Source organism: Bradyrhizobium sp. AUGA SZCCT0160 (assembly GCF_018130105.1).
In the GTDB taxonomy this organism is placed as follows: Bacteria; Pseudomonadota; Alphaproteobacteria; order Rhizobiales; family Xanthobacteraceae; genus Bradyrhizobium.
Genome location: NZ_JAFCMD010000036.1, coordinates 1 through 53,455 on the forward strand (window position 1 = coordinate 1; position 53,455 = coordinate 53,455).

45 protein-coding genes and 1 tRNA gene are annotated in these 53,455 nt (G+C 59.4%); 22 read left to right on the top strand and 24 right to left on the bottom strand.

All coding sequences use genetic code 11. The features are described from left to right. Positions 1–626: 626 nt before the first annotated feature. Positions 627–2,234 (bottom strand): GMC family oxidoreductase N-terminal domain-containing protein, encoded by a 1,608-nt coding sequence (locus tag JQ558_RS34855; RefSeq protein ID WP_212296530.1) that lies wholly within the window; start codon positions 2,232–2,234, stop codon positions 627–629. Positions 2,235–2,536: 302 nt separating this feature from the next. Between JQ558_RS34855 and JQ558_RS34860 the strand changes: the two genes are divergently transcribed. After that, positions 2,537–2,613 (top strand) — tRNA-Met (locus JQ558_RS34860). 365 nt (positions 2,614–2,978) lie between these two features. Further along, a complete protein-coding gene (locus JQ558_RS34865) occupies positions 2,979–3,254 on the top strand; it encodes a hypothetical protein (RefSeq protein ID WP_212213752.1) in 276 nt (91 codons plus the stop codon). 148 nt (positions 3,255–3,402) lie between these two features. On the opposite strand, the gene JQ558_RS34870 is transcribed toward JQ558_RS34865, so the two are convergent. Further along, positions 3,403–3,570 carry a hypothetical protein gene (locus JQ558_RS34870; RefSeq protein WP_212296531.1) on the bottom strand — a complete coding sequence of 56 codons (168 nt, stop codon included), beginning with the start codon at positions 3,568–3,570 and terminating at the stop codon, positions 3,403–3,405. A 492-nt stretch (positions 3,571–4,062) separates the two neighbouring features. Here JQ558_RS34870 and JQ558_RS34875 point away from each other — a divergent pair, with 492 nt between their 5' ends. Continuing rightward, positions 4,063–4,434, top strand: a complete 372-nt coding sequence (locus JQ558_RS34875; RefSeq protein ID WP_212296532.1) for an H-NS family nucleoid-associated regulatory protein — start codon at positions 4,063–4,065, stop codon at positions 4,432–4,434. 183 nt (positions 4,435–4,617) lie between these two features. Here the strand turns inward: JQ558_RS34875 and JQ558_RS34880 are convergent, their stop codons facing one another. Next, positions 4,618–4,770 (bottom strand): hypothetical protein, encoded by a 153-nt coding sequence (locus JQ558_RS34880; protein ID WP_212296533.1) that lies wholly within the window; start codon positions 4,768–4,770, stop codon positions 4,618–4,620. A gap of 287 nt (positions 4,771–5,057) precedes the next feature. On the opposite strand from JQ558_RS34880, the gene JQ558_RS34885 reads away from it, so the two are divergent. After that, a complete protein-coding gene (locus JQ558_RS34885) occupies positions 5,058–5,213 on the top strand; it encodes a hypothetical protein (RefSeq protein ID WP_192738240.1) in 156 nt (51 codons plus the stop codon). 214 nt (positions 5,214–5,427) lie between these two features. Here the strand turns inward: JQ558_RS34885 and JQ558_RS38025 are convergent, their stop codons facing one another. Further along, positions 5,428–5,553: a hypothetical protein gene (locus JQ558_RS38025; RefSeq protein ID WP_283814206.1), complete on the bottom strand. Its 126-nt coding sequence runs from the start codon at positions 5,551–5,553 to the stop codon at positions 5,428–5,430. A 230-nt stretch (positions 5,554–5,783) separates the two neighbouring features. Between JQ558_RS38025 and JQ558_RS34890 the strand changes: the two genes are divergently transcribed. After that, on the top strand, positions 5,784–6,191 hold the full coding sequence (locus tag JQ558_RS34890) for a hypothetical protein (protein WP_212213774.1): 408 nt from the start codon (positions 5,784–5,786) through the stop codon (positions 6,189–6,191). 740 nt (positions 6,192–6,931) lie between these two features. On the opposite strand, the gene JQ558_RS34895 is transcribed toward JQ558_RS34890, so the two are convergent. From JQ558_RS34895 to JQ558_RS34905, 3 genes are all read right to left on the bottom strand, one after another. After that, a complete protein-coding gene (locus JQ558_RS34895; RefSeq protein WP_212296534.1) occupies positions 6,932–7,672 on the bottom strand; it encodes a metallophosphoesterase family protein in 741 nt (246 codons plus the stop codon). A gap of 243 nt (positions 7,673–7,915) precedes the next feature. Further along, on the bottom strand, positions 7,916–8,206 hold the full coding sequence (locus JQ558_RS34900) for a hypothetical protein (protein WP_212296535.1): 291 nt from the start codon (positions 8,204–8,206) through the stop codon (positions 7,916–7,918). A 180-nt stretch (positions 8,207–8,386) separates the two neighbouring features. Continuing rightward, complete coding sequence (locus tag JQ558_RS34905; RefSeq protein ID WP_212296556.1) at positions 8,387–8,659, bottom strand: hypothetical protein; 273 nt, start codon at positions 8,657–8,659, stop codon at positions 8,387–8,389. Between JQ558_RS34905 and JQ558_RS34910 the strand changes: the two genes are divergently transcribed. From JQ558_RS34910 to JQ558_RS34925, 4 genes are all read left to right on the top strand, one after another. After that, complete coding sequence (locus JQ558_RS34910; RefSeq protein ID WP_212213738.1) at positions 8,588–9,907, top strand: UDP-glucose/GDP-mannose dehydrogenase family protein; 1,320 nt, start codon at positions 8,588–8,590, stop codon at positions 9,905–9,907. The genes JQ558_RS34905 and JQ558_RS34910 overlap by 72 nt on opposite strands. A gap of 202 nt (positions 9,908–10,109) precedes the next feature. Then, a complete protein-coding gene (gene galE / locus JQ558_RS34915; protein ID WP_212213771.1) occupies positions 10,110–11,123 on the top strand; it encodes a UDP-glucose 4-epimerase GalE in 1,014 nt (337 codons plus the stop codon). A 374-nt stretch (positions 11,124–11,497) separates the two neighbouring features. After that, complete coding sequence (locus tag JQ558_RS34920) at positions 11,498–12,931, top strand: undecaprenyl-phosphate glucose phosphotransferase (RefSeq protein ID WP_212213735.1); 1,434 nt, start codon at positions 11,498–11,500, stop codon at positions 12,929–12,931. A 190-nt stretch (positions 12,932–13,121) separates the two neighbouring features. Continuing rightward, positions 13,122–13,391 (top strand): hypothetical protein, encoded by a 270-nt coding sequence (locus JQ558_RS34925; RefSeq protein WP_212213732.1) that lies wholly within the window; start codon positions 13,122–13,124, stop codon positions 13,389–13,391. Between the two features lie 14 nt (positions 13,392–13,405). Here the strand turns inward: JQ558_RS34925 and JQ558_RS34930 are convergent, their stop codons facing one another. The 6 genes from JQ558_RS34930 to JQ558_RS34955 form a co-directional block, all read right to left on the bottom strand. Continuing rightward, positions 13,406–14,146: a hypothetical protein gene (locus JQ558_RS34930; protein ID WP_249119131.1), complete on the bottom strand. Its 741-nt coding sequence runs from the start codon at positions 14,144–14,146 to the stop codon at positions 13,406–13,408. 46 nt (positions 14,147–14,192) lie between these two features. Then, positions 14,193–16,445: a polysaccharide biosynthesis tyrosine autokinase gene (locus tag JQ558_RS34935; RefSeq protein WP_212296536.1), complete on the bottom strand. Its 2,253-nt coding sequence runs from the start codon at positions 16,443–16,445 to the stop codon at positions 14,193–14,195. Between the two features lie 8 nt (positions 16,446–16,453). Then, positions 16,454–17,029 carry a hypothetical protein gene (locus tag JQ558_RS34940; protein WP_212213716.1) on the bottom strand — a complete coding sequence of 192 codons (576 nt, stop codon included), beginning with the start codon at positions 17,027–17,029 and terminating at the stop codon, positions 16,454–16,456. Positions 17,030–17,438: 409 nt separating this feature from the next. Continuing rightward, positions 17,439–18,086, bottom strand: a complete 648-nt coding sequence (locus JQ558_RS34945) for a transglutaminase-like cysteine peptidase (RefSeq protein WP_212213701.1) — start codon at positions 18,084–18,086, stop codon at positions 17,439–17,441. 173 nt (positions 18,087–18,259) lie between these two features. Further along, positions 18,260–18,865 carry a hypothetical protein gene (locus JQ558_RS34950; RefSeq protein ID WP_249142775.1) on the bottom strand — a complete coding sequence of 202 codons (606 nt, stop codon included), beginning with the start codon at positions 18,863–18,865 and terminating at the stop codon, positions 18,260–18,262. Between the two features lie 71 nt (positions 18,866–18,936). Beyond that, positions 18,937–20,202, bottom strand: a complete 1,266-nt coding sequence (locus tag JQ558_RS34955; protein WP_249142771.1) for an O-antigen ligase — start codon at positions 20,200–20,202, stop codon at positions 18,937–18,939. A 555-nt stretch (positions 20,203–20,757) separates the two neighbouring features. Between JQ558_RS34955 and JQ558_RS34960 the strand changes: the two genes are divergently transcribed. From JQ558_RS34960 to JQ558_RS34990, 7 genes are all read left to right on the top strand, one after another. Next, positions 20,758–21,948, top strand: coding sequence for an acyltransferase (locus JQ558_RS34960; protein ID WP_212296538.1), 1,191 nt, complete (start codon positions 20,758–20,760; stop codon positions 21,946–21,948). After that, positions 21,945–23,300 carry a hypothetical protein gene (locus tag JQ558_RS34965; protein WP_212296539.1) on the top strand — a complete coding sequence of 452 codons (1,356 nt, stop codon included), beginning with the start codon at positions 21,945–21,947 and terminating at the stop codon, positions 23,298–23,300. Before JQ558_RS34960 ends, JQ558_RS34965 begins: the two co-directional genes overlap by 4 nt. A 10-nt stretch (positions 23,301–23,310) precedes the next feature. After that, the gene (locus JQ558_RS34970; RefSeq protein ID WP_409410620.1) at positions 23,311–24,453 is read left to right on the top strand and encodes an acyltransferase family protein; all 1,143 of its coding nucleotides are present in this window, start codon (positions 23,311–23,313) and stop codon (positions 24,451–24,453) included. Then, positions 24,450–25,490 carry an acyltransferase gene (locus JQ558_RS34975; protein ID WP_212296541.1) on the top strand — a complete coding sequence of 347 codons (1,041 nt, stop codon included), beginning with the start codon at positions 24,450–24,452 and terminating at the stop codon, positions 25,488–25,490. Before JQ558_RS34970 ends, JQ558_RS34975 begins: the two co-directional genes overlap by 4 nt. A gap of 121 nt (positions 25,491–25,611) precedes the next feature. Further along, positions 25,612–27,066 (top strand): lipopolysaccharide biosynthesis protein, encoded by a 1,455-nt coding sequence (locus JQ558_RS34980; RefSeq protein WP_212296542.1) that lies wholly within the window; start codon positions 25,612–25,614, stop codon positions 27,064–27,066. A 12-nt stretch (positions 27,067–27,078) separates the two neighbouring features. Beyond that, entirely contained in the window at positions 27,079–27,648 is a 570-nt protein-coding gene (locus JQ558_RS34985; protein ID WP_249128193.1) for a serine O-acetyltransferase, read from the top strand. Positions 27,649–27,785: 137 nt separating this feature from the next. Further along, entirely contained in the window at positions 27,786–28,520 is a 735-nt protein-coding gene (locus JQ558_RS34990; RefSeq protein WP_212296543.1) for a methyltransferase domain-containing protein, read from the top strand. Between the two features lie 172 nt (positions 28,521–28,692). Here JQ558_RS34990 and JQ558_RS34995 read toward each other — a convergent pair whose 3' ends face one another. Then, the gene (locus JQ558_RS34995) at positions 28,693–33,060 is read right to left on the bottom strand and encodes an RHS repeat protein (protein ID WP_212296544.1); all 4,368 of its coding nucleotides are present in this window, start codon (positions 33,058–33,060) and stop codon (positions 28,693–28,695) included. A gap of 630 nt (positions 33,061–33,690) precedes the next feature. Between JQ558_RS34995 and JQ558_RS35000 the strand changes: the two genes are divergently transcribed. Both JQ558_RS35000 and JQ558_RS35005 read left to right on the top strand, forming a co-directional pair. Beyond that, positions 33,691–34,821: a glycosyl hydrolase 53 family protein gene (locus JQ558_RS35000; protein WP_212296545.1), complete on the top strand. Its 1,131-nt coding sequence runs from the start codon at positions 33,691–33,693 to the stop codon at positions 34,819–34,821. 233 nt (positions 34,822–35,054) lie between these two features. Further along, complete coding sequence (locus tag JQ558_RS35005; protein ID WP_212274569.1) at positions 35,055–36,299, top strand: glycosyltransferase family 4 protein; 1,245 nt, start codon at positions 35,055–35,057, stop codon at positions 36,297–36,299. 4 nt (positions 36,300–36,303) lie between these two features. Here the strand turns inward: JQ558_RS35005 and JQ558_RS35010 are convergent, their stop codons facing one another. The 7 genes from JQ558_RS35010 to JQ558_RS35040 all read right to left on the bottom strand — a co-directional run bounded on the left by JQ558_RS35010 (position 36,304) and on the right by JQ558_RS35040 (position 45,501). Beyond that, the gene (locus tag JQ558_RS35010) at positions 36,304–37,572 is read right to left on the bottom strand and encodes a hypothetical protein (RefSeq protein WP_312015065.1); all 1,269 of its coding nucleotides are present in this window, start codon (positions 37,570–37,572) and stop codon (positions 36,304–36,306) included. A 223-nt stretch (positions 37,573–37,795) separates the two neighbouring features. Beyond that, positions 37,796–38,953: a glycosyltransferase family 4 protein gene (locus JQ558_RS35015; RefSeq protein WP_312015066.1), complete on the bottom strand. Its 1,158-nt coding sequence runs from the start codon at positions 38,951–38,953 to the stop codon at positions 37,796–37,798. 110 nt (positions 38,954–39,063) lie between these two features. After that, positions 39,064–40,218, bottom strand: coding sequence for a glycosyltransferase family 4 protein (locus tag JQ558_RS35020; protein ID WP_249128189.1), 1,155 nt, complete (start codon positions 40,216–40,218; stop codon positions 39,064–39,066). Between the two features lie 317 nt (positions 40,219–40,535). Beyond that, complete coding sequence (locus JQ558_RS35025) at positions 40,536–41,735, bottom strand: glycosyltransferase family 4 protein (protein WP_212296548.1); 1,200 nt, start codon at positions 41,733–41,735, stop codon at positions 40,536–40,538. A 74-nt stretch (positions 41,736–41,809) separates the two neighbouring features. After that, positions 41,810–42,997, bottom strand: coding sequence for a glycosyltransferase family 4 protein (locus JQ558_RS35030; RefSeq protein WP_212296549.1), 1,188 nt, complete (start codon positions 42,995–42,997; stop codon positions 41,810–41,812). Positions 42,998–43,459: 462 nt separating this feature from the next. After that, positions 43,460–44,650 (bottom strand): polysaccharide biosynthesis/export family protein, encoded by a 1,191-nt coding sequence (locus JQ558_RS35035; protein ID WP_249142773.1) that lies wholly within the window; start codon positions 44,648–44,650, stop codon positions 43,460–43,462. Positions 44,651–45,222: 572 nt separating this feature from the next. Continuing rightward, positions 45,223–45,501 carry a hypothetical protein gene (locus JQ558_RS35040; RefSeq protein WP_212213661.1) on the bottom strand — a complete coding sequence of 93 codons (279 nt, stop codon included), beginning with the start codon at positions 45,499–45,501 and terminating at the stop codon, positions 45,223–45,225. Positions 45,502–45,735: 234 nt separating this feature from the next. Here JQ558_RS35040 and JQ558_RS35045 point away from each other — a divergent pair, with 234 nt between their 5' ends. Continuing rightward, the gene (locus tag JQ558_RS35045; RefSeq protein ID WP_212296557.1) at positions 45,736–45,912 is read left to right on the top strand and encodes a hypothetical protein; all 177 of its coding nucleotides are present in this window, start codon (positions 45,736–45,738) and stop codon (positions 45,910–45,912) included. A gap of 126 nt (positions 45,913–46,038) precedes the next feature. Here the strand turns inward: JQ558_RS35045 and JQ558_RS35050 are convergent, their stop codons facing one another. From JQ558_RS35050 to JQ558_RS35060, 3 genes are all read right to left on the bottom strand, one after another. Further along, the gene (locus tag JQ558_RS35050) at positions 46,039–47,187 is read right to left on the bottom strand and encodes a glycosyltransferase family 4 protein (RefSeq protein ID WP_212296551.1); all 1,149 of its coding nucleotides are present in this window, start codon (positions 47,185–47,187) and stop codon (positions 46,039–46,041) included. 144 nt (positions 47,188–47,331) lie between these two features. After that, a complete protein-coding gene (locus JQ558_RS35055; RefSeq protein WP_212296552.1) occupies positions 47,332–48,420 on the bottom strand; it encodes a glycosyltransferase family 1 protein in 1,089 nt (362 codons plus the stop codon). A gap of 168 nt (positions 48,421–48,588) precedes the next feature. After that, positions 48,589–48,954 carry a hypothetical protein gene (locus JQ558_RS35060; RefSeq protein WP_212296558.1) on the bottom strand — a complete coding sequence of 122 codons (366 nt, stop codon included), beginning with the start codon at positions 48,952–48,954 and terminating at the stop codon, positions 48,589–48,591. Here JQ558_RS35060 and JQ558_RS35065 point away from each other — a divergent pair. From JQ558_RS35065 to JQ558_RS35075, 3 genes are all read left to right on the top strand, one after another. Continuing rightward, complete coding sequence (locus JQ558_RS35065) at positions 48,926–50,569, top strand: type I secretion system permease/ATPase (RefSeq protein ID WP_249142774.1); 1,644 nt, start codon at positions 48,926–48,928, stop codon at positions 50,567–50,569. The two genes, JQ558_RS35060 and JQ558_RS35065, sit on opposite strands and share 29 nt — an antisense overlap. An 11-nt stretch (positions 50,570–50,580) precedes the next feature. Further along, on the top strand, positions 50,581–51,948 hold the full coding sequence (locus JQ558_RS35070; RefSeq protein ID WP_212213652.1) for an HlyD family type I secretion periplasmic adaptor subunit: 1,368 nt from the start codon (positions 50,581–50,583) through the stop codon (positions 51,946–51,948). A gap of 107 nt (positions 51,949–52,055) precedes the next feature. Further along, complete coding sequence (locus tag JQ558_RS35075) at positions 52,056–53,081, top strand: NAD-dependent epimerase (protein ID WP_409410621.1); 1,026 nt, start codon at positions 52,056–52,058, stop codon at positions 53,079–53,081. Positions 53,082–53,455: the final 374 nt, after the last annotated feature.

Consider the following 53,455-nt stretch of genomic DNA (forward strand, 5'->3'; position numbering starts at 1 on the left):
CCATCCCGTCCTACTCAGAAGGGCGTCGGCCGTCGTCACGGACGTTGGGCGGGTTGCGGTGGACGCTGGTTTACGCTGAGACGACGGCGTGGATAAGCGTACGGCAAAACCGTGTGGTCCTGGCGCCCGTTGCAGGCGTCAAGTTGCCGGAGAAGCGTGAGCTGAACCGGCAGCGACGGAGTCAACCAAGAACTCGTCTCCGGGGAGATCACGGCATAAGCCGTAAAGCCATTGCGCAGGGAAGGCCGGGTGTTCTCCGCTGCCCTGTATGCTCGTGTGCATTTTGTTTTGTGCAAACCGCACACGGGACCGCGGGTGCAGCGCGCACCCGGTCTTCCCTGCGCCCTCTGTTTGAAGAGGGCGGGAAGTTTCCAGCAAAGCTCGGGCGCCATGCGTCGCGAGATCGCGAAGCTGCGTTTGGGATAAGGTGCAACAACAAACACCGCCGTCGTCCCGGGCTTGACCCGGGACCCATACTCCGCGGCCTATCGGTGAAAACGCTGGCGTTAGAGACCTTCTACAACAATGAGCATCACGCGGTATGGGTCCCCCGATGCGCAATTGCGCATCTGAGCTCAAGGCCGGGACCACGAATGGTGGTGGCTGCCCGCGGATGACGACGTGGATCACCCCGCCCGCATCTCCGCCTTGATCATATCGGCCGCCTTCTCGCCGATCATGATCGTCGGCGCATTGGTGTTGCCGCCGATCAGGGTCGGCATCACGGAGGCGTCGACGATGCGCAGGCCTTCCATGCCGTACACTTTCAGCCTGGGATCGACCACCGCCATCGGGTCGCCAACGCCCATCCTGGCGGTGCCGACCGGGTGGTAGACGGTGTCGACACGCTCGCGCAGCAGCTTGCGGATGTCGTCGTCGGTGCGCACGCCCGCGGTGAACATGTCCTGTTTCTGCAGCGCGCGCAGCGCCGGGGTGTCCAGCAACCGTTTTGCGATTTTGTAGCCGCCGACCATGGTTTCGAGATCGTCGGGGTGGCCGAGGAAATTCGGATCGATCAACGGCGGCGCAAAAGGATCGGCGCTGGCGAGCGCGACTTGGCCGCGGCTCTTCGGCCGCAGTTGGCAGACGTGGAGGGAGAAGCCCGTGCCCTTGTGCCGTTTGCGGCCGTGATCGTCGGTCAGCGCCATGCCGAAATGCAATTGCACATCGGGCACCTCGAGGTCGGGCCGGGTTTTCAGGAAGCCGCCGCATTCGGCGAAATTCGAGGTCATCGGCCCGCGGCGCTCGCGCCGGTACTGGCGGATACCGCGCAGCAACCGTGGCAGTGCCTTGAGCGAGAGGCCGTTAAAATTAGGATTGTCGGACAGGTAGCCGAACACGAAGTCAGGATGGTCCTGCAGGTTCTGTCCGACGCCGGGCAAATGATGCACGCTTGCGATGCCGTGCTTGCCAAGATCAGCGCTGTCGCCGACGCCGGACAGCATCAGCAGTTGCGGGGTCTGAAACGCGCCGGAGGCGACGATCACCTCGCGCCGGGCGCGGAGCTGCTTCAATTCCTTGCCCTGGCGGTATTCGACGGCGACCGCGCGCTTGCCCTCGAACAGGATGCGCGTGGCTTGCGCGGTGGTCTCGACGCGCAGGTTGGCGCGGCTATTCATATGCGGATGGATATAGGCGCGCGCCGCGCTCCAGCGTTCGCCGTTCTTCTGTGTGACCTGGTAGATGCCGAGGCCTTCATGCTCCTCGGCGTTGAAATCCTCGCGGATCCGGAATTGGCCTTCCTGCGCCGCCTGCAGGAAGATCTGCTGCACCGGATTCTCGGTGCGCAGTTTGTTGACCGCGAGCGGGCCGTCCTTGCCGTGATACTCGCCGTCGAAATCGGCGTTGTTTTCCGCACGCTTGAAATAGGGCAGCACGTCGGAGAACGACCAGCCGGCATTGCCGAGCGAGGCCCATTGGTCGTAGTCGCTGCGGTGGCCGCGGATATAGACCATGGCGTTGATCGCGGACGAGCCGCCGAGCCCCTTGCCGCGCGGCTGATAGCCGATGCGGCCGTTGAGGCCGGCCTGCGGCACGGTGTTGAAGGCCCAATTGTTGATGTTGCCGGTCACCATCAGCGCCAGCGCGAACGGCGTGGTGACCACCCAATTGTCGTTCTTGCCTCCGGCATCCAGCAGCGCCACCGACGTCTGCGGGTCCTCCGAAAGCCGTCCCGCCACCGTGCAGCCGCCGGAGCCGCCGCCCACCACCACGAAGTCGAAGGTATCCGTCACGCGCCGCCCCCAATAATGAAGTTTTTGTGGACTTTTGTTGCGCCAAAGTTCCGCTTTTGCGCCTTTAATGGCAAGGGCGGCTTCCCGAGGCCGTTTCGTGCCGTTTTTGGCGTCACAAAAACCTCAAAAACCGCACCATGGCCCTTTCCAAAGCAGGCTTGCGTTGATACATACCCCTCGCACCCAGGGGCATTGCCCGGGTTGCCTTCTCAGGAAGCCTCTGGCCGGGATCGATCGACGCCCAAAAGCGTTGGCCGCGTTCGCTTCGGGTTCGGTTTTTGGGAAGGCGCGCAACGGTTTAACGCGGGGTGGAGCAGCCCGGTAGCTCGTCAGGCTCATAACCTGAAGGTCATAGGTTCAAATCCTATCCCCGCAACCAAGATCGCCCTTCCAGGTCATCGACCTGGAAGGGTTTTTCTTTGGGGCACCGATCCCGGCCATCAGGCCATTCCCGTGCGGGCGAATCGCGCGGCGTCAAATCGGTGGCAGCGATACGCAGGCGATTCGCGGAATCGTCTCAAGGCGCTCCTGCTGCGCTACCGCAGCGTGCAAACTCTCAACCAGCGACTGATTTGCGCAAGCCAATCTCCGTAGGCCTCATGCTTGACAGTCCGTCCAACTCGATCGCCCATGAGTGAAGCAATGCGCTGCCTAAATCTTCCGATGACAGACGACTCTTTCACCACGAAACCTGTGCACGAACAGGTTAGCATCACGCGGGGCCGCTTGGTGGGAGTGGTGCGCATGAGTAATGAACGAATCTTTCCAAGACGATATCAAGCCGGTGCCTCTCAACCCTGTACCCTCATCGGACTGACGGTAGAGGAGACGAGTGAGTTCGAACGGCTGGATCAGCTTTCGCTTGATAACCCCTCAGGCGATGGCGCGTGGAGCTTTGATGACGAACCAACAACGCCCGAAGAGAAGCGCTGGCTGGAGCTTTATCGCAAGCACGAAACCGGCTGGAATGCGTGGCTCGCAGCGGAAGGTCAGTCGAAAGCCACAGTTCCTCCTCGCTGATTGCATGGGTCAAATGCGCTGTCGTCAGATCCGGCACACTCCATCACATGCATTTTATTTTCTGTGAGCCGGAACCGCATGCCTGTCTCTTTCTTGTCGTATCTATGCGCAATACAGCCCGCCTAACAAAGTGGAATAGCAGATGAGTTCACCAATGCGATGTGATGACGAACAGGATTTTTCCGTCGGTGAACACCTTGGACGTGAAATTCAGCTGCAGGATTCCTCCCTCCGCAATATCTACGAGACGCGTCTGCAACTCGCCCAGCAGCTCGAGGAGAATCTGGCCTTGCGCCGGGCGATATCGCTTCGACAACGGCAAGCGCTCGCGCCTCCGGAGCCCGGCAGGCTCCGCGCAAACGGGCGAATGCGTTAGGGCATCGTTTCGATCGTCGCTGTCGCTTGAAAAGTCGGGGGGCGCGTTTCCGCACCCGGTTGCGAGGTGCATGCCGACAGGTCCGGTCACATGGACGCCAAACCCTGTAGCGCTTCTTGGCGCATATCGGTCGCGCACGCCTAGATGCTGGTCCCGGGCCACTGGTATTCAAAAGGCCCCGATCGGGATGATGTCGAGCCGGATTCCGATTTGCCCCGGCTTCAGCTAGTCCAGGGGTTGTGGCATTAAAAATAAGCAACCAGAGGATGTTGTAGCGGGCAAATTTATCCTCCAAATTGCCTCCTGCGCAAAACTTTTTTGGTGCGACCCCGTTTTTCCCATAATCAAATGTGGTAATTTTGCGGAGTATTGAATGGGAATACACCTGAGCGAACAAATAAGTCGCCAGAAAAAATATTGCAGGGAGAAGAAATGAAGCTTCGCAAATTCAATCTCTCGTCATTTTCCATGGATGAGTTGTGGGCGCTCCATGAGCAGGTCGGCAATATCCTGGCCGAAAAAATAACGAGTGAAAAACGTGAGCTGGAGCAACGCCTTGCGAAGCTCAACAGCGGCATGATGGCGAAAATCAAACGGCCGGATCGGCAAGTTGCGGAACGGCGAGCCGTTCGCCGAAAATATCCTCCAGTGCTTCCCAAATTCCAGAATCCATCAGATCCGTCCGAAACGTGGGCCGGCCGAGGCAAGCAGCCGCGCTGGATGGTCTTGCAGCTCAAGGCCGGCAAGAAGATGAATGATTTTCTGATTGATCGCGTCAAGCGCAAGCGCGCGAGCACCCGGTAGACCGCAGAAGTTCGGGCCCAACGCACGTTCGCAGCCGCGGACGTCATTCAGCGCGCCGCAAATCGACCGGCCCATACGCTGCGCCTGCCGCGCAGGGGTAACTGCGTCGAGCGCGCAGCGAGTGGGCGCGAAACGAGCCGGCTGAACGCTGGAAATCATCTTCCCGCCTCGCCGGTCGACGGCCTAGCCGGCCAGTGCCACCTCGGCCAGTTCGAGCCATTCGGTTGCCATCTCGCGCAGCATCCGGCGCGATTGTTCATCGGTCGTCGTGGTGGCCAGCTGCAGGCAGTGATTGGCAAAATCCACATATCTGTCGCTCAGGGACGCCTGCTGCATGATCGATCCGCGAATATCAGGAAGTTTTGTCCGTCGAGGAGAAGGCTAACGGACGAAGATGCCAACTCGCGAGAGTCATCTTGCTCCCGACATTTAAATAGATATTACTCCGATCAAATTTTAAAATTCAACTGCCCAAATCACATTTGGATTGGGAATCAGATTTTTATTTGATCGCCGAGCCGATCGACATTTACTGAACACAGTGCGCCACTAGAGGGTGTGCCACGAGCTGTTCAAGTTCAGCACCTCATTCTCAATTCTCCAAACAAAAAGAGCGCGCCAAAATGCTGCAGCGGCCGGAAAGAATCCCGTTTGTTGTCAGGGCCAAAGAGAAGTTTTTCACGGGAGGATTCCTTGGGCTGATACTGCTGGTGATGGCGGTGTGGATGTACTTTCTGGGCTCCATCTTTTTGAACCTGGTGACCTGGCTTCTTTCCTGACCGACAGGCAGGATGCAGGGTCCGGTGGATTCGGATTCGGTCGAATCGCTTTCCATGGGCGCCACGCGCGCGAGCGGCAGGCATGTCAAATATCAACCATCAAAGTATCGGTGCCGCAAGACGGGCTGCGCGGGCGATCGGAGTTATGGGAGCGTGAATGGCGGACATTTTCCTGGCTAAGCTGTGGGACGGTGCGGTCGCGTCCTTTGTTCGCTCAGACGGTGAGCTCTTGATCGTCCGCGTCGAAGGCCATGAACGAAAAATTTCGCGCGAGGTATGGCGAAAGCTCCCCGAGCAGCAGGATCGCGTCCATCAGCGCGAGCACGGGCATCGACGGCATGGACCGGCAGATCCTGGCTTGCGCAGATCCGAGCAATGATCGAGGGGTGCCTTGAGCGGCATCGATGCTTGCCGCGATCGTGCGAGCCGGAACCCCAGATCAACGACATTTGAAGGGAAGACGCCTGATGCCCACAGAGCTGTCTCCGAAATTAAATCATTGTTAACCAGGTTCGAGTGACCTGGGGCATTATGCTGCCGTGGCGGCGCCAACGGGACGGGCATTAAATGATGTTTCAGCTGCTCTCGCGGACTCGCGCGCAAAGGCATGCAGGCGATCGATCGGGCGACCAGGCTTTCAGGGTTCGGTCGGCCGGACGTGATCTCGACACCGACCGGTTACGGGTGAGCTCCATTCTGGGCGCGTTGGATACGTCCATTCGCGAGGCGGAGCAGGAGCAATCGGGGCTAAGCCGGCGCGTCGAGGACGTCCTGGCCCGTGCTGCGGTGACATTCGGAAATGGCACCGACGAATACCTTGAGCGCGACGCACTCGACAGCCACCACCAGACCTTGTTCGGCAACGAGATCTCCAACGGACAGCGCCGGCTTCAGGAACTTGCGACAACGATAGCCCATTTCAAGTTCTTGAAGGCTGCGTTGCTTAGCCGGTTTCCGGACTTCAAGTCCCCCACGTAAGCGGGGCGCGGGCCGCTGCGCCGTTTCGGGGATCGCCTGCTGCCTGGATCAGTATCAGTCTCTGCCCCAAGGCCACCGGCTCTGATTCGAGGCTGTACGCCTTGCCAAGCGCCATTGATCGCGCGGATCGGCGGCAAGGAACCTTGCGCCGGGCTCGTTCTGGAGCGGCCTTCAGGCAAGGCGCCGCCTGCAATCCCGGGCGCCGCCTGCAATCCAGGGCGCCGCCTGCAATCCAAGGCGTTTACAGGAACGCGAAGGTCTGACGCGCCTCGATGACAGCACAAATGATCATGCCCCAAAGGGCGAAATTGATCTCGATCCCAACTCGCATAGGACATCCTCCCGTTTTTTTTGCCGCCCGATAGCCGTGGCTTCGCGCGTGATTATTTTAATCGTAGTTGAAGTACGGTCAGCTTCCCAGCCTGAGTTCTGGGCAATCCGCAGTTTCCTGACAGGGGCCGCCGCCTCGGACGGCATGGAGCCGGCGCCAACACCAGCCCATCTCCTTAGGCGCCGTGCGAACGTCGCTCGCGTTTCGGTGGCCGGCAAAGGTCAGCGACGTGGCGCGCCGGAAAATTTACACGAAATCATGGAACCCGGCGGCCTCCGGAAACCTCGCTTATGCCGATTTTAACAAGGGAAGGCGGGGGCAGCTCTCAGGTGCCCGGCCGAGGAGAGCGAAGGAAAGCAGGACAAGGGCGCGCGCGAAGCACTTCCTCGCACGCCCCGCAGTGCAATGCTCAGACGGCCAGCAGGCTGGAACCCTGAATCGAGAGCAGGGTCAAATTGCCGGTCGCGTAGGCGCCCGTATCTATGTTGGCGCGGTTTGCCAAAATCTCTGCACTGCGAACCGGCGTATGACCATGAACAATATATTTGCTGAACCGCTTCTTATGCTGCAGAAAATCCTCTCGGATCCAAAGCAGGTCTTCCTCCCGCTGCTCAGCCAGCCGGATGCCCGGCCGAACACCTGCATGAACAAAAAAGAAATCGCCGCAAGAGAAGTTCAGGCGCAAGCGCCCCAGAAAGTCGCGATGGCGCGCCGGCATGACCTCGGCTAGCTCTCTCATCAATGCATGCTGCTCATCGCCGTCTGGATTTACCGACGGCGAGAGTCCGTAGGACATCAATGTTTCCAGTCCGCCGACCTGAAACCAATTCCCCATGCGGCCGGGATCGCGAAAGACGTCGTCAAGAAAGGCTTCGTGATTGCCCTTCAGGAAGACCGCGTTTCCGCGATGCGAACGTTCAATCAGTAGGTCGAGCGTTGAGCGCGAATCCGGACCGCGGTCGATGTAATCGCCCATGAAGACTTCTATCGCGTGACGTGGCCTGCTGTGTGCAACGTCGGCGTCGATGACCCGGAGCATTTGTTCAAGTAGATGTGCGCAGCCGTGAATGTCGCTGATGGCGTATATGCGAACCCCGTCCGGCAACCTTGGCTTCGCCAACGGCTTCGCATGGCGCAGTGCTGACAACATCGGGATAATATACTCTCAAAGGCGTTCCGGGCCCGAGGCCACGCGAATCCTCACCTTGGCATTAATCGCCTGGGATGAATATATACGATCCTGGCGCCGTCTTGGCAGGACGCCGTACGGGTTATTGTCAGGGTGTTCGACGCAAGCCGCCCAACGTCGTAGCCTGACGGCGACGCTCCGGATCAGGTCGTAGTCCGGCAGACGCGCGTTGTGTGGTGGATTGCAATCGGCCCCTAGTGAGGATCAGGACTTCCGGACAACAACAACCCCGGCGGCGGCATGGGGCACGGTCCGGTTGGCACGGGGAGCCATTACGAAGGACCTCAGCAGCGCTGTGCATGCGTATCCAACCTGCAGAAGCGCTGCGAAAATCACTATCGCTGAAATTGCCTGGAGCAGGGTCTGGCCGTGGGTCATCGAAATCGCCGCTAGTGAAATTGACCCAACGAAAAGAATGGGCACCAGAACCAGAAACCGGAATCGAATTCCAAGCACCAATCCAATCAACGCACTGCAAATGGCCAGCGTGGTCACACCACCTACTCCATACAAACTACAGTGTTTTCTAACGTCGGCCTCCCTAAAATTGGCTTAATTTAGCCATTGAAATTGCTTGAAATTCTGATCCCAAGCCGGTTGCCAGGGGTGCGCGCCGACGGGCCACTCAGCGCAGTAAATTTTCTGGATCGGGTTGAACCGATCAACGTTGCGCATTTAATTTCCAGCGTCGCTTCCTTCGAGACCGTTTGTTTCGTGTGAGTGTTGCGTTTGCAGGACAATCCCGGATTTTGCGCCCACCGCCAGGAAATCGGGCAGACTCCTCAAATCGAAGGGGCAGGTTTGACCCGCTTCCATGGTTAATTTAAAGCCTTCGCTGTCGGGAATTAAATACCGGAAAAAGAAAGTGCTCAGCTCATGCGCGTTGTTGTTGTGGGAACGGGATACGTTGGATTGGTTTCGGGTGCCTGTTTCGCCGACTTTGGACACCACGTCACCTGCGTGGACAAGGACGAGGCCAAGATCGCATCGCTACAGCGCGGCGAAATTCCGATATTCGAGCCCGACCTTGACCGCGTTGTCCAAACCAATGCGCGCGAAGGCCGGCTCGTCTTCACGACCGACCTTGCGGGACCGGTAGGCGAAGCCGACGTTGTCTTTATCGCGGTCGGAACGCCGTCGCGGCGCGGCGATGGTCATGCGGATCTCAGCTATGTTTATGCGGCGTCGCGTGAAATTGCGAAATCCGTCCGGGGCTTTACCGTCATCGTCACGAAATCGACCGTCCCGGTGGGCACAGGCGACGAGGTCGAGCGAATCATCGAGCAGGTGAATCCGGCGGCCGATGTCGCCGTCGCATCGAACCCGGAGTTTCTGCGCGAAGGCGCGGCCGTGCGTGACTTCAAGCATCCGGACCGCATCGTCGTGGGCACCGAAAATCCACGCGCGCGCAAGGTGATCGGCGAGATCTACCGGCCGCTTTATTTGAACCAGGCGCCGATCATGTACACCGGGCGCCGTACCGCCGAGCTCATCAAGTATGCGGCCAATGCATTTCTGGCTACCAAGATCACCTTCATCAACGAAATCGCCGATCTCGCGGAAAAGGTCGGCGCGGACGTTCAGGAGATTGCCCGCGGCATAGGTTTGGACAATCGCATCGGATCGAAATTCCTTCATGCCGGTCCTGGTTACGGTGGCTCGTGTTTTCCCAAGGACACCCGTGCGCTGATCAAGACTGCGCAGGACTACGACGTTCCGCTAAGGATTCTGGAAGCGGTGAATTCGGTCAACGACACCCGCAAACGCGCCATGGCGCGCAAGGTGGCCGCGCCGTTCGGCGGCAACCTTCGCGGAAAAACAGTTGCTGTCCTCGGCTTGACCTTCAAGCCCAATACCGACGACATGAGAGAGGCCCCCTCGATCCCGCTGATTACGGCGCTCCGCGACTTGGGCGCGACGGTTCGGGCGTTTGATCCGGTCGGCATGGAACAGGCCCGATTGGAGATGCCTGACATCGAGTATCACGAGAATGCCTACAGCTGCGCCGAGGGTGCCGACGCATTGGTCATCGTGACCGAGTGGGAGCAATTTCGAGCCCTCGATCTCGATCGGCTAAAGCAGGAGATGGCGGCTCCGGTCGTGATCGATCTGCGAAACGTATACAATCCGGACGATCTGACCGGCAGGGGATTCCTGTACCAGAGCGTCGGGCGCCAAACGAAAGCCGCGGGCTAGAGCCTTTTCCGTTCCGATAGAATCGGAACGGGGCTCTATTTGTTGTTTTGACGCGTTTTCTTCACGCGAACCGGAATCCGCCCCACGGATCAAGTCCGAGGGCATCCTTCGCGGGAAAACGCTCTGCATGAACGCGATGCCAACGTCAGCCTGAAGCCAACTACCGCGTCTGAATCCAGGTACTGCTCTCGTGGAGAAACCAGTGTCCCAACGCCCTGCCATTCTTGTGACCGGAGGAGCCGGTTATATCGGCGCGCACTGCTGCAAGGCTTTGTCTGAGGCCGGCTACGTCCCTGTATGCTTCGATAACCTGTCGACCGGTCACCGCAGCTTCGTGAAGTGGGGTCCTTTTGTCGAGGGCGACGTCAGTGACACGCCGCGAGTAGCCGAAGCGATAGCGTCCCACGACGTCGTCGCCGTGATGCATTTTGCTGCATTCAGCCAGGTGGGTGAATCCGTCACCGCGCCCCAGAAATACTATCTGAACAATGTATGCGGGACATTGTCGCTGTTGAAAGCGATGCTCGAGCAGAAATGCCGCCGCCTGGTTTTTTCGAGTACCGGAGCCGTCTACGGCAATGCGGGTCGCGATCCGATCAGTGAGGGCGCCGCCGGCGTTGCCGTGAACCCTTACGGCGTCTCGAAATGGATGATCGAGCAGATCCTGGCGGACTATCGCGCCGCCTATGGCATGAATTCGTTTTGTCTGCGCTATTTCAACGCCTGTGGCGCGGAAGTGTCGGGATCAATCGGCGAACTTCGCGATCCGGAAACCCATCTCATTCCCCGCGCGATGATGACCCTGCAAGGTCATGTCAGCGACTTCGCGATTTTCGGGGATGATTATGAGACCCCGGATGGTACGGCGATACGCGACTACATTCACGTGGTGGATCTGGCTGCAGCGCATGTTCGTGCCCTCGATGCCCTGCTGAACGGCTCTCCGGGCGGTCGCTACAATCTCGGTACGGGTTCTGGATTCTCGGTGCGCCAGGTGCTGGCGGCCATCGAGCGCGAAACAGGCCTTAACCTTCCACTGGTGACAAAGCCGCGTCGGCCCGGTGATCCGCCCATTCTGGTCGCCGATCCGTCGGCAGCTCGCGCCGATCTCGATTTTCGTCCCGCTTGCTCGGATCTGGCAACGGTTGTGAGGTCCTCGTGGGCGTGGCATCAATTGGCCCATCCCCGCATTGATGCCGAAACGCGATCTCGATAAGCGCACGAAGGGCGTGCTGCGCCGGCGCCACATAATTATCAGGATTATGACGCGACACCGGAATTATGACGCGGTGGGAAAAAATTGCCCTGTTTTTGACGGTCCGTTGCGCATGTGGCGCGCATATTGAATATTTAAATAGCACGGACTGATCATTTAATTGCCGCATTGACGCAATGCAAAAATACATTTGATTTTTTGGGTGCGGTGCCACACTCTCGCTTCGATTGGTTAGCACTCTCTCAAGGCGTTGTCGGAAATCTCTCCACGAGATTTAATCGGCATCGCTCGTTGCCTCCGGTTATTTAAATCAGAACATTCGGTGGTTGCAGCGATTTCGACGGTTGCAGTGATGGAAGTGACGAGGGCCTGAGATGTCTGCAACAACATATGGTTCCGAAGACGTCTCTGCGACGATCGCGAGCCGTGGCGCATCCCTGCAGCGCCCCTTCCAGGTTTTTCTCATCAGTGGCGATTTTCTGCTGATCCTGGTGAGCTATCTGGTGGCGGGTGTCGTCTATCGCCAGTTCATGGGGACGCCGGCCGATCAGGAAGTTCCGATTGGCGCGGGTCTGATCGTCAGTGTTGCGTTCGTCGCCATCGCTTTTTTCCAGCGCGTCTACGACAGCCATCGTCTGTTCAACGGAATGTGGCAGGCGCGCAAGGTTGTATTCGTCTGGATGATGTCGCTGGCGATTCTGGCTCTCATCGCCTTTCTTCTGAAATCGACGACGAGCCTTTCGCGCGGTACGACCATCGTGTTCGCAATTACCGGGCTTGTCAGCCTGGGTGCGCACCGGGCGGCCTGGCGCATTGGCCTGGCGTCTTCGCTTGCAAAGGGTCACTTGATTGACCGCAGGGTCGTGCTGCTCAGCCTGAAACCGCTCGATTTTACTTCGAACCGCTTCAAGGACTTGCGCAAGAACGGCTTCGACGTCGTGCGTCATTTCGTGTTGAACGCGACGCAGGATGACGTGGCCCTCGATGCCGAAATTTTGAACATCATTCGGCAGTCGCGCGCGACGAATGCCGAGGAGTTTCTTCTGGCAATCGACTGGAACGAACTGCCGATGCTTCAGAAGCTGAGTCAGCGACTGCGCCAGGTTCCGCAGCCGATTCGGCTGTTGCCTGATTTCCCGATCGCAGATCTGGTTTCGCGGCCGTTCATGCCCGTCAGCGGAACGATGGCGATCGAAATTCAGCGGCCGCCGCTCTCGATATTCGAACGGGCGCAGAAGCGGTGTCTGGACATCGGGCTCGCATCGATTGCCCTTTTAATGTTGGCGCCACTGTTGATCATCTCAGCGGTTTTGATCAAACTCGATTCAGAGGGCAGCATCATCTTCCGGCAGTCCCGTCGCGGCTTCAACGGAAAGCCTTTCGAGATCTGGAAATTTCGCAGCATGAGCGTTGCGGAGAACGGCCACACCGTTACCCAGGCGACCAAGCAGGACAGGCGGGTGACCCGGGTTGGCCGCTTCCTCCGAAAAACCAGCATCGATGAATTGCCGCAGCTCTGGAACGTGCTGCGCGGGGAAATGTCGCTGGTCGGTCCGCGACCGCATGCGCTGGCCCATGACAATTATTACGACCAGGTGATCAGCAACTATGTGTATCGCCATCATATGAAGCCAGGCTTGACGGGCTGGGCGCAGGTCAACGGCTTCCGCGGCGAAACGCCGACCATCGACCTGATGGAAAAGCGCGTCGAGTATGACGTCTGGTACGTCAGCAACTGGAGCATTTGGCTGGATATGCGGATCATCATCCGGACCGCGATGGTCATGATGTATCAGGATGCCTATTGAGCCGCGACGGGGGGCGTCCCGCGCTCGGCTGATCCCGGGACTTTGCCTTTCGGGGCTCCTGGTCTAAGATTTTCCGATGCTGTTAGCATCATGCAGGGTCCTGATTGCGGCACTCGTCCTTGGCGGCGTTTTTCCGCCTGATGTCATGGCGCAGGCCGGGCCGGAGTCGGAACAGCCCAGCGAGCCCAGAATGTCTCGCGAGCAGTGGCTTGCCGATATTGAGGCCGCCCGCCAGCGCATTGAAGAAAGAAGGCGTGAAGGGCGGAGTTTTGCCCAGCCCACGCCATCCGATGTGGACGTCGCCCGCGAAGCATTCCAAAGAATTCTGGAGGATGACAGTTTGCGCGCCGGCGACATCGTCGCCACGAGCCGCGGCCTGCTGATGTTCAAGGGCCAGTCGTCCAATGAGCGAAGCCTGAACGATTTCGCACCGCTGGCATGGGGTGCCGCAAAGCCGTAGCCCGCAACGTCGTTTCACGGTCGCCGTGCATCGGTGGCTGGCGCGGGACCCGCTGGATAGCAACGGTGGCGGATCTGCAATCCGCTCTCGGACACGAAATGAAGAAATACCAGCCGCTCGGTTTCCGCAGCGGCACAGGTTCGGTCGAGCAGTTTCGTTTGGGCACTGGCGGTTGCCCCTTGATAGAGTATGGCTGCGCTTGGATATAGCCGGGCTTGAAAAATGTCCTCGAAATCCTGTGCGACCGCGTCCTGCAGGGCGGGTGGCAGGGCGTTGAAGCTCCGCAGCGCCAATGGGGCGCGAATGAGCTGGAGCCAGGCCTCGTGGGGCGCCTGGCGATAGGACTGGTTGAGAAGCGCCACCGCGCGCGGCCCGAAACCCTCCTGGCGGATGCTGGACCAGTACATCCCTAGCCAGCCAAGCGATTCGGTGGGGGCGCATGCAATCAGCGCCTTGCTCTGGGAGTTGACGCCGGCGGTGTCGGTGTCGGCCTGTTGCGGATTGGCGCTACGCACCGTTTCATCGGCTAGTCCGATCTGCAGGAGCAGCAACTCGCGCAGCGTCTTCGAATTGCATTGCCGCTCGGCGGCCGGGAGGTTCGCGGCAATCATTCCCCGCAGGAGGGCGGGGTCGTACTTCTCGCCGCGTGCGAGGCGGCTGGCAACGAGCGGAACCGCGGGATCGCCAATGTCGGAAATTACCCGCGCCGCCCAAACCAGTGCGCCGGCGGCGAGAATGATATTGGCGCCCAGCATGAGCCGGCGGTGGAGGCGGCAGGATGGCCGAGCCGGCAGTGCCGCCTCAGGCGCCTTCGACATAGTAGCTATTGTAGTGGGAGCCCTTATAGGCCTCGATACGCTTGAGCATCTTGGGGTTTGCCCGGTTTAGAACCGCCCCGAGAAGCTTCTTCTGGATGGCCTCCGAGCTGGCCAGCGATTCCTGCAACGCACTGCGCGTCGTCCGGCCCCACTCGATGACATAGACCATCGCATCAAGGAGGTGGCTGATCGCCTTTGCGTCGGTCACAGGCATCACCGGCGCGAGATCGATGATGATGTAGTCGTAATTGTTGCGCACCGTCGCCAGCATATCCGTCATCGCCTTGGAGGCCATCACGTCAGCCGAATTGACCATGCGCGCGACGACGAAGGACGGAAGGAAATCCAATCCGGTTTCCTTGCTGCGCTTGATGTGCTGACCCAGCGACTGGGGATCTCTCAGCGCTTCCAGCAAGCCGGTCTTGGCGTTCGGTGCCAGTTCGCGCGTCAGCGAGCGGGTGTGCAGGTCGCCATCGATCAGCAGGGTACGGTGACCGGTCAAGGCGATCAGGTGGCCAAAATTGGCGGCAACCGTGGTCTTTCCCTCCTTCGGCAACGAAGAGACGATGCCGATCACGCGGACGTCGCGGGTCAACCGGGCGACGTCGATGGAAACCTTGATGTTCCGCAAGGTTTCGGCGTAGCGCGAAAACGGGTGGTCAACGACATAATGGGAGAGGGAATCGTCCTTGCCCTTCGCTGCAGAACTATCGACCGGCAGCAGCAGGCGCGCCTTTTTCCCAACCGGCTTCTGCGGACGTAAATCGGGGAGCACGCCGAGGCATTTCACGCCGAGCTCGTCCTCGACCTCGCTGGGAGACCGCAGAACGTCACTCATCAGTTCTTTCGAGAAGGCCGCGCCGAATCCGAAGCAGAGCCCGCCGACCAGGCCGCCGACCAGCGCCAGCAGGGTTTTGGGCGAGCTCTTCTTGTCGGGCTTGACCGCCGTGCCGATGATGCGCGCTTCGCTGATCGGGAAACTCTGGTTTTGCGTCGCGTGTTGAAGCTTCTCGAGGAAGTTGTTGTACAGGTTGCGATAGGTATCGGCGGCACTTTCGAGATCACGCAGCCTTACCTGCGCCTGACCGGTGTTGCCGGCCTGGGCGACCAGACCTTTCATGTTTTCTTCAAGTGAGGCTTCGCGGCTCTTGGCGATGGCGTAATCGCTTCGGTAGGCGTCGGCGATACGGCGGACCTCGTCGGCGATCGCCTTGCGCAGCTCTTCCATGCGGTTGTTGAGATTGATCGACGCCTGATGGGTCTTGCCGTAGCGCGCCGACCAATCGGCATACTGGCCCGCCAGATCGAGATATTGGGCGCGAAGTCTGGTGATGACCGAATTGTTGAGCGCGTCGGTGACGGTCGGCTGAGCCAGATCCTTGTCCGAAATCGCCTCGATCCGGTCGAGACGAGCCTTGGCTTCGGCCGTGGCGGCGCGGGCCTGAATGAGCTGGGTATTGACGTCCGACAGCTGCTGCTCGGTCATCAAGCCGCGGCTGGTGCCCACGATGTTGTTTTCTGTCTTGAAGGTCTGGACGGCGCGGTCGCTCGCGGTCGCCTGTTCGCGCAGTTCGGCGCTGCGCTGTTGCAGCCACTCGCCGGCCCGCTTGGTCGACTGGTATTTCGCCTCGAGCGCGCCAACGATGTAGGCGTCGGCGATCGCATTTGCGATTCGCGCGGCCTTGTCCGCATTCTTGGAACGGTAGTTGAGGGACAGAACATAGGTCGTGAGCACGCGTTCGACCTTGAGATTCTTTTGCACCGCCTCGACGGCTGCGCGCTCGATCCGCTCCTTGGAGGGCGGCCCGTCAGACCCGAACAGGGAAAGCGTCTTGCCGATAATGATCGCCACTATTCCGGGATCGGATCCGTTGAATTCGGGGTCCTCCGTCAATCGCAGGCGTCGAACGATCGACTGGATCAGGTCCTCCGAGCCGATGATCTCGACCTGGCTGTCGACAAATCCGGTGTCGATCAGGTTGCTGTTGATAGCGGTATCCTTGTCGAGCACCTGGGTCTGGCGCGTATCCATCAGGATACGGGCATTCGCCGTATACATCGGCGTCGACACCAGCAGATAGATGACGACAAGCGCCAACGTACCGGCGACAACCGAGGCGATGAGCGGCCATTGCCGGCGCACGATATCGACGGCACGCTCGACGCTCAGCGTCGTGCTGCCAATCTCGATGCCGTACTTCTTGAGCGCCTGGAACTGGTCTCTGGGTTGATACATCTGCAAGCTCAATTGTAGCGGGATTGGCTGAGCGGGACCGGTATCTTGGCAAACGGATCTGATATCTCGGTGTTCCATTCACCTGTCAGCAGACCGGAACCAGTATTGCCTGGCTTCGCAGCCTCAGTCGGTGCCGCCGCGCCCGACTGTTCGGACTCGGCCGAGTAGCCGATCAAGACCGCGCGGTCTCCTAGTTTGCGAACGAAATCATTGATCTTCCGAGACGCTTCAGGCTTGGTCGTGAGACAGCGTGACTCCGCTCTGTAAAGACCTGAGCCGATTGCCACGCGATCCTTGTCCGATGATTGGTTCACCAGCTTTTCCACGGCAGGCAGCAGTGACGGATCGGTGATCAGGTATCCGCTGAGGCGTCCCGCCAGTTTTTCCTTGTCGTTACGCAACTGTTGCAACAGCGTTCCGGGCGAGGCGCTGAACGCCTGCAGGGCCAGCGGGGGGACGCGCTCAGCCAGCGCGACGCATTGCGCATGGCATGGTGCCGCGATCACCAGGAGCAGCGCTATGCCTGCCAGCTGCCTAAACCCAGCCACAAGAGTCTGTCGTCGAATCAAGGACATACCGTTCATTCGTGTACCGCTGACTGATGGGGAAATACGGTTTAATCGCCGGTTCAGGCGTTTAATCACATGCAGGCATTTAATCACCTGTTCAAGGCAATGATGGCAAAGAACTGTGTCATCTTTTTGTGCAGTGCAAAAGAGTAATCCCCATGACTTTGGGGAACTAGCAAATTCCGGACCAGTGAAATGCGCCGTCCGTCCAGCGACCCACGGCGGCCCTCATCCAAAGCGGGCCTTGGCGGCCGCCGATGCCTGAGGGTGGCAATATTTTTGAGCTATTAATAAGAATATAATCAATAAAGCGTGCGTCTCACCCGACGGTGAAACGAACTGCAACCCGCCTGTGGCTTGGAGCCATCGATGGCGGGTGCAGGCTCACGGGAGGGCAACCATGCCGTGAGTTATCAATAAATATTCACTGAAGCTGCGGCCTGACAGATGCAAGCCGGTTCGCCTGGAGGCGCTGGCCGTGGCTGCCGACGGCAACCCAAAACCGCGGATTGGCGCTCGACTGCATCGAAATCCACGTATAGCCCATGGCATTCCAGGGACGGACGTCGCGCGACAGGTTGTCGAGAACAACGTCGCCGTCGGGAAGCCGCGCGACCAGTACAAGATGCCCCTGACCGCCACTGGTCATGACGACCGCAAGGCGCAGGGCGCTCTGCGGCCAACCCATCGCAATCAATTGATGCCGTTTGGTGACGGCGTAGTCATTGCAGTCGCCGGCGGCCGGCGAGATCGTCCAGCGCGCGGCTATCGGATCCGTGGACTTGCGCAGCGGCGAGATCGCATCGTTAACCGAGGTGTTGACGTCGCGCAGGATTTCCATCGCGCGGTCGGCGGCCGGCAACGCCTGCACGCCGGCTTCCGCATCGCATTCAGCGCGGTAGTTCATGCAGAACTTCACGAACTGGAGCGGCGCGAGCGTGTTGTCGAATTCCTCGATGAAGGCCGTCCGGTTGGTCCGCGACACGTCGGTCGAGGCGTCGGTTTCGGCCCTCGCGGCACCACCGGCAAATGCGATTGCGATCGCCAGCATCGGTGCAAATAGCAGTTTCATGTCGTCCCCCGTCATTCTTTTTCTTGACGCAGGTACGGTGTCTCACGGAGTTGTTGGGTTTAGGTTCCGCCGATAGTTAAAATTGAATCCAACCGCAGATGACGTTATCTGCCTGATCGATATTGGTTAATTCGCGATCAATCCAGGCGTTCCACCAGGGCGTTCCACGGGGCTCAATTGGTCGGACTGACCGGCGTCAGGACGGACGGCGTTCCGGCCGCGGCTGTCGTGAAAAGCGTCGTTGTACTGGTGCTCGCGCCAGCGCCGCCGCCGAAAGTCGTGCTGCTGTTGCTCGAAACGGCGCCTGGCGACGGCGTCGATGTGGTGCCCTGTCCACCGCCGGCGGTGGTGTCGCCGTTCGGATCTGCTCCGGTGATCGCCTCGGTCGGAATATCCCCCGTGATGCTCACGAAGGCTTGAATCAGCGGTGGATTCTCAGCTTTCAGGACCACTTCCTGGATTTGCTGGGCAAAGGCCGGTTGCGTCAGCACGCACACGGCGGCGGCGGTGCCGAGACCGGCGCCGATCGCACGGCTCTGATCGGCGGAGCTGGCCTTGGAAAGCGATGCGATGCCTTCAAGCGTCTCGGGCCGGGTCATCAGCATGTCGCGGATTTGCGACGCGAGGCCGCCCTGACCGTCCTTGAACTGGCCCAGGAGCGCTTCAGGGTTCTCCAGAAAGGACGTCGCGCGCTCTGCCGACACCAGCGAGGAGTTCGGGACGCATCCGCCGCTGGCCGGTGCCGCGGCAACCGGGGCCGATCCGCCGGCCACGAGCATCACGAGACAAAAACCCACCAAACGCATTGTCATTGCCCAATCGCAATTAAAAACAGCCGATTTAAATTAAATCATAATTCACTCGCCACAGCTCCGCCACCGTTTTTTCGCAATGATGACGGCAGGCACTGCGCCAGCGCGGCCCCGGTGATCGCGGCGAAGAAAACGCCGTAACCGGCTATCTGCAGCGAAAAATCGATGCTGCTGTGAAGCAGCCCCAGCACGGCGACGCTGGCTCCGATGACGGGGATGTAGCGATCGCGCCGCCGCAGCAAGCTGCCCCGGAACAATTGGTAAACGTACCAAAGCACGGTCGCCACGATCGGGATGGTCACCGGCAAGCCAATTTCGACCGCGAGTTGCAGCGGCGTGCTGTGGGCGCGATCCCAAATCCCGAGGCTGCCCAATTCGGCGGGCCGGTAGGCGGCAAAAGCCGCCTCGAAATTGCCCAATCCGACGCCGAACAGCGGATGGTCGCTGACGATTGCGATCGCGGCGCGGTAGGCCGCCAGCCGCTGATCGTCGATCAGGCCATAGGTGAGAATCCGCCCTGCCACCGCGCCGCCGATCAGCTGAAGAACCAGGACGGCAACGACTGCGGCTCCCGCCAGCAGCGCCCATCTTCGAAAAGTACCGAGCTCAAGCGGCCACAGATAAAGCGTGCCGGCCAGCAGAAACGCGCAGATCGACAGCAACAGCCCTGCGCGCGATCCCGTCATCGCCGTCGCCAGCGTGCAGACGGTAAATCCGACAGCGAGAGCCGCTGGTGTGGCGAGATAGTGCCCGAGCAACGCGAGCGGCCGATCTGACGGCGGGGCAGCGCGCCGGTCTCCGCGATGTAGCGAACGCAACAGGGGCGCCAGGAAGAGCAAGGCGCAGCTGCCCCAGAATGTCGCGGCGGTGTTGCGATTGACGAACGTGCCGGTGGCGAAGCCGAGATAGGCCTCCTTTCGCCTGAATAACAACGTATTCGGGTCGGCAAGCTGCGCCAGGATGCCGTAACACGCGTAGAGAAAACCAGCCCACGCCAATATCCGGAGAAGCCGTTGAGCCGCGGGCGCATCGGCTGCAAGAAGAAAGGCACGCACGAACGCAAGCGACGCGAGCAGCGGGGAGCCGAATGCGAGCCACGGACCGACCGCGGTCATCGAAATGCGAGCAGGGACATCGGCGCCGAGGAGATCGAGCGGAAGCTTCCAGACGGGATTCGTCCGTCCCACCAGCGGACCCGGCCATGTTTGCAGCGTGACGATGGCGCCGATCAGCACCATCGTCATGAACAGCGGCAGCAACAGGCGAAAATCCGCGCGGCCGATGGCTTGCAGATCCGCCGTCAACAGACTGAGCGCGAGCAGGACGATCCAGATCCAGATCCAGACGAAATCCGCCGATCCAAGCGGAAATGGCGCCAGGACGAAAACAGCTATCGCGACAAGATTGGACGCACCGCCCAGAATTTTCCTGATTGATCCCTTATGCGACGGCAGGTGCCAAACCCCATTCCTGAACTGACTGGAACTTGGGCGCGGTAAACGGCGGCGGCCTACCGGGTTGGTCCCAGGTTCCCGAATTTATCGATCTGCCTTCCAAAGAGCCAGCGATGCAAGGCTTCACGACGGTCTAAATAGCGCTGCCTTCGCGGCGGCATCTATGCCGACACAGGCCGATTGAAAATGCGGTGCTTTTTGGGGCGTATTTATTTTGGGTCGGTCACGCGAGACGATTAAACGGGCAGGACGATTAAAAATGCGGCCGCTTTCTGGCGAGAGTATTTATTTGCGGATCAGCCATGCGGCGCCGGGTTTTCTTTGCCGGTTTTTAATGTTCGGGTTGAACGGAAAACGGAAGACAGGCACTATGCTGCATCGCAACAATTCGGACATAATTCGATCGTGACGGGCCATCGCTCCAAAGAACACTATGTCCCGCTCGACAGCGTTCGCGGCATCGCCGCGCTTTCCGTCGTAGTCCATCATTTTGTTATTTCTCAACCGCTTGCCGCAATCCTGCCGAACAGGGCCTGGATCGACTTTGCGTTTTTCCATAACGCCTGGCTGTTCGTTGATCTGTTCTTTGTTCTGAGCGGCATCGTGATTTCGATGAGTTACGTGCAAGGCGGCTTCGGTACATTCGAGTTTCGCGAGTACATCGTGCGCCGGCTCGCCCGCATCTATCCGCTCCACATCGTCACGTTGCTCGCATTCCTGTCGTTTCGAATGATGAAGCTCGGCCTTGTGGGCACCGGTCTGATTCATTTCGCGCCGCCCGAGATGGCGGTCAACAACGGCTATTCGTTCTTCCTGAATGTGCTCCTGCTGCACGCGATCGGATTCGTTGATTATTTGAGCTGGAACGGGCCTAGCTGGAGCATCAGTGCCGAGTTCTATACCTATCTCGTGTTCGGCGGCGTCGTGGTCCTGGCGCAAAAATTCCGGGACGTTCGCATTATCTATGTGTTGTCGCTGTTTCTGTCGGTGGCCAGCTGGGCCTTCATCCTGCTGGTTCTTCGACAATATGCCTTGGACTTTCACACCTATGGCATCGCGCGCTGCATACTGAGTTTCTTCCTCGGGGTGCTGACGCTCAGAGCGGTGGCGTCGGTGCCTTCCGCCGTGCGCCCGGCCGTGCAGTCGGTGTGGCAGATCGGGGCCGCGATCGCGGCCATCGCCATTGTCTGCGTGGTCGGAATGCAGCCGATGCTGAGCTTTCTCGCGCCGGTCATATTCGCCGTCCTGCTCGGGTCGCTGATGGCGTTCCCCGGACGCAGGCTGCCGAGCCTGCTGTCGGTCAAGCCGCTGGTGTGGCTCGGCAAGCGATCCTATTCGATCTACATGGTGCACGCGCTCGTGCTCGTACTGATCGAGTATTTTTCGCGCGGCGTTGGCATGCGGACCTTCCCGATGATTGATCAGTTCGGTTCGGGATTAGCTGCAACGCTGCTGCTGTCGGGGTACGTTGTGGCCGTTCTTGCGCTGTCGAACCTGACCTATGCGAATATCGAGATCCCCGGTTCAAAGGCCATCGTCGGACTCCTGGCCCGCCGGCCTCGCGTTGTCGCGACGGCCGAAGGAGGGGGGCAATGACGAACCGCTCGTCGTCGTCATCCCTCACAGCACCGGATTTCAAAGCTCCGGAGCCGTTGCCTCTAAACAACCAGTTGCCGGAGATCGGCATCTGGAACGTCGAGGCGATTGCACTGCTTCTATATTTCTATCGCGACGCGTTCGCCGGCGCCCTGCGCTACTATCTCAGTCTCACCAAGCTGGACGTGCTGTGGTTTCTGCCGGACATCTTTGCGCTGATGTGCATTCTGGCCTTTATCCAGCGCTACATCATCAAGGGCAAAAGCCTGATCGCTGTCCTCACGCTGCTGTACATCGCCTTCGCGTTGTACGTCGGATTTGTCTTTCTGGGCTACTTCGCCGGCATGGCGTCGTCGTTCAAGATGATCGCGCCCGTGTTCGTGGGGTTCTGCTTTTGCAGGCGCGATTTCAGCCAGTACAAGCAGCTTCTTGCCCTGATCCACCCGATCTTCTTCATTACCATTATCGGCATCTTCATTTCATCGCGCGTGCAGTTTCCGTGGGTTGGTTTTGCTTACGAAACGTTGGGAGCAACGCGCCAGGCGACCAGACTTTGGTGGGCCGCGTCGGAGACGCGACTGGCGGGGTTCGCCGCCGACAGCACCATGGCGGCGTTTTTCGTGTTCATTACTTTCGTGTTTACGTCGGCTCGCAAGAGTATGCTGTGGGTCTGCATCTGGGCACCGGTGGGCCTCTACGCCATCAAGCTCACGACCAGCAAGACCACGCTGGGCGTGATGATAATGTACCTGGTGTGCCTGGTTATCATTCGAATGCTTCCGGAACGCGAGAGATTTCCCATGCTGCGCCGGATGGCGCTGCTCTCCTTTGCATCGATCCTGGTTCCCGTCGTGTTGATGGTCTTCTTCGCGGGCGACGGCCTCACCAGCATCTCCCGGGGATTCTTCAGCCTTCAGGATCGCGTCAATAACAGCTGGCAGCTGCCGTTTGTGTATATGCAAGAGCTCATGCCCGTGGGATTCGTGACCGGTTGCGGCCTCGGCTGTTTCAACTATCCGCAGCAGCTGTTTTCGAACAAGCTCAGCTACTATGTGCCGGTCGATAATTTCTATATCGGCACGTATCTGATGTTCGGCCCGATCTTCGTCCTGTTCATGGTTTTCGCGATCGCCGCGGTCTCGAAGACCAGGGATATCTACAAACTGTCCGGCACGATCGCAATGAACCTCTTTACCATCACGGTGCTGGCCTATGGACCCGCCAGCGGATTGATCATGATTGGCGCCGCGTTTAGCCAGATGTTCGCCAAGCGACGCGCGATCGATCAGGATCTCGCGAGTTCTGCACCGATAGCGCCTGGCATCGATGGTCTGGCATCGCGGCCGGCATGATGAAAAACTCGTGGCACTCACCGGCGCTGATAGTGCCTTTTTCGCACGCGCCGGCGCTTGGCTCTGCCCTGCCTCCTTCTCAGTGCGGGAGGAAGCAGAGGTGAACGCTCCAAAACAGGATTTCCTTCCGGCCGTCCAGGGACTGCGCGGCATCGCTGCGCTGAGTGTCCTGATCGTGCATCTCTACGACATGCCGCTGCTGGCGGGTTTCATGGCGCCGATCTGGCCGTGGCTGGGATCGACCATCAATATGGGCGGACATGGCGTCGAACTGTTCTTCATGATCAGCGGCTTCCTGATTCCGGCCAGCCTGGTGCGCCACCGCAGCGTTGCCAAATTCTTCTATGATCGTTGTCTTCGCATCCTTCCCGTCTTCGTCATCCTGCATCTGACGCTGTTCACCATCGGCCCGATCGTCGGCTACAAGTTCTTCAAGGGGATTGATGTCGGAACTTACGTCCAGTTGTTCTTCGTCAACCTTGCGTTCTTGCCCGATGCCCTGGGGCTTCCGATCGGCCAGCAGAACGCCTGGACGCTGAGCTATGAGTGGGCGTTCTACATTCTGTTCGCCGCGATTTTCGTAGCGGTGGCTCGGCGGAGAAACTGGATGCTGGCGCTGCCGCTGATTGCTCTGGCTCTGGCAGGCATATGGTTTCGGCCGATTGCCGCGTATTTCCTGGTTGGGCTGCTGTTCAGCGCCGTGGATATGCCGATCCGGCTGCGGGGGTGGACCGGGTTGCTGGCTGGTGCGGTATGCGGCATCGCGATGTATCTATCGATCGAGTATCTGCACCCGTTTGTCGGCCTCATACCTGGCCTTCTGCTGTTCGGAATGGTGTTGGCGCAAAACTCCGGTGTTGCGGCGGCGTTGAGCGCGCCATCGCTGCAATATCTCGGCAAGATCAGCTACAGCCTTTATCTGGTGCATCCCTTCGCCCTTTTCCCACTGCAAATGATCGGAGCGAACCTTGCCGGACGCGGCGTGGATCTGTGGCTGCTCTCTGCTGCCTTTGCGGTTCTGGGCTTCATCCTGTCACTTATCGCCGGAGGGATAAGTTACGAACTTTTCGAGGTGCGTCTTCGGCGCTTTCTGGACACGGCGTTTCGACGTCGGCTGTTTCGGACGCCTGATGGAGCGGGGCATCTGGCATGACGGAGCTGGCCTCGAGACGCAGTCTGGACACCTTGCAGCTGGGACGCGCCTTCGCGGCGCTCGCCGTGGTGGGTCATCACACGACCAGGACGTTGGCCCAGCCCAAGTACCTCGATGAGAACGTATTTCCGATCTTCAACGCCGGAGATTCCGGCGTCATGTATTTCTTTGTCTTGAGCGGCTTTGTCATTTTCTTGGCGCACGCCAATGACTTTGGCGATCGCGACAACGCCCTTCGTTTCGTCTGGCGTCGCGTCCAAAGAATATATCCGGCGCTTTGGGTCGCCCTGATCTGTGTCGTTCCGCTCGTGCTTCTGATGAAGGCAGATCTGAGCTTTTATGACCTATTCTCGTCCTTCCTGCTGTTGCCGATAGAGCACGAGCCGATTATCGACGTGGTCTGGACGCTGCGCCACGAGATGATCTTCTACGCCATCTTTGCGGTAGCGATCTGGAACCCCAGGATCGGCTGGATCGCGGGGGCGGTTTGGCTGGCGATGTCTTTCGTGCAACCCGTATTGTTCCCGGCCTATCCGCTCGCATTTGTTTTCCATCCCGCTCATGTGCTCTTTGGCCTGGGGATTCTGGCGTACTGGCTGTTCAATCGCCGGGACATTGTGTCCCCGAAGCTCTGCTTGACGCTTGGGGTCGTCCTTTTCGGCGGCACATGGATAGCCGTTGCCTACGGCGCCCTCTTGAAGAACGCGATCTCCACCTGGTGCTACGGCGTCGGCGCGATGCTGATGATTTTGGGCGGGGTCGTACTCGAGACGAAGACGGCGCTGCGATTACCACGTGTTCTCATATTCCTCGGCGAGGCGTCCTATTCGATCTACCTCGTTCATTTTCCGGCGCTTTCGGGTTTCGCCAAAGTCGCGACCAAGCTGAAAGCGCTGGGTATTCCGAACGAACTGCTGTTCGTGATGGTTGCAACGGGGGGTGTGGCGGTAGGCGTAGTATTCTACTTGCTGGTCGAGAGGCCATTGCTGACGTTTTTCAGAACGATCGGTCGTGTACCCAAGCGGGTCGAGGCATGATGTCGGATTTCGAACCTTCATCCCCGACGATCACGGCCTCGTTCGCCAGACGTGGAGCGGACCTTTGCCTGTGCCGGCGCGTTTTCTGTGTCGGCTGCACGAACAACGTACGGATGACGTCATGATCCTGAAAAATCTGCTCTCGATGTCCGGCGTGAACATCGTGAAATCGGTCGTCCAGTTTCTGATGACGCTGCTGATGACCTATTTCGTCACCCCGGCCGAGTTCGGTCTGGTCGCCTTCTCGCTGCCGTTTGTCGCCTTCATAGCCCTTCTCACCGATCTTGGCTTGTCGAGCGCGATGATACAGCGAGGCTCGCTCTCGCGTGAGGAGACCGGAGCGGCCGTGACCATGATGCTGGCGATCGGCATCGGCTGTGCTGTGGTGCTGGCGGTTGTAGCGGGGCCGCTGGCCGGGGCGGTGAAGATGGATGGCCTGTCGGGCGTGCTGACCGCACTGTCCGTCTCCGTCGTCCTTTCCATAGCGGCGCTCGGACCGCGTGCGGTGCTCGAGCGCGCGTTGCGTTACCAGACCGTGGCGATGGTGGAGGCCGGCGCGTCAATCACCGCCGCGTCCGTGGGCGTCCTCGGAGCCGTTCTGGGCTGGGGGATCTGGGCGCTGATTTCATATTACGTCCTGATGCAGATCATTCGCGCGATCGCTTTCTACGCGATTACGCGGCATCAGATCAGGCTCAACTTCCGATGGCGTGGTGTTGGTTCGATGCTCTCCTTCGGGAGCTGGATACTGGCCTCGAACATTCTCAATTTCGCCGCGCGCAACATCGGCAATCTGCTGATCGGTGCGAAGCTGGGCGCGGCCGCGGTAGGGCTCTTTGGCCTGGCCTTTCAGTTCATGATCTTTCCGTTGATGATCCTTTCGTGGCCAGGCGGCGGTGTCTTGATGGCGACGCTGAGCCGCATGTCCGGTAACGGGCGGCACGCAGAGCAGAACGCGGCGATCTGCGCGATGCTGAGTGTGACGGCGATGATTACCTTCCCCGCGATGATCTATTTGACGTTTGGGCTCTACTACCCGGTGACGACATTCCTTTCGCCGCATTGGCAGGACGTATTGCCGCTGGTTAGTGCGCTTGCCCCGGCGGGGGCCGCGCAATCCATTGCTGCCTATGCCGGCCCGATTCTGCTCGCGCGCGGGAAAGCCCGTCTGCAGTTCTGGATCAGCAGCGCCAACAGCATCGCCATGATCCTGTCTTTCGCGGTGGCGCTGCCATTCGGTCTCAAGGCCGTTGCTATTGTGTATCTTGTCACGGCGATCATCGTGTGCACGTTCATGCTGGTGGTTGGCAGCCGAAATACCGGGCTGCCTTTCATGTCGATCGTCAAATCCCTGCTCCCAGCGAGCATCGCGACCTTGGCCGGGACCGTCGTGGCTCTCGCGGCGACGTCGGCCGATGTGTCAAGCATGAAGCATTGGCTGCTTGCAACCAGTCTATATCTGGTGGTCGTGCTGTCCTGTTACGTCGCATTCAGGCACCAGATTCGCGGCAGCGTGCGATCGTTGCTCGGCCGATCAATTGAAGCACAACCGTTAGACGTTCCCTCGGCGACGTGAGAGATCCTTGATATGAACGCACATGTCGAAACAGATAAGATGGTGAGGCGCGCGCCTCCCCAGGCCGCGTGGCGGGCGGATTTGCTGGCGAACACCGGAAATTCCGGCGTAGTTGCTGCTGCGGTTGCCTTGATAACCGATCCCGGCTTTACGGTGATCACCTGGTGGCGTGCTGCCAAATGGCTGCGCTTCAACACGCGTTGGGGGCACGGTATCGCCTGGCTGATCGTGCGTTCCCTGGCGCGACGCGGCTGCTATATCTCGTTGCTCGCGGAAATCGGCCCGGGACTCAAGCTTCCACACCCGACCGGGCTTGTCGTTGGGGAGGGCTCGCACGTCGGGAGTGCGGTTATGCTTTATCATAACGTGACACTCGGTCGACGTGCCTGGAACCAGCCGGGCTGCCCGCGCATTGGAGACGGTGTCGTCGTCTATGCCGGTGCTGTCATCATAGGACCCATCAAGATTGGTGAAGGTGCAACGATAGCAGCAAACTCGGTGGTCAATCGAGATGTTTTGCCGAAAGCAGTGGTCGCGGGGATTCCGGCCAAGTCGATGCGTTCCGCATCGTCGTCTTCCTAGCCGTCGCTCCGGCCAGGAGATCACTTTCGCTTTCGTCGCAGATCGTCAGCCCGCCTGGCGTGACGGCCTTGTTAAAATCGCAGTTGTGGCGTTGATCGACGATCGTTCATTGGGGGTTAGTCGACGAGGAGATCAGAATGTCGTCCATCATGACCGACTTTACGGGCATTTTTCCATATCTTGCAGGTACGAAGTTCAACGAGAACATGGCCGTGACTTACAGCGGCAAGACGGGTGTCAGGTACCGAAGTGACGTATTGATCGACATGTGCCGCGGAAAGCGGGTTCTTCATGTCGGATGCTGCGACCACGTTCCTCTCATCAAGAAGAAGATCGATCACCGGGATTGGCTCCATGGTCTGATCACGGAGTGCTCCGAGTATACGGTCGGTGTCGATATCGATGCGGACGCGGTGCGGGAGGCGAGCCGGATTTCCGGACTCGATAACATGGTGTCCGGCGATGTGACGTCGGGCCAGAAGATTGACCAGATCTCCGGCCGGAAGTTCGATATTGCCCTGTTCGGTGAGGTGGTTGAGCACATCCCGAACCCGGTGTCCTTTCTCGGGCGATTTAGAGAGAACTATGGTGACGCCATCGAGAAAATCGTGATTACCGTGCCGAATGCGTTCAGGGGCGGTAACATCAAGGGAATCCTGAACAACACCGAAACGATCAACTCCGACCATCGCTTCTTCTTTACGCCTTACACAATCGCAAAAATTGCCCTGGATGCCGGATTTTCTCCGGAGGAGATCCAGATGGCGACGTTCAAGCGGGCCGGCATGATGAAGACGATGCTGCTGCGGCGTTTGCCTCTGCTGGCCGAGGACATCATCTTCACCGGTTCGGTGGCGCCCGGCCGGGCGTAACCCGGTCCGGCGATCCCGGTTGTCGAGGCCTTGGGAACCAACCAGGAAGCCTTGAGCCCTAAAGCCTCCAGCGATGAAGACTTGCCCCGTTGGTCGGGGCTTGTCCGCTCGGTCCGCCGCGATTCCCGCCCTGAGAAAGCCGATGCGCTCGCGTGAGAGCGCATCGGCCGCGTCAGACGAACAGGAAGTTGCTGTGATCGAGGTTGGTCGCGTAAACGTTCTTCAGCGTGATCGAATCCGTGGCTGACAGGTGGATCAGCGTGTCGGCTCCGGATTGCGTAAACTGAAGGTGGCTGTAGTCGGCGACCAGCGATGCTGCGATCTTGATCGTATCATGGTTGGCCGCGGCGCCGGCCTGGAAGCTGTTGATCTGGTCATTGCCATGGTCGAAGACGATCATCGTCGATCCCGGGGCGGCTGAAAACAGGTCGTTTCCGTTTCCGCCCTGTATCGACTGACCAGCGCTGACAGCCGTGACGGTGTGGGTTCCGTTGCTCTTCAGAAGATCGAGCTGCAGCAGCGTGCCGCCGGCGGCATAGCTTTCGTGCAGGGTCGCGCCCGGGTTGTCGGTGACGGCATATTTGTAGACGTCCTTGGTGCCGTCGGCGTTGTTGACAATTTCCTGGGTCTTGGTCCCGGCGCTGTCGTACAGATCGGTTACCTTACTGCCATCGGAGTGGATGACCTGCTTGTAATCCAGCGATCCGTCGGCGTGCAGGCGCGTGTCAGAGGTGATCTTGCCCGCGGCGTCGATATGCTGGATCTGGGTCGTGTAGGTCTGGCCGGTGATGTTGTAATAGTAGTTGTCATCGCTGCCGTCGGCGTTGCTGACATACATCTTCATCTTGACGCCTGACGAGTACAGCGTGTTCGAGGACGAGCCATCCGTGTTCTGAACGTAGTCGCTGGTCATGTTTCCGGCCGAGTCGAACAGCTTGCTTTCCTTGAAGCCGTCCGCGTTGGCGACGTAAATCGAGGCGATGACGCCGCCGGAATAATTCGTGGTGGTGACGTCACCCCCGGCCGTCTTGACGACGTCCTGAACCAGCGCACCGGTCGATGCGTTGTAGCTATCGGTCACCGTGGAACCGTCCGTGTGGTGGGTGATCTCGGTGAGCTTGTGACCGGTGCTGTCGTAGAGGTCCGTCACCTTGGTGCCGTCGCCGCTGATGACCTGGCGATATTCGAGTGTGCCGTCGGCGTGCCAGCGGGTGTCCGCCGTCATCTTGCCGGCGGCATCGTAGTGCTGGGCCCGGGTGGTATAGGCCTGGCCGGTGATGTTGTAATAGGTATTGTCGTTGCTGCCGTCGGCGTTGGTGACGTACATCTTGGTCTTGACGCCCTCCGAAAACAGCGTGTTCGAAGACGAGCCATCCTTGTTCTGGACCAGGTCGCTGGCGATCCGGCCAGCGCTGTCGTAAATCTTCGCCTCCTTCGAGCCGTTGGCACCGACGATATAGACCGAGGACAGCTCCGACCCGTTATAGTTTGAGGTCGTTACGCCGCTCGCGTTCTTCACGACGTCCTGGATCAGGTTGCCCGACGTATCGTATTTCTCGGTCTTGGTGGCGGACGAATTCCAGCGGATCACGGTGGTCTTGTGACCGGTCGAATCATACAGCGCTGTCACCTTGCTGCTGCCGTCGCTGCTGACGACCTGGTGGTAATCGAGCGAGCCATCGGCATGCCACCGCGTTTCCGCGGTCATGACGCCCTTTGAATCGTAGTGCTGGGTCCGGCTGGTATAGCTCTGGCCGGCGATATTGAAGTAGGTGTTGTCCTGGCTGCCGTCGGCGTTGCTGACATACACCTTGGTCTTGACGCCGGCCGAAAACAGCGTGTTCGAGGACGAGCCGTCCTTGTTCTGAACCAGATCGCTGGAGAGGCGACCCGCGCTGTCGTAAAGCTTCGCTTCCTTCGAGCCGTCGGCATTGGCGATATAGACCGACGCCAGCACCGAGCCGTTATAGTTGGAGGTCGTGACGTTGCCGGTCGTGGTCTGGACGACCTCCTGGACCAGATTGCCGGATGAATTGTATTTTTCGATCGTGGTGGCAGTCGGAGTCCAGCTCGTCACGGTGGCCTTGTGGCCGGCCGCGTCATACAGCGTCGTCACCTTGCTGCTGCCGTCGCTGCTGATCACCTTGGTGTAGTCAAGCGTTCCGTCGGCGTGCCAGCGGGTATCAGCGGTCAATACGCCCTTTGAATCGTAGTGCTGTTTCTGGGTGGTATAGGACTTGCCGGTGATGTTGTAATAGGAGTTGTCCTGGCTGCCGTCGGCGTTGGTGACGTACATCTTGGTCTTGACGTTGGCCGAGTACAGCGTGTTCGAGGATGAGCCATCGGTTTTCTGGATCAGATCGCTGGTGAGGCGACCGGCGCTGTCGTAGATCTTTGCTTCCTTCGTGCCGTTGGAACTGGCGACATAGACCGAAGACAGCACCGTCCCCTTGTAGTTGGATGTCGTCACATCGCCGGTGACCGTGCGGACGACTTCCTGCACCAGATTGCCGGACACGTCGTACTTGCCGGTCGTGGTGGCGGCGGAATTCCAGGCGATGACCGTGGTCTTGTGGCCTGTGGCGTCATACAGCGTCGTCAATTTGCTGCTGCCGTCGCCCGCGATTGTCTGGGTGTAGGCGAGCGAGCCGTCGGCGTGCCAGCGGCTATCCGAGGTCAGTTGTCCGGTCGGGCTGTAGTGCTGGGTCTGGGTGGTATAGTTCTGACCGGTGACATTGTAATAGCTGTTGTCATGGCTGCCGTCGGCGTTGGTGACGTACATCTTGGTCTTGACGCCGGCCGAATACAGCGTGTTCGAGGATGAGCCATCCGTGTTCTGCACCAGCTCGGCGGTCAGCTTGCCGTTGACGGCATCGAACTTCTTGGTTTCCCTGGAACCGGTCGCCGCATCGACGGTGACCTGCTGCGTGGCCACGCCCGCGGTATAGAGGGTGCTGTCGGTTGATCCGTCTGCAAAAATCGTCGATTTGCTGGTGATCATTCCGCCGGTAAAGTTGGACGTGCTGGTGGACTGCAGGTTTGCGGAAGAATCGAAGAGCTTGGTTACGCTCCAGGCGCTGGTGGAGGTCGTAACCGAAAACGAATAGCCGCCCTGGATGGCCGAAAGCGCATTGCCATAATGCGAGATCATATATTTCATCGTCGATTCGGACGCGACCGGAAGCACGTGAGTATCCGTCAAGGTAATCGTCGCGAGCGATTCGTTGGTGTTCAAGTCAGACAATTGCAACGCGATTTCCGCGGCCGTCCCGCTGACATTGGTCGGCAGCGGCTCTTCGGGCGCAGGCGCCGGCGCGTCGATCTCGATGATCAAGGGATGATCGCTGAGCGGGACGGTGATCTGGCTGACGTCGGTATAGGTCGCGATCGGGGTTGAGCCGCTCAGCGGATCGTAGACGCTGACCGAATGGTGCACGCCTCCGAGATTGACGGTGACAGGTTGAGAAGGGTTGGAGATTTCCGTGTCGGTGGCGTCGTTCCAGACCTTCGGCTCGGCCCAGATCACGAGTTCGTAGGCGCCGTTGCTCTTGCCGAGGACCATGCTGTTGCCCGTATCGGGCATGTTGCTGAGCGAGTAGCCCAGCTGCGCGGTTGGTTGATGGCCACCGGTGCCGTCGTCGCTCAGGATGGTCGTGAGATTGTGGACCGCAGTAGCCGCCAGCTTCGGCGTCCCATCGCTGTTGAACAGGCCGAAATTCATCTCCGGATCGTTGCTGACGCCGCTCGCACCTGCGTCGAGCAGTTGGTAGAGATATGTCGTGCCGACTCCGCCCTTGAAGGCGTCGACCAGGGTGTTGAGGATCGACTTGGCCTGCACGTTTTCGCTGGCGCCGATGTAGGGGGTATCGATCTGGGTCGTATAGCCGGTCTCGGTGATGACGGCCGGGTTGCCCGACGATACGGATTTGGCGTTGGCCAGCAATAACTGGAGCGCCGCGTGGGGCGTCGAGCTCGTGCTGACATAGGCGTGCGAGTTCGCAAAGTCGGAAGCGCCCGACAGGTCGCCCAGCTTGGCGTAGTCCGCTAGGTCATTGTAACCCAGCGAGAGATTGTAGACGGCGATGTTGGCGAGAGCGGCATTGCCGTTCACGGCGGCAAAATAGGCCGCCTGGAACTGGGCCGCGGCTTCGATCGTGGAACTGCCGTTGTAGCTGAATGCCTGAAGATTGGCCTCGTTCAGGCCCTCCAGCGCAATAACGCTACCCGCATGAGCTGTGCTGAACTGTTCCACCGTGGCCAGATACTGCTGCAGCGCGGCGCTGCCGCCGGCGGGCACGCCGGACGGAACAACCAGATCGAATTTGTAGCCGTCCGCAGCCAGTCCATTCAGGACAGGTTGCGCCTCCGGAATGTTGGTGAGCCCGTCGCGCAGTTTTGTGACACCGAGATATTCGAGGCTGTCCTGCAGCAAAGCGAGATTGTCATACGAGCCCCAGGAATACCCCACATGCGTGTTGACGCCGATGGAACTCACGAAGGAACTTGCGGAGAGGACGGTCTGGTCGGCGGATGTGGTCATCGATTGCCCGGCTGTTGGAAGGGAAGAGTTGTGCGAGATTTAGCTGCCAGTTTTCTTTTTTGAGTATTTGATTTGGATAAAAGTGGAAGCAACAAGGGGATTTTTCATTGCTAAGGATTTCCCGGCGGTTTGTTTGCGCGACGTCTGGAATGGGAGCCAGAATCGGCAAGCTTGGATATTGCGGCTTGGTCTGTTCTCATGATGACGGACTGAAGGCGGCGGCTGCCTTGCGTTGCCTACTTGGAATGCTTGGCTGCTTGCCAAGCAGGCAATCATGGACGTCGTGAGCGGTCGAGATCGAAATAATACGGGTTTGTCCGCGACGGTTAATCGGAGGTTGGTTTTTCACGTCGCATCCGGCGGATCGGGGAATTTGCCGCGGATGTTCCTCACGGCGCTGAAAGGGCACGGTTTTGGCGCGTTGTGGTCAAACGATCGGATTAAATGGGTCGTTTAATGTCAATGGCCGGCCGCATTTGTATTCGGTTCCCGGACTGGACCCGACTTTTGCGGCGCGCTAAAGCAAAGCGCCTTACCGCGGCAAATTGCAGCAACGGCATGCGTGGAGCGGGTTTCGCATGGTCCTTGCTTTTGTTTCGAAAAGCCAAGGCGTCACAGAAGGTGATTATGATGAGCGTTGTGAAGGCGACTGGGTTTGAGCGGACGGCCGCAGCGATCATCGCGCGGAAATTGGGTCTTCCGCTCCTCGTCCTGGTTGCGGCCGCGATCGGTTCGTTGCCAGCTAACGCCCTGGAGTGGGGCACCAACGGGCCATCCGCCATCAGGGCGAATCTGGGGCCCGCCTTTAAGGTCATGAAAGAGCGCGGCCTGACGCAATTCAGGATAGGTGTGAATCTTACCAAGGACACCGAACCGACCGAAGCCCCGATGTTGAGGCGGGCGATCGCACAGGGCAAGGCCCACGGGATAACGCTACATCCCGTGTTCGGCTTCGCCTTCCGGTGGGGAGATCGCACGGATGCGGGCAACTATCCGAAGGGCGACCGTGAGGCGCTGTATCGCCAGGGCTTCAACCGGACCTACGATTTCGTCAACCAGTTCAAGCACGATATCAAGGACTGGGAACTGGAGAACGAGTTGAACCTCGTCGCGCACGGTCCTGATGGCAAGAGATTGTTCGGCAGCGGCGGCACGGCGGAAGAGTTTGAAAAGCCGATCATGGAAGATTGGGCGGCCGTCCTGCGCGGCGCGTCAGACGCGATCGACAAGATCAACAAGGAAAACGGACTTCATTTGCGCAAGGTTCTGAATACGACATCGACGATGTTCGGCTTCCTGGACTTCATGGCCGCGCGCGGGGTCGGGTTTGATGTGATTTCCTACCATTATTACGAAGTGCTGGGAGAGAATCCCAACAGAGCCTGGAATGGCCCCAATCCGCGCTTCAACCTGTTCAAGAAACTGGCCACCTATCGGAGGCCCGTCATATTCAATGAGATCAATTGCGGCGAGATCTACAAACCGGATTATGGCAACAAGCCCGGCGACCATATGACGGAGCGTTGCCTGAAGAGCCTGAACGACACGCTCACCGCGCTCCGGGACCAAAAGGATGTCGTCGTCGAGAGCATCAGCATCTATGAACTGCTCGATGAACCCTCAAAAGCCCCGCCTGAAAACCGGTTCGGCCTGATGTACGATCTAAAGACGCCAAAGATCGCGATGTACCTTGTTTCCCGCTTTGCGGGGGCTCCTCTCTCCCCTGAAGAGGCCGCCGAACTGGAAAAGAGAGGGCTATGAGGAGCGGCCGGCCGACGTGTGACGCCGATCCCCGGGTGGGAATTGACGGTGCGCCCGGCCCGCATCTTGCACCCTGATAATCCGATCACAGATTAATCCAATCAGAGAATAATCAGAAAATCTGAAAATCGGAGAAAAACCGGGCGGGCGACGGAGATCCGTCATCGATCGGGACGGATTTCCAAGCTAAACCCTGCCTTATGTTTCACGAGATCGAGTAGAGAGATAAATCGATGACCGAGGTCGCTTCCGGCAGCGCCAATGTCCTGTTTCTGGTTGAAGTGGTGAATTGCAACGATGGCATTGCTTCGTATTGCGAGACGCTTGCGACCGGCCTGCAAGGCCGTGGCGTGCAGATCTATCTGGTTTCCGGCGAAGTGCGCTCGGACGAGAAGTCTGAATACAAGCGCAAAAAGCTGAGCGCGGCCGTCAGGGAATGGCACGAGATTCCCGGACTGAGCAAGCTGCCGTCGCCGGCGATATTCTTTCGGCTGCTGAAGTTGATCAGGGAGCGAAAGATTACGGTCATCAACGTCCACGGCCTCGGCATGCTGTTATGGGGCAAGCTGCTGTCTCTCCTGACGGGAGCGCGCTGCGTTGCGACCTATCACCCGTCCGTTCTCGGCAATATCGCCAATGCCCAGAACGCGCCGAAGTCACAGTTCAGTCTGAAGCAGATACTGTTCTTCAACGCCTTCTTTCCCCACAAGCTGATCCTGATGTCCGAAGAATCGCGCCAGCACCTGAGCCGATATCTTTTGCTTCGGAAGGATGGAATTGCAAAAGTCTATGGCGGCGTTGACACCCAACATTTCTGTCCGCCTTCGGCTTCTGAGCGGCTGCAGGCACGGAAAAGATTCGGTCTGGAAGAAGGCGACTTCATGTGCCTGCTCGCGGCCCGTCTGGCATGGGTCAAGGGACACGATCTGCTGATCAAGGCGGCGCGAAAGCTACGCGACCGCGGCGATCCCCCTCCGCTCGATTTGAAGTGCTTCTTTGTCGGGAGCGGCGGCGCCGACCGCGAGAAGGAGATCAAATCGTTCGCCTATGCGGGCGATGAAAAGGACAATCAGACGTTCAAGTTTCTGGGTTTCATGGGCGACGTTCGCGAGGCGCTATGGGCCGCCGACGTGTTTGTGCTTCCCAGCCGCTTTGAAGGGTTTCCATTAGGCGTTGCCGAGGCGATGGCGACAGGACTGGTCCCGGTCCGGACGCCGGCCGGCGGCGCCTCGGATCAGATCATCAACGGACAAACCGGTTTCGTCGTTCCGTTCGAGGACGTGGATGCGCTGGCCCAGGCGATCGAAAAGCTGGCTGATCCCGCCCGGCGGCAGGCGATGGCAAATAATTGCATCGCACGAGCCCAGCAGTATTTCGGTGTCGGTCCGATGGTCGATCAAACCCTGCAGATCTACGGATTAGTTCCGGCGCAGCCGCAACGAGCCGAGAAGGGTCGGGAAGATTACGCTCTGACGTGATGGATCAGTCTTTGCCCGGACGTTGGTCCGCGTGTCTGGCCGACAGAAACTCGCCCTGCCAGGCGACCAGCGCGACGGCTATGGCCGAGATGACAATTTTGCCGGCCAGCCAGAGTAGGGGCTCGGAAGGGACTGCAGCGAAAGCTCCAATCAGGGTGGCTGCAACGATCGATACGCCCAGCAGCAGCCATCTCGGAACCACGCCGAAACGGATGATCGGGCCGCTGCCGCACAATATGACGATTGCGGTCGCAACGGCTGCGCTCGCAACCTGAGCGGCTGTAGACAAGCGCAGCACCGCTGCAATCGATGCAACAACCGACACCAGCGCCAGTTGGCAGCCAGCGACCACCACAAGCCTGGTGGCGGATTTTCTTAAGTGCGGGATCACCGCAAGCGTGGCCTGCAGATGGGTATGAAGAAAGTAAAACACGGTGGCTGCCGGCGCCACCGCCAGGAAACTCGACAGGAGATTGGCCGGAACGAACAGCCGGCTGGCATCCGGCAGAAAGCCGATCAGGCCGCCCAACATGACGGTTGTCGCGCATAGAATGAAGTCGAGCAGCCGGGACGTCGCGCGCCGCGCCTCATCGTCCGTGCCGCGCTCGAACTGGACGACCACGTCAGGATAACTCACCGTGTGTATCGCGGCCACGAGAACCGAGAATGGCCGCTGCAGCAAATCGATCGCCATCAAGAAGGCGGCGGTCGCTGCGGGGGCTGCTGGTCCCAAGCTGCTCACAACGATGAAACGGATCATCACCGGAACGGAGAGATGGATCACCGAGGCGCCGGCGGCCAGCATTCCGTAGCGGGAGAAATCCATCCAGTCCGCCAACATGATGCGACAGGGTACCCGTCGCAGCGGCGTGCGATGCGCAAACAGGCCGGCGACCAGGGATGTCGCATGCCCGCATGCGATGCCAAGGAGAGTGGCTTCCGCCGTTGCATAGATGCTCGCGCCGGCAACGGCGCCGACAAGCAGGAGGCCGGCTCGCAGGATCAGGAGGAGCGCCGCGGTACCAAGCCGATCCGACACGCGGATCGCCATGAAATACATGTCGGTGAGTCCCTGCAGAACCGCGATTGCCAACCCAAGCGCGACGACGCGGGGCGCGAGAGTGCCGATCAGTGAGGCGGCACTACCGACTGAAACCAGCACCGCGGCGCTCAACAATCCCGCGGCGAACAACGAGGACCGCAATCTCGCGGCGTCCTCACCCTCCGCCGCCGCGAGAAAACGAACGCCGGCAAGTTGCAGCCATTCGAACATGAATACGCACAGCAGCTGGCTTGACGCCAAAGCGAGCGAAAACGAAGTATAGCTGGCGGGCGGCAGGAGATGGCTGACGGCAAAAATGAGCGCGATGGCGGCCGCACTCTGGAAAACATAGCCGCCGAACGCGAGGAGGCGGATCATCGCAGGCCGGCACGAATTGGCGGCCAGTCCAGGCATCGAGCCGGGGCGAAGCTCTCAGCCGCTATGGCCGGGACCATCATGATCTGGCCATTCCCCGGGATTGCCTGACGCGCTCGAATGCATCGCGATACCTGGCGACGACGTCGACGAAGGTCCATTTGTTGAGCCCGGCTCTTAACCGTTGGCTGATATCGGAAATCTGCCGCGGGGATTCAATGATATGCAACAGGCTCTTGGTCAGAGAGCCGGGGTCAGGCGCCGTCAGCCACCCCGTAACATCCTGTTCGATGACTTCCTGTATTCCCCCGAAGCGGGTCCCAAGCAGCGGTTTTCCGGCCGCCTGCGCGTCGGCCACCACCAGCGGGCTTGGATCTTCCCAGACTGACGGAACCACCACGACATCGACCTGTTCATAGAATTCCCTGGGTGCGACAAAACCCAGGAAATCAATTCGGGCGTTGGGCGCCAGCGATTTGATATGCGCGCGCTGGCTTTCCGTTGCATGGCCGGCGACGACAAGCCGCATCAGGTGAGGTGGAATTGCCGCAACCGCCTGGACGAGGTTGTAGATGCCCTTCTCCTGCGTCAACCTTCCGATAAATCCAAAGGTAACCACTCCGTCGGGACTTTCCGTGCCCTTGTCGCCGACATCGGCGGTCGAAGCGTTGCGAATGACGGTGCGCAGTGGCGTATCGGCAAACAACCCGAACTGGGTATGGATATCAAGGATACGTTGGCTCACGCCCACGACGGCGTCGAGATGCTTGGTCGTGCTGCGTCGGTTGACCGTCAAAATCTTGCAACTGACGCAGGTGTGAGTGCACGCGCTTCCGTTCGAAAAGCGGGAGCACCGCGGGCAGGTCAGGTAATAGTCGTGAAGGGTATGAAGGATCGGAATGCCCAGGTCCGAAGCAGTTTTCCATACCCCCGTCGTCAATCCCGAGAGGTTATTGGAATGCAGGATATCGGGCTTGAAGGCCCGTATCCGTGCGGCAACCAGTTGCGCGGTCTGCTGCCAGTCTTCCACCGCGTGCCAGACCGCCCGGATCGGCGCGCCATGAGGTTTGCTGAACGGGAAATACACATTCTTTACCGGCGCCGAATAAACATCGATGCCGTTGCACGCTTCCATTGCCTGGTTGGAAACAGACGCTGCGCGGATCACTTCCACGCTGTCACCCTTCCCCACCAGGCTTTCGGCAAGCCGGCGCACGAATATCTCGGCGCCGCCCACGACTTTTGGAGCCTGCGGCGTTGGATAGATGGATGACGTAATAAGAACTCTCATTGAAGGAGTCTCGTCCCCAAGAACAATAGAAAATGGATGCTTGAAACTATTCCCTGTCAGGGAGCTTTCGAACTGCCGGCCGAATAAACCTCCATGTATTGCCGCGTGACCGACTCCGGCGAGAATTTATCTGCAAAGTCCTGTTGTAGCGGCTGCGTCATCTTCCATCTCGTTGTGTCGTTGACCGCCTTCACCATGAGCTCGGCCAACTGACGAAAATTGTTCGGCTCGTAGGAGCCCACCATATTTGAAAATCCCGAAATCTCCGGAATCCCTCCTGCCGTCGAGCAAATAGTTGCGCGGCCGGCATTAATGCTTTCGATCAGCGTCCGCGGCAGCGGTTCCGGCCAGACCGAGCTGACGAGGCAGACGTCGATGCTGGCGTAGAAATTCGCCGCTTTCGTAAAGCCAAGCCATTCGATGCGATCGTTCTTCTGGCCGGCCTTCAGGCTGCCTACGTACTGCTCGAGCCCCTTTCCGGCAATCTTCAGCCTCCAGCCTACGTCAGGCAGCAGTTCGGCCGCCTTCAGGACGACCTCGATACCCTTTTCGGCTTCGATCCGTCCAATGAAGCCGAACACCAGATCGCCGGTAGCGGGCGGCGAAACCGGGGCCGCCTCGCTGACGTCGGCAATATTGAAGATGACCTTGCCCGGGATGTTGGCGAAATAGCCAAGTTTCTGGTGCTGATCCAGCACAAATTGGCTGTTCGAAACGACGGCATCAACCATGCGCGAAGCAATCAGGGAAGGGGCGGTCATGGTCGCGCAGGCCGGGCACCGGCGGGTACATGTCTGTCCGTTGCGGAACAGGGTCGACCTTTTGCAGATCAGGGAATAGTCGCGCAGCGTGTGGACGACCCGCAGCTTGCGGCGCTTGGCTTCCGACCACAACGATACCGAAAATCCCGTGAGATTGTTGGTGTGCAGAACGTCGGGCGCCTCAGCATCGAGAACCGCTCCGAAGCGTTTGGCCGCCTCGCGATTCCAGGTGTCACGCAAATGCCATTTAAGTCGTCGCAGCCGCGACGGCTTTCGATCCTGGTCGAATGGCCAATAGTCGTTGTCGATCTGCAACCTGTATACGCGAACACCCCTGATCTCGCTGATCGAGGTTTCCGCCGCCTTGTGAAGGCAAATCACGGAAACCTGGTGACCCCTGAGGGCCAGTGCTTCCGCCAGCAGAGAAACGGAAACTTCAGCGCCTCCCATGATTTCCGGAGGGTAAAGGCTGTTTACGAGAAGTATCTTCAACTATCGCCTCATCGGTGTCGATCGATTACCGCCGGTGCCTTGTTGCGAAGCAGGTCCTGAACGATCGACTCGTTCGACCTTACCTTCCACCAAGCGGTGCTGCCAGCCGAAACGCGCGGCACTGCACGCAACAACGTGTGCAGTATTAAATGTCCCGTTGCCCGAGGGACATCAGGAAATTAAATCCTTGTTAACGGGCGCCGACGATAGGGTTGGCAGCTATCTGGCGGCAGGATACTTGAGAAAACGGAGCCGCATCGTTCTCCATCACACGGCTAGTCCTCACGGTGGCGCAACTCCTCGAAGATCGCGCGGTATTCGGCGACGACTTCCGAGAATGTGCGTTGACTGTTCTTGTCGGCGAACTTCCGGGTCATCGTTGTTACTTCGTCAGGATTCGACAACATCTTCCTGATGCTTTCGGCCAGCGAGTCGGGATCGGGCGCCGTAAGCCATCCGACCGCGCCCCTTGCAACGGCCTCCGGTATGCCTCCGAAGCGGGTGCCGAGGAAGGGTTTGCCGGCGGCCTGGGCATCAGCGACCACGATGGGGCCGGGCTCCTCCCAGATCGGCGGAATGACCACGACGTCGATTTGACGATAGAACGTTTCGGGCGCGACAAATCCCAGGAATTCGATCTGGGCTTCAGGTGCCAGGGCAATCAACCGCTCCTTCATCTCGGCGCTGGCAGAGCCTGCGATCACCAGCTTGACGGAGTTTGGCGGCAACGTGCCGACAGCCTTGACCAGATTGTAAATGCCTTTCTCCTCCGTGAGGCGCCCGATGAAACCCAGCGTCAGGAGGTCGGCCGGGCGTCTGGGCTCGGGCGCGACCGGGGGGAGTGCCGAAGCGTGTCTGATGACCTTGCGCAGCGGGGTGTCTGCGAAGAGGCCCAACTCCGTGTGAATATCCAGAATGCGCTGGCTCACGCCAACGATCGCGCTGAGCTGCCTGGTCGCAGTGCGGCGGCTTACGGTCAGCAACTTGCAGCTGAAACAGGTGTGCGTGCAGGTGCTGCCGTGGGAGAAGCGCGAACATCGCGGGCACGTCAGATAATAATCATGCAAGGTGTGGACGATAGGGACGCCGTGGTCGGATGCGGCTTTCCAGACCGCCGTCGTCAGGCCCGACAGATTATTGGAATGCAGCACGTCAGGCCTGAACGCCTTGATCCGGTCGGCGACCAGTTTTGTCGATCGTCGCCAATCCTCGACCGCGTGCCAGAGTCCCCGCATTGGTGCGCTGTGTTGTTCGGTGAACGGCAGATAGATGTTACTGACCGGCTCGGAATAGATATCGACATCGTCGCATGATTCAGTTTGCTGGTTGGGGGCTGACGCGGCGCGGATCACTTCCACACTGTCTCCGCTGGCGACGAAGCCTTCGACCAGTTTGCGTACGAATATTTCCGCGCCGCCGATGACCTTTGGAGCCAGCGGCGTCGGGTAGAGGGATGTTGTAACAAGGACCCTCATCAAAAATGAGCCGTCCCGGTGAAGGTCGCATAGCGATTGGTTGCAATTGTTCTCATTGGTACAGAACGGTCCCCCTAGCTGTCGGCCGAATACATCTCCAAATATTCGCGGGTAATGGTCTCAGGCGTGAACTTCTCCGCAAAGTCTGGTCGCGGAGGCAGGCTTTTTTTCCATCGAGCGGCCTCGTCGATCCCCTTCAACATTAGTCCGGCCAGCTCGCGGTGATCGCTTGGTTGGTACATACCGATAAGGTTAGAAAACCCCGATATCTCCGGTATCCCACCCGCAGTGGAACAAATTGTGGCGCGGCCGGCGCAAATTCCCTCGATCAGGGTGCGCGGCAGCGGCTCCGGCCAGACCGAGCTGATCAGGCAGACGTCGATACCGGCGTAAAAATCCTGAGATTTGGCAAAGCCCAGCCACTTCACCCGGTCGCTCGGGTGACGGGCTTTGAATTCCCGGACATCGGATTCGAGCCCGCTACCGGCAATCTTGAGCTGCCAACCGGTGTCGGGCAGCAATTCTGTGGCCTTGAGCACGACATCGATGCCTTTTTCGGCTTCAATCCGTCCGATGAATCCAAATGTCAGGTCATCCTCATCGGAGGGGGCCGCCGCAGGGGCAAGTGCGCTGGTGTCGGCAATGTTGAAGATCACGCGTTCGGGAATTCCGGAAAAGTATCCGAGACGTTGATGTCGATCGAGCACGTACTGGCTGTTGGATGCGACGGCATCGACCAATCGCGAGGCCAGCCGGGACGAAGCCGTCATGGCAGCGCATGACGTGCATCGGCGCTCGCAGGTAGCGCCATTCTTGAAAAGCGTCGACCTTTTGCAGAGCAACGAGTAGTCGCGCAACGTATGCACGATTCTGATGTTGCGGCGCCTGGCTTCCGACCAGAGTGCCACTGAAAATCCCGTCAGATTGTTGGTGTGGACGACGTCAGGCTTTTCAATATCCAGGATTTCCGCGAACCGTTTGGCGGCCTTCCGGTTCCAGGTGTCGCGCAAGTGCCATTTCAGGCGTTGCAGCCGCGATGGCTTTCGATCCCGGCCGAATGGCCAGTAATCATTGTCGATCTGGAGCCTGTAGACGCGGACACCCTTCATGTCGCTGACCGCGGTATTCTGCGCGTCATGCAGGCTGACGACGGAAACCTGATGGTGGTTGCGGGAAAGGGCTTGCGCGAGCAGGGACACGGAAACTTCAGCGCCCCCGATGATCTCCGGAGGATAAAGCGTATTGACGATGAGTATTCTCAAGGATCGCCTCAGGTTGGAAGCTTGCCGGGTGCGAGAGTTCCATTCGCCAAGGGAAACTGAAGGCGAGGGAAGTCGGGCCATCTGCATCGACCGGCAGCGGGGTTCCGATGCGGCATGCCGTTCCGGCATTTGGCTTCGGTGCTTGATCGAGAGATAGGCAGTCTGGTTACCCGCTGCCATGCGTTTCAGTTGCAGGTCGGTTGCAGGGAACGTCGGATCAGCGTGCGGCCGTCGCGCCCGACGTGCTCCGGAACTTGATCCAGACGAAATTGATCCAGACGGAATTGATCCAGACAATGGCTCTCGTCCAACCGGTTGTGGCCGATGATAGCGCACGGGCAACCGGGAGTTAGAAACCACATTCGTCCAGGCGCTCTCAACTGCGCTCGGTACCGCGGTCGATTGCCTGAACGCGTCTATCCTCGCTTTGCGGTTCGATCGAGGCGATACCCCATCCCCGGTCTATCGCGTATTCGCAATGGTGGCGCTGATATTTGCTGCATTCGTGGTCGCCGCGTTCAGCGGGTTCATCAGCTTGATGAACTCGGTCGACGGCGACTCCGCAACCGAAATCACGTCGTGATCGCGCATCCGGAATGAATCTGCGTGGAACCAGCCATCGGGCTTGCTCATGTCGAACTTGTAGATGGCAGGCGCCAGCTCGGTCGGGAATTGAGATACGTTAAGTCCGACCCTCTCCAGCAGCGGCTTTGGTTCGAAGCGATAGACGAAGATCGATTTGGCATCGGCGCGGATGCCGTCCAGACCGCCGGCTTTCGCCAGCGCTTCGGCCAACGTCATGCTGTCGTTTTCGAAGGTGAAACGGCGGTTGTTGGTGCCACCGATCGAGCCAGGCGACGGTGTCGAGCCGAAGACCATGAACACCCTCGGAATTCGCGTCAGGAAGACGACGTCGCCGGGAGCGAGCAAGATGTCTTCGCCGGGATGACGGACCACGCTCGACATCGACTCGTTGTAGGTACGGCCAGCTCGTTTGATCGTGATGGTGGATTCGTAAGAGGGATATTTAGGACCGCCTGCACGCGCGATGGCGCCCATCAGTCGAATGCCGCCGGGATCGACGGGAAAGCGCAGCGGCGTGTTGACCTCGCCAAGCACGCTAACCTGGTTGCCGCGCTGCTCTGCAACGCTGACGACGGCCTGTGGGTCGATCGCGCGATCCTTGAGACGTTCGCGGATGATATTGCCTACCGCGCGCGGGGTGAGGCCGGATACCTTGATCGAACCGGCATACGGAATGTTGATGTTGCCGGACTGGTCGACCTGCTGGCGCGGAATGTCGACGAAATTACCCGGCCTCACGCCCGCTTCGCGCGGGATGAACAGACCGCCGGCCTGCGCTTCGTAAACGGTGACGGTGACGATATCGCCGACGCCAATGGTCACATCGCGATAGTTCCCGCCAGGCAATTTGGAAAATACCAATCCCGCCCCGTCGGTGAAGGAATTGGTGGCCTGCAGCACCACCGGATTGATCGGCATCAGGATGTAGGGAAGTGGTGCCGATGGCTGCGTGACGATCGCAGCGTTCGAATGTGTCGCTGATCCATCCGGCGCATCCGTCGGAATAAAGCCCGCGCAGCCGCCAAGGCCGAACGCCAGTGCAGCGAAAAGAGCAGAAGAACAAATCAACCCTCTTGCATTTGCTCTTCTTTCAATCACTGCAGCACCCTCGTGATACGCTTGGTCCAATTTAAAACTCTTCGTCCGGTTTAACCGTAGCAACCATCCGGATCCGAAGTCACTCCCGAGCGACCGCCTTCCGAGGTAAAGCCTCGTCCATGTGACCTTCTTGCAACTTGCATTGAGAGGGTTCTGAGCAAAACCTGGCTAAAGTTTGAGCATGGCGTGTATCGGTCAGTAAGTCTGCCGTTTTCTCGTCACGATCTCGCCTTCATGTCCGGCGGGAAATTAAATACCGTATTATTCGGCGCTATTTAATATCAGGGCGACGGCGCGCATACGCCGCGGCGGATGAGTGCGGTGCCGCGGATCGAGGTCGACATGCAGGGTCGAGCGACCGGCCGAACGAGCAGCCGAATGATCCGCCGAATGATCCTTGGGACGCCGAGCCCAAGGCGGCGGAACGATCGGGCGCGGAACGCGGTTCGGCGCGCTTGCCGCGCCCGCCCGAGGGGCGGATACAGGGCGCCCAGGACAGCCGTCCCGATCGGCTGCAGCGGGCGCACGCAGGATTTGAACGGCTAGGTGGGTTCTTGCTTCGCGGCGATCGATGAGCGAACGCGGTCGCTTAGCCAGTGGCCAAAGAACAAAACCCTGGTGACGATGGAATGGCCGCGTCCACCGGACGATTCAAATTGTATTTGACGCCCGCTCGCGGCATCGGATGGATCCGCAGCGTGAGATTTGGCCGGGTTATCGGTTGAGGCAGGATTTGGCCGGATCGGTCGAAAGTACATTGCCAGGGCGAAAAGGATATTAAACACGAACCAGCCTGCCAAAACGTACAGCAGCGTTTCCAAATGGAAGCCTCCTCAGGGGCGTCCGCCACTTATACATGAGTTGGCACGGGGAACTCGCCGCAAATCGATGCCGCAGCGCAACAATATTTCGCGCGCCGCAGCGATCGCCAGTTGTCCAAGATTTGTTAGGGATTTCAGCCGTTAAGCACGAGTCTCTTGGATCGATGTAACTACTTACTAATTCGGGCTCCCTAGCTATACTCCCTTCAAACGAGAAAAGGGGAGGCAGGCGAAATGGATGCCCTACCGATGGCATTGTTGGCGTTCACCGCTGGGTTTTTGACCTGCGCGTTGCTCGTCGCTGTCCTGATACGGTGGTCGTTCTCCGACAGGCGCGAGCGCGGCAACGAGTCCGCCGCCAGCGATGACCAGAAGCCGCGCGGAGTCGACTTTCTGTGGCTGGGCAGGTGAAATTTGACGAGGCCCGGAAGCCAGCCGTTCAACGCGGCGTCCAGGCCTTTGAAAATTAAGGCCCTTGAAAATTAAATTTCTTTGAAAATTAAGTCGGCGCAGCAAGCAGCAAGGCTGCGGCGACGATCAGAAATTGTTCGGCGAATCCGATTGCAGCTCGGCTTGTTGCCGGGATCGGATGTGATCGCCTCGACCGAGGTCGACATAGACCTGGCTCAGGACGCGATGCGTCTTCTCGATGTCATAAAGCTGTCTGAAGCGCTCGTAGCCTCGCTGACCGACCGCAGGCAGATCGAGCTTCAGCGCACGCCGAAACCCTTCAGCGAGTTGGGCGGCGGAAGTAGGTTCACAAAGCACACCCGTCACGCCATCTTCGACGATTTCCGGCAACGCGCCGATGCGAAAGGCAATGATCGGTTTGGCCGCCCGCATCGCCTCGAGGGCGACGAGGCCGAAGGCCTCCCAGCGTGAGGGGATGACGACGAGATCGGCCTTTTCGAGCTGGGCCTCGATCTGGTGCCGATCCTGCCAGCCCAGCAACGAGACGTTGGAGGGAAGCGCACGCCCCTCATCCTTGTATTTGCCGATCACCGAAGCCCCGACGATCCGGACGTCCACCTGGTCCTCGAGCGCGCGGGCGGCTTCGGTCAGGAGATCGTACCCCTTCTGGCGGTCGAGGCGGCCGATGAACAGAACCTTGGTCTTGTCCGAAGGCCATATCGCCGAGACCGTATCGAGCAGCGGGCGGTGCTTCGAAATACCGTTGTGCACAAGAACCAGGCGATCGGGGTCAATTCCGGCCTGAACCCCCTCTTTGTATTCATCCCTCGAAATGCAGATGATCCGATCCGTGATCTTGGCGAGGATACCTTCCGTGATTTTGGTGACCTGATGGCTCAGCCGGCCCGTCTCGCGAGAAAACGCCCAGCCGTGCGGACAGTAAACGACCCGCGGCCGCTTGCGCCTCAGCAACAGGAACGGGCGGAGAACCAGTCCGGCAAACGAGGAGTGCAGGTGAACGACATCCGGTTGCTGGCGGTGCACCGCGCGCAGGGTCGCGACCAGCATCCGGAACAGGCCCGAAACACCCCGGTCCGAACGGCCGAATTCCGTGATCTCCGCATCTTCGATCCCAACCAAATCGGTCCGATGACCGGATGGAATGACGTAGTGCACGTTGCCGGCGCCGAGGCTGGTGCGCTGATGGGGGTGCAGCTCGTTGAGATAAGTCGCGATGCCGCCCCGGATCGTTTCGGCGACATGCAGAACTTTCATGGTTCTAACCTGACTGCTGGGCACCCTTAATCCTTCATTTTCTTCGCGCTGATACGACAAGGCTGACCCCATTACGCAGCAATAATTGGGCCGCGATGTGGTGGGTTCCTGCCTTTGTTCAGGTTTAATACGTTTATTTAAATTTTAAACTGGGGGTTTTTCGAGAAAACGCAACATGGCGGCAGCGGATTTATCCCAGGAATAGGCTGCCAGGCGTGATTCCTGTTTCTGCCGCTCGGGGCCGGAGATGCCTCCGGCTGCAATTCTTTCGAGCATGCGCTGATGCAGCTGGTCCACGCTGAGCGGGTCGAAATAGGCGGCGGCGTCTCCGCAGGTCTCGCGTACCGCCTCTGCCGTACTCGCTATCACCGGACATGCGAAGAACATTGCCTCCAGCGGAGGCACACCGAAGCCTTCATAAAGGCTGGGGAAAATAAACGCATTTGCCCGCGAAAACAGCGCCGCGATCTCTTCGTCGCTGAGCCGGCCCGCCATCACAACTCCGGCCTTTGCGGCGGTGGGGCCGTCCGAAAACACCTTGCTGTTGTCGCCGCCGACCACGACGAGCGGAATATCCGCGCGGCCCAGCCGCTCCGACGCCTGGATCGCCAGCGAAACATTCTTGTTTTTCGTCATCGACCCGACGAAGAGAAAGTATCTGTTGGGAACGAGGCCCAACCGGTCGATCACCCCAAAATCCGGCACTGTTGCCGCAAAATGCTCGGCGCTGTTGGAAAACACCGGAATGGCCGGCGGTGCCAGCCGCAGGGCGGCGGCGAGTTCGCGCCGCGAGAACTCGGAAACCGTGGCGATTGTCGCGGTTCGGGCCAGCAGGTGGCCCAGCGTCCGATGCAGCATCAGGTAGCTCCGGCTGAAGAAATCCGGCCGGCGAAACACCTGTGCGTCATGCAGGACGACGAGGTGGTTACGGTGCAGAACCGGCCCGGAGTTGGCGAGGCTGATCAGCCGGCCGCCCGCCGACGCCCGCGCAAGGTCGATCTGATCCCAGGCATGCCCGGTCCGTTGGCCCACCTGTCTGGTCCTGATGACGGCGAGGTCGAGCTCGGCCTTCGCGTTGGGCGGGGCGAGGAGCTGCCATTCCGCCGCGAGCAGGGGCTGCGCGGCTTGCCCGGACGCCAGCAGGCGATCCATGGCCTTAACCATTTCGGCGGCATAGCGCTGAACGCCCGTAAGCGATTGCGACAGGAATCTACCGTTGATGAAAATTTTCAAAGACGATCTTCTTCAGCTTTCACGCACCCAGCGCCCGTTGCTGCCTTGTTAGTGGGCACGAGGGAGTGAGTTCGAATTGTGCCAATTCTGGCAAGGCGAAGTCTGGCAAGGCGAAGTCTGGCATGGCGAACCATCCGTGGGAACCGTTCCGCACGCATGCTGCCTCCGTTAAATCAGCACATGCCGTGCTGGCAAGAGAGGTTCAATCAAAAGCAACCAAACGAGCATGTCGGCTTCATGAATCTTGCAGCGTGCTAATTGTTTAGGAACGAATTTGGTTTGATGTTGATCGGGCGCGCGCTGTCGGCTGGATTTAATTGAGTGGAGATGGAACTCACCGCGCAACAAAAAGCACACATTCTGCGCGCATGGGACGTGCGCGGGCATGTTTCCTTGTTGGATCAGCGCAGAATGGTGGAGCGGGATTTTCGCAATGGCTGGGTCTGGTCCAATTAAGGCAAGCGCCGTTCTCGTCAACGGCGTGAGGTCGTGCGTTCCGGCAGTCATGACGACGGTGGTTTTCAGCTTCTTCATTAATCTGCTCGCATTCACCAGCCCGCTTTATATGCTGCAGATCTATGACCGGGTGATCGGCAGCCGCAACGAGACCACGCTGCTCGGCATCACGCTGCTGGTAGGTTATCTCCTGATCATCAATGCGCTGCTTGAGATGCTGCGCTCGCGCCTGATGGTTCAGGCCAGCCTCGCCGTCGACAGCAAGCTGGCCGGCTCGGTCTTTGATGCAACGCACTCCGCCGGCCTGCATTTCCCTCGCCTTGCCCAGGGACAAACGCTGCGGGACCTCGATTCTGTTCGCGAGTTCATCGCCGGTCCCGCCCTGATTGCGCTGTGCGACCTGCTGTGGATGCCGATCTTCATCGTGACCTGCTTCTTTCTTCACCCCTGGTTCGGGGCTATCGCGCTGGTCGGTTCAGCTCTCATCTTCCTGTTGACGCTTGCCAGTGAGCTCGCCACCACGGGCCCGATGAGCCAAGCCTCCAAGACGTCGATCGCGGCCAATCAGAAGGCCGTATCTGCCCTGCGCAATGCCGAAGTCATTCATGCCATGGGCATGCTCGACGTCCTGCGCGAGACCTGGATTGCGCAACATACCCATGTGCTCAATCTTCAGGCAATCGCGGGCACACGGTCGGGGTTGATGGCGGCCGCGTCCAAGTTCGTCCGCATGTTCCTGCAAGCGATGGTACTGGGCCTTGGCGCCTATCTTGCGATCCACAATCAGATTTCCGCGGGCATGATCATCGCCGCCTCGATCTTTGTCGGGCGGGCCCTTGCTCCGGTCGAGGGCGTCGTCGGAAACTGGAAGGGGCTGACCAACGCGCGCAACAGCTGGAGCAGGCTTGTCAAATTGTTCGCCGTCGCCGGCGAGGAGCCGAAGCGGGTGAGCCTGCCGCGGCCGGTCGGCCATCTGACGCTCGAGGCGGTCACCGCAGGGCCTCCGGAACAGTCCCGCAGCACCTTGCGGAACATCTCGTTCGAAGCACGACCGGGCGAAGTCGTGGGCATTGTCGGCCCGAGCGCCGCCGGAAAATCCAGCCTGGCTCGGGTGATTACGGGCGTGTGGCGACCGTCGTCAGGCAATGTGCGTCTCGACGGCTTCGATTTTTCGCATTGGAATCCGCGCGAACGCGGTCGCTACATCGGTTATCTGCCGCAGGACATTGAGCTGTTTTCCGGAACCGTCGCGCAGAACATCGCGCGCTTTCAAGAGGTCGACAGCGAAGCGGTGATCGAGACCGCCCGGCTTTGCGGATGTCACGAGATGATCCAGCTCTTGCCGGACGGCTACAACACCGCGGTCGGCGAGGGGGGCGCCACGCTATCGGGCGGTCAGCGCCAGCGCATCGGGCTGGCGCGGGCATTCTTTGATCGTCCGGCCCTGGTCGTGCTCGATGAACCCAATGCAAGTCTGGACCAGGGCGGCGAGGAAGCGCTGGTCCAGGCCATCAGCCGATTTCGCTCGTTCGGCACCACAGTCATTCTGATCACCCACAAGATCAGCGTACTGACCGTCGCCGACAAGATTCTCGTGCTCGAGGGCGGCATGGCGCAGGTGTTTGGTCCGCGCCACGACGTGCTCAAGCATTTGATCGCTCCTCCAGTGCCCGTTCGGGCTGCGGCAGGCTGAGGTCGGTCATCATGTTCGAGTTCAAGCTTCCGTTTTCAATTCCCGCGCGCTTCAAGGCCGGTATTCCCCGCCGCGTCCCCAATTCGCTGCCATTTGCCCATGCGCAAGGCAAAACGGCGATCGCCGGATACACGCTGATCATTTTCACTTTCGGAGTGATGGGTGGATGGGCGGCTGTCGCACCGCTCGACCGCGGCGTCGTTGCGCAGGGCGTCGTCATGATCGAGGACAGCCGCAAGGTGGTGCAGCACCTCGAAGGCGGTATGGTGAGCGAGATTTCGGTCAGAGAAGGCCAGTCCGTCGTTGAAGGGCAATTGCTGGTCAATTTGTCACCGCTGCAGGCGAGCTCGGGGCTCGAGACGGTGCGCAGTCAACTCGACGGCGCACTCGCGCTCGAAGCGTCGCTGGTTGCCGAAATTGATCGCCGCGATCGCATCACCTTTCCCCCGGAACTATTGGAGCGGCAGGCCGCTTCACCGATCCTGGCCAGGATCGTCCAGGACCAAACGCTGCAATTTGAAGAGCGCAAGCGCTCGCGTGCGACCCAGATCACGCTGATCGAATCCAAGATTCAGCAGCTCGGGTGGGAAATGGAAGGCATCTCCGTCGAGAAGTCGTCGACCGAGAAGCAGATCGGTTTCCTCGACGAGGAGTTGACGGGCCTTCGTTCGCTGAAGGAGCGGGGGCTGATCCCGATCACGCGCGTGCTTGCCATGGAAAGGGAGCGCACGCGCCTTGAGGGCATCGTCGGCCGTGCCATCGCGGATACGGCGAAAGCGACCAACGGAATCAGCGAAGCGCGCCTGCAGGTGATGCAGCTGGAGCAGAAATTCCAGGAGGAAGTATCGGCCCAGCTGCTGGAAACGCGCCAGAAGATAAACACCGCGAAGGAAAAGCTGATCGTGGCGCGGGACTTGTTCACGCGCCTCGATATTCGCGCGCCGCGGGCCGGCACCGTACAGAATCTCAAGGTGTTCACGGTCGGACAGGTCGTTCGTGCCGGCGAATCGCTGATGGAAATCGTTCCCAGCAACCAAAAGCTCGTCGTTCACGCCCAGCTTCCCGTCAACTCGATCGAACATCTCAGCGTGGGGCAGACCGCCGAAATTCGTTTCCCGGGTCTTCGCGCGCGCGGGATTCAAATGATGACCGGAAAGCTGGCATCCATTTCGCATGACAGACTGGTGGACGATGTTACCAAGCAGCCCTATTTCCTCGGCCTCATCGATCTCTCCGATGCCAAGCTCGATGAACGCTACCGCGACAAGCTGATCGCGGGCATGCAGGCCGACGTCGTGGTCGCGACCGGTGAGCGCACGGCGCTGGAATATATCGTGTCGCCGCTGACGGATGCCCTGCATACGTCTTTCAGGGATTGAACGCGCGAACGGCGATTTAAATACTCTGCACACGAATTTGGCAGATTGCGCTTGAAGCGTGGCAAGTTGCCTTACGCTGGTAATGCGCGGACCGAATGAGGATGACCGTGTCGACTTTAGGACCTGTGATTATCACTGGGGCCGCCGGATTTATCGGCATGCAGGTGTGCGAACGGCTGCTCGCGCGTGGTGAGCAGGTTGTCGGCATCGACGCGCTCACGCCCTATTACGATCCGGCGCTGAAGCGCGCCCGGCTCAATTACCTGAAGCAGCACACGGGCTTCGCATTTCATGAAACGGATCTTGCGGATTCCAGCGCGACGAAACTTGTTTTCGATGCGGTCAGACCCGATCGCGTCGTGCATCTTGCCGCGCAGCCGGGCGTTCGCGCATCGATCGACGATCCGATCGCCTGCATCCGGGCGAATTGCGACGGGTTCGTCACCGTGCTGGAGAGCAGCCGCCGTCACAACGTGAAGCACCTGGTTTTTGCTTCCTCGAGTTCCGTTTACGGCGCCAACCGCACGCTTCCGTACTCGACGGAGCACTCGGTCGATCATCCGGTCAGCCTCTACGCTGCAAGTAAAAAAGCCAACGAGCTGATGGCGCACACCTATGCCCATGTGCACCGGCTTCCGGTCACCGGCCTGCGGTTCTTTACCGTGTATGGCCCGTGGGGAAGGCCCGATATGGCGGCCTATCTCTTCACGCGCGCGATTTTCGAAGGCAAGCCGATCAGGATTTTCAACCACGGTGACATGCGGCGCGACTTCACCTATGTTGACGATATCGCGGAGGGAGTGATCCGCACCCTGGATCGTCCGGCTGCGCCGAATCCGGCCTGGGATGCGGAGAGGCCTGAATCTGCCACAAGTGCGGCTCCGTATCGCGTCTACAACATTGGCAACAACCGGCCGGTGAATTTGCTCGATTTTGTCTCGACGCTCGAACAGATCATTGGAAAGCCGGCGGTTCGGGATCTCCTTCCGATGCAGGCGGGGGACGTGCTCGAGACCTGTGCCGACATATCGGCGCTGCAACGCGATGTCGGCTTCTCGCCTTCGACGCCGTTGGCTGAAGGCCTGCGGCGATTTGTCGAATGGTATCGCGGTTACCATGGCGTGGCGGGCTGACCGGCACGGCCCATCCGGGCGAGAAAAGAAATGGTTACGGCCGGCCTCACCGGCGAACTGCCCGGAGATCTCACGCCCCGCGACTACAATTCGGGCAGATTGTGCCGGACATGATGCTGTTGCATGCCTGCCCGTCGTCTTGAGTAGGTAGGCCGCGGCTCGTGGCACTATTCTTGCGTTTCATTGTCATTCGCATTTCGTGATCGACCGCTAGGTCGTGCGGTGATTGATGGAGATCCTTCGTGCAAGAGACAAGCGTGCGTAACGGTGCCTTTGGCGCCGATAAATTCGGTTTAGAGAAACTCAAAGAGGTTCGCTGGAACCTCGGAGCGCCGCAGCTCTACCAATATTCGCTGTCGTCAGGCGAAGCCGTG

Excerpts from the sequence above, each read along its gene's own strand:
- JQ558_RS34995 (WP_212296544.1), bottom strand. The coding sequence starts at position 33,060 with ATGACCACATCCGCCGACCAGACCGTCCTCTCCGCAAGTTCCTTCGTG.
- JQ558_RS34895 (WP_212296534.1), bottom strand. The coding sequence starts at position 7,672 with ATGTTGTCAGCACTGCGCCATGCGAAGCCGTTGGCGAAGCCAAGGTTG.
- JQ558_RS35020 (WP_249128189.1), bottom strand. The coding sequence starts at position 40,218 with ATGGGAGGCGCTGAAGTTTCCGTTTCTCTGCTGGCGGAAGCACTGGCC.
- JQ558_RS34965 (WP_212296539.1), top strand. The coding sequence starts at position 21,945 with ATGACGAACCGCTCGTCGTCGTCATCCCTCACAGCACCGGATTTCAAA.
- JQ558_RS35065 (WP_249142774.1), top strand. The coding sequence starts at position 48,926 with ATGACGACGGTGGTTTTCAGCTTCTTCATTAATCTGCTCGCATTCACC.
- JQ558_RS34975 (WP_212296541.1), top strand. The coding sequence starts at position 24,450 with ATGACGGAGCTGGCCTCGAGACGCAGTCTGGACACCTTGCAGCTGGGA.
- JQ558_RS35060 (WP_212296558.1), bottom strand. The coding sequence starts at position 48,954 with ATGAAGAAGCTGAAAACCACCGTCGTCATGACTGCCGGAACGCACGAC.
- JQ558_RS34930 (WP_249119131.1), bottom strand. The coding sequence starts at position 14,146 with ATGCTGGGCGCCAATATCATTCTCGCCGCCGGCGCACTGGTTTGGGCG.
- JQ558_RS35045 (WP_212296557.1), top strand. The coding sequence starts at position 45,736 with ATGGATGCCCTACCGATGGCATTGTTGGCGTTCACCGCTGGGTTTTTG.
- JQ558_RS34910 (WP_212213738.1), top strand. The coding sequence starts at position 8,588 with ATGCGCGTTGTTGTTGTGGGAACGGGATACGTTGGATTGGTTTCGGGT.
- JQ558_RS34875 (WP_212296532.1), top strand. The coding sequence starts at position 4,063 with ATGAAGCTTCGCAAATTCAATCTCTCGTCATTTTCCATGGATGAGTTG.
- JQ558_RS34920 (WP_212213735.1), top strand. The coding sequence starts at position 11,498 with ATGTCTGCAACAACATATGGTTCCGAAGACGTCTCTGCGACGATCGCG.
- JQ558_RS34865 (WP_212213752.1), top strand. The coding sequence starts at position 2,979 with ATGAGTAATGAACGAATCTTTCCAAGACGATATCAAGCCGGTGCCTCT.
- JQ558_RS38025 (WP_283814206.1), bottom strand. The coding sequence starts at position 5,553 with ATGCCGTCGATGCCCGTGCTCGCGCTGATGGACGCGATCCTGCTGCTC.
- JQ558_RS35000 (WP_212296545.1), top strand. The coding sequence starts at position 33,691 with ATGAGCGTTGTGAAGGCGACTGGGTTTGAGCGGACGGCCGCAGCGATC.
- JQ558_RS35070 (WP_212213652.1), top strand. The coding sequence starts at position 50,581 with ATGTTCGAGTTCAAGCTTCCGTTTTCAATTCCCGCGCGCTTCAAGGCC.
- JQ558_RS35050 (WP_212296551.1), bottom strand. The coding sequence starts at position 47,187 with ATGAAAGTTCTGCATGTCGCCGAAACGATCCGGGGCGGCATCGCGACT.
- JQ558_RS34885 (WP_192738240.1), top strand. The coding sequence starts at position 5,058 with ATGCTGCAGCGGCCGGAAAGAATCCCGTTTGTTGTCAGGGCCAAAGAG.
- JQ558_RS35025 (WP_212296548.1), bottom strand. The coding sequence starts at position 41,735 with ATGAGGGTCCTTGTTACAACATCCCTCTACCCGACGCCGCTGGCTCCA.
- JQ558_RS34945 (WP_212213701.1), bottom strand. The coding sequence starts at position 18,086 with ATGAAACTGCTATTTGCACCGATGCTGGCGATCGCAATCGCATTTGCC.
- JQ558_RS35010 (WP_312015065.1), bottom strand. The coding sequence starts at position 37,572 with ATGTTCGAATGGCTGCAACTTGCCGGCGTTCGTTTTCTCGCGGCGGCG.
- JQ558_RS34950 (WP_249142775.1), bottom strand. The coding sequence starts at position 18,865 with ATGCTCGTGGCCGGCGGATCGGCCCCGGTTGCCGCGGCACCGGCCAGC.
- JQ558_RS34925 (WP_212213732.1), top strand. The coding sequence starts at position 13,122 with ATGTCTCGCGAGCAGTGGCTTGCCGATATTGAGGCCGCCCGCCAGCGC.
- JQ558_RS34890 (WP_212213774.1), top strand. The coding sequence starts at position 5,784 with ATGTTTCAGCTGCTCTCGCGGACTCGCGCGCAAAGGCATGCAGGCGAT.
- JQ558_RS34980 (WP_212296542.1), top strand. The coding sequence starts at position 25,612 with ATGATCCTGAAAAATCTGCTCTCGATGTCCGGCGTGAACATCGTGAAA.
- JQ558_RS34935 (WP_212296536.1), bottom strand. The coding sequence starts at position 16,445 with ATGTATCAACCCAGAGACCAGTTCCAGGCGCTCAAGAAGTACGGCATC.
- JQ558_RS34990 (WP_212296543.1), top strand. The coding sequence starts at position 27,786 with ATGTCGTCCATCATGACCGACTTTACGGGCATTTTTCCATATCTTGCA.
- JQ558_RS34985 (WP_249128193.1), top strand. The coding sequence starts at position 27,079 with ATGAACGCACATGTCGAAACAGATAAGATGGTGAGGCGCGCGCCTCCC.
- JQ558_RS34940 (WP_212213716.1), bottom strand. The coding sequence starts at position 17,029 with ATGAACGGTATGTCCTTGATTCGACGACAGACTCTTGTGGCTGGGTTT.
- JQ558_RS35005 (WP_212274569.1), top strand. The coding sequence starts at position 35,055 with ATGACCGAGGTCGCTTCCGGCAGCGCCAATGTCCTGTTTCTGGTTGAA.
- JQ558_RS34880 (WP_212296533.1), bottom strand. The coding sequence starts at position 4,770 with ATGCAGCAGGCGTCCCTGAGCGACAGATATGTGGATTTTGCCAATCAC.